The 56,541-nt window shown below is 68.7% G+C and carries 48 protein-coding genes, 1 other RNA gene and 1 riboswitch (1 of these 50 only partly in view); of the genes, 24 read left to right on the forward strand and 25 right to left on the reverse strand.

All coding sequences use genetic code 11. The features are described from left to right. The coding region (locus tag AAIL17_RS08275) for a DNA gyrase C-terminal beta-propeller domain-containing protein (protein ID WP_424682353.1) at positions 1-1,921 on the forward strand (1,921 nt) is incomplete at its 5' end. Between the two features lie 76 nt (positions 1,922-1,997). Here AAIL17_RS08275 and AAIL17_RS08280 read toward each other — a convergent pair. Further along, positions 1,998-2,411: a DoxX family protein gene (locus AAIL17_RS08280; RefSeq protein ID WP_424682354.1), complete on the reverse strand. Its 414-nt coding sequence runs from the start codon at positions 2,409-2,411 to the stop codon at positions 1,998-2,000. Positions 2,412-2,531: 120 nt separating this feature from the next. Beyond that, complete coding sequence (locus AAIL17_RS08285; protein ID WP_424682355.1) at positions 2,532-3,044, reverse strand: peroxiredoxin; 513 nt, start codon at positions 3,042-3,044, stop codon at positions 2,532-2,534. Between the two features lie 132 nt (positions 3,045-3,176). On the opposite strand from AAIL17_RS08285, the gene AAIL17_RS08290 reads away from it, so the two are divergent. Together AAIL17_RS08290 and AAIL17_RS08295 are read left to right on the forward strand one after the other, a co-directional pair. Continuing rightward, on the forward strand, positions 3,177-3,680 hold the full coding sequence (locus AAIL17_RS08290) for an Hsp20/alpha crystallin family protein (RefSeq protein ID WP_424682356.1): 504 nt from the start codon (positions 3,177-3,179) through the stop codon (positions 3,678-3,680). Between the two features lie 88 nt (positions 3,681-3,768). Beyond that, complete coding sequence (locus AAIL17_RS08295; protein ID WP_424682357.1) at positions 3,769-4,668, forward strand: DnaJ C-terminal domain-containing protein; 900 nt, start codon at positions 3,769-3,771, stop codon at positions 4,666-4,668. Positions 4,669-4,842: 174 nt separating this feature from the next. Here the strand turns inward: AAIL17_RS08295 and pilH are convergent, their stop codons facing one another. From pilH to AAIL17_RS08335, 8 genes are all read right to left on the reverse strand, one after another. After that, complete coding sequence (pilH, locus tag AAIL17_RS08300) at positions 4,843-5,208, reverse strand: twitching motility response regulator PilH (RefSeq protein ID WP_209614798.1); 366 nt, start codon at positions 5,206-5,208, stop codon at positions 4,843-4,845. A 67-nt stretch (positions 5,209-5,275) separates the two neighbouring features. After that, entirely contained in the window at positions 5,276-6,280 is a 1,005-nt protein-coding gene (locus AAIL17_RS08305) for a YhdH/YhfP family quinone oxidoreductase (RefSeq protein WP_424682358.1), read from the reverse strand. A 20-nt stretch (positions 6,281-6,300) separates the two neighbouring features. Beyond that, entirely contained in the window at positions 6,301-6,897 is a 597-nt protein-coding gene (locus AAIL17_RS08310) for a TIGR00730 family Rossman fold protein (RefSeq protein ID WP_424682359.1), read from the reverse strand. Between the two features lie 126 nt (positions 6,898-7,023). Beyond that, entirely contained in the window at positions 7,024-8,451 is a 1,428-nt protein-coding gene (lpdA, locus tag AAIL17_RS08315) for a dihydrolipoyl dehydrogenase (RefSeq protein ID WP_424682360.1), read from the reverse strand. A gap of 135 nt (positions 8,452-8,586) precedes the next feature. Then, the gene (gene odhB / locus AAIL17_RS08320) at positions 8,587-9,798 is read right to left on the reverse strand and encodes a 2-oxoglutarate dehydrogenase complex dihydrolipoyllysine-residue succinyltransferase (RefSeq protein WP_424682361.1); all 1,212 of its coding nucleotides are present in this window, start codon (positions 9,796-9,798) and stop codon (positions 8,587-8,589) included. A gap of 78 nt (positions 9,799-9,876) precedes the next feature. After that, positions 9,877-12,711, reverse strand: coding sequence for a 2-oxoglutarate dehydrogenase E1 component (locus tag AAIL17_RS08325; protein WP_424682362.1), 2,835 nt, complete (start codon positions 12,709-12,711; stop codon positions 9,877-9,879). 313 nt (positions 12,712-13,024) lie between these two features. Next, positions 13,025-15,079: a response regulator gene (locus AAIL17_RS08330; protein WP_424682363.1), complete on the reverse strand. Its 2,055-nt coding sequence runs from the start codon at positions 15,077-15,079 to the stop codon at positions 13,025-13,027. A gap of 16 nt (positions 15,080-15,095) precedes the next feature. After that, positions 15,096-20,447, reverse strand: a complete 5,352-nt coding sequence (locus AAIL17_RS08335) for a HAMP domain-containing protein (protein WP_424682364.1) — start codon at positions 20,445-20,447, stop codon at positions 15,096-15,098. A 467-nt stretch (positions 20,448-20,914) separates the two neighbouring features. Here AAIL17_RS08335 and AAIL17_RS08340 point away from each other — a divergent pair, with 467 nt between their 5' ends. The 3 genes from AAIL17_RS08340 to AAIL17_RS08350 are packed head-to-tail and all read left to right on the forward strand — an operon-like array spanning position 20,915 to position 21,771. Beyond that, the gene (locus tag AAIL17_RS08340; RefSeq protein WP_424682365.1) at positions 20,915-21,226 is read left to right on the forward strand and encodes a hypothetical protein; all 312 of its coding nucleotides are present in this window, start codon (positions 20,915-20,917) and stop codon (positions 21,224-21,226) included. A 3-nt stretch (positions 21,227-21,229) separates the two neighbouring features. After that, positions 21,230-21,508, forward strand: coding sequence for a DUF5985 family protein (locus AAIL17_RS08345; protein ID WP_424682366.1), 279 nt, complete (start codon positions 21,230-21,232; stop codon positions 21,506-21,508). Further along, positions 21,505-21,771 carry a DUF5985 family protein gene (locus AAIL17_RS08350; protein ID WP_424682367.1) on the forward strand — a complete coding sequence of 89 codons (267 nt, stop codon included), beginning with the start codon at positions 21,505-21,507 and terminating at the stop codon, positions 21,769-21,771. Before AAIL17_RS08345 ends, AAIL17_RS08350 begins: the two co-directional genes overlap by 4 nt. 18 nt (positions 21,772-21,789) lie before the next feature. Here the strand turns inward: AAIL17_RS08350 and AAIL17_RS08355 are convergent, their stop codons facing one another. From AAIL17_RS08355 to AAIL17_RS08365, 3 genes are all read right to left on the reverse strand, one after another. Next, on the reverse strand, positions 21,790-22,293 hold the full coding sequence (locus tag AAIL17_RS08355) for a hypothetical protein (RefSeq protein ID WP_424682368.1): 504 nt from the start codon (positions 22,291-22,293) through the stop codon (positions 21,790-21,792). Then, positions 22,290-23,474, reverse strand: coding sequence for a JmjC domain-containing protein (locus AAIL17_RS08360; RefSeq protein ID WP_424682369.1), 1,185 nt, complete (start codon positions 23,472-23,474; stop codon positions 22,290-22,292). The genes AAIL17_RS08355 and AAIL17_RS08360 overlap by 4 nt, the downstream gene beginning before the upstream one ends. 61 nt (positions 23,475-23,535) lie before the next feature. Further along, positions 23,536-24,285 (reverse strand): sulfite exporter TauE/SafE family protein, encoded by a 750-nt coding sequence (locus AAIL17_RS08365; protein ID WP_424682370.1) that lies wholly within the window; start codon positions 24,283-24,285, stop codon positions 23,536-23,538. A 160-nt stretch (positions 24,286-24,445) separates the two neighbouring features. Between AAIL17_RS08365 and AAIL17_RS08370 the strand changes: the two genes are divergently transcribed. The 4 genes from AAIL17_RS08370 to sat are packed head-to-tail and all read left to right on the forward strand — an operon-like array spanning position 24,446 to position 29,990. Next, positions 24,446-26,317: an assimilatory sulfite reductase (NADPH) flavoprotein subunit gene (locus tag AAIL17_RS08370; RefSeq protein ID WP_424682371.1), complete on the forward strand. Its 1,872-nt coding sequence runs from the start codon at positions 24,446-24,448 to the stop codon at positions 26,315-26,317. A gap of 1 nt (position 26,318) precedes the next feature. Next, positions 26,319-28,016 (forward strand): assimilatory sulfite reductase (NADPH) hemoprotein subunit, encoded by a 1,698-nt coding sequence (cysI, locus tag AAIL17_RS08375; RefSeq protein WP_424682372.1) that lies wholly within the window; start codon positions 26,319-26,321, stop codon positions 28,014-28,016. After that, positions 28,013-28,726: a phosphoadenylyl-sulfate reductase gene (locus AAIL17_RS08380; protein ID WP_424682373.1), complete on the forward strand. Its 714-nt coding sequence runs from the start codon at positions 28,013-28,015 to the stop codon at positions 28,724-28,726. Before cysI ends, AAIL17_RS08380 begins: the two co-directional genes overlap by 4 nt. 46 nt (positions 28,727-28,772) lie before the next feature. Next, a complete protein-coding gene (sat, locus tag AAIL17_RS08385) occupies positions 28,773-29,990 on the forward strand; it encodes a sulfate adenylyltransferase (protein ID WP_424682374.1) in 1,218 nt (405 codons plus the stop codon). Positions 29,991-30,176: 186 nt separating this feature from the next. On the opposite strand, the gene AAIL17_RS08390 is transcribed toward sat, so the two are convergent. After that, positions 30,177-31,169 (reverse strand): LysR substrate-binding domain-containing protein, encoded by a 993-nt coding sequence (locus tag AAIL17_RS08390; protein ID WP_424682375.1) that lies wholly within the window; start codon positions 31,167-31,169, stop codon positions 30,177-30,179. A gap of 267 nt (positions 31,170-31,436) precedes the next feature. On the opposite strand from AAIL17_RS08390, the gene cysG reads away from it, so the two are divergent. Together cysG and cysK are read left to right on the forward strand one after the other, a co-directional pair. After that, the gene (gene cysG / locus AAIL17_RS08395; RefSeq protein ID WP_424682376.1) at positions 31,437-32,921 is read left to right on the forward strand and encodes a siroheme synthase CysG; all 1,485 of its coding nucleotides are present in this window, start codon (positions 31,437-31,439) and stop codon (positions 32,919-32,921) included. A 49-nt stretch (positions 32,922-32,970) separates the two neighbouring features. Next, complete coding sequence (gene cysK, locus AAIL17_RS08400) at positions 32,971-33,957, forward strand: cysteine synthase A (protein ID WP_424682377.1); 987 nt, start codon at positions 32,971-32,973, stop codon at positions 33,955-33,957. Positions 33,958-34,150: 193 nt separating this feature from the next. On the opposite strand, the gene AAIL17_RS08405 is transcribed toward cysK, so the two are convergent. Next, positions 34,151-34,546, reverse strand: coding sequence for a winged helix-turn-helix transcriptional regulator (locus AAIL17_RS08405; protein ID WP_424682378.1), 396 nt, complete (start codon positions 34,544-34,546; stop codon positions 34,151-34,153). Positions 34,547-34,692: 146 nt separating this feature from the next. Between AAIL17_RS08405 and gstA the strand changes: the two genes are divergently transcribed. Then, positions 34,693-35,319 (forward strand): glutathione transferase GstA, encoded by a 627-nt coding sequence (gstA, locus tag AAIL17_RS08410; protein WP_424682379.1) that lies wholly within the window; start codon positions 34,693-34,695, stop codon positions 35,317-35,319. Positions 35,320-35,439: 120 nt separating this feature from the next. Here gstA and AAIL17_RS08415 read toward each other — a convergent pair whose 3' ends face one another. The 4 genes from AAIL17_RS08415 to purB form a co-directional block, all read right to left on the reverse strand. Beyond that, positions 35,440-36,753: a hypothetical protein gene (locus tag AAIL17_RS08415; protein WP_424682380.1), complete on the reverse strand. Its 1,314-nt coding sequence runs from the start codon at positions 36,751-36,753 to the stop codon at positions 35,440-35,442. A 67-nt stretch (positions 36,754-36,820) separates the two neighbouring features. Beyond that, on the reverse strand, positions 36,821-38,053 hold the full coding sequence (locus tag AAIL17_RS08420) for a M56 family metallopeptidase (RefSeq protein WP_424682381.1): 1,233 nt from the start codon (positions 38,051-38,053) through the stop codon (positions 36,821-36,823). Beyond that, the gene (locus AAIL17_RS08425) at positions 38,050-38,415 is read right to left on the reverse strand and encodes a BlaI/MecI/CopY family transcriptional regulator (RefSeq protein WP_424682382.1); all 366 of its coding nucleotides are present in this window, start codon (positions 38,413-38,415) and stop codon (positions 38,050-38,052) included. The genes AAIL17_RS08420 and AAIL17_RS08425 overlap by 4 nt, the downstream gene beginning before the upstream one ends. 75 nt (positions 38,416-38,490) lie before the next feature. Further along, the gene (purB, locus tag AAIL17_RS08430) at positions 38,491-39,858 is read right to left on the reverse strand and encodes an adenylosuccinate lyase (RefSeq protein ID WP_424682383.1); all 1,368 of its coding nucleotides are present in this window, start codon (positions 39,856-39,858) and stop codon (positions 38,491-38,493) included. Positions 39,859-39,960: 102 nt separating this feature from the next. Between purB and AAIL17_RS08435 the strand changes: the two genes are divergently transcribed. Further along, positions 39,961-41,343, forward strand: a complete 1,383-nt coding sequence (locus tag AAIL17_RS08435) for a class II fumarate hydratase (RefSeq protein WP_424682384.1) — start codon at positions 39,961-39,963, stop codon at positions 41,341-41,343. 64 nt (positions 41,344-41,407) lie between these two features. On the opposite strand, the gene ssrA is transcribed toward AAIL17_RS08435, so the two are convergent. Both ssrA and smpB read right to left on the reverse strand, forming a co-directional pair. Then, positions 41,408-41,759, reverse strand: a transfer-messenger RNA (tmRNA) gene (gene ssrA / locus AAIL17_RS08440). Between the two features lie 78 nt (positions 41,760-41,837). After that, positions 41,838-42,329, reverse strand: a complete 492-nt coding sequence (gene smpB / locus AAIL17_RS08445) for an SsrA-binding protein SmpB (RefSeq protein WP_091336452.1) — start codon at positions 42,327-42,329, stop codon at positions 41,838-41,840. 68 nt (positions 42,330-42,397) lie between these two features. Between smpB and AAIL17_RS08450 the strand changes: the two genes are divergently transcribed. Continuing rightward, on the forward strand, positions 42,398-42,826 hold the full coding sequence (locus AAIL17_RS08450) for a type II toxin-antitoxin system RatA family toxin (RefSeq protein WP_424682385.1): 429 nt from the start codon (positions 42,398-42,400) through the stop codon (positions 42,824-42,826). Next, positions 42,819-43,085 (forward strand): RnfH family protein, encoded by a 267-nt coding sequence (locus AAIL17_RS08455; protein ID WP_424682386.1) that lies wholly within the window; start codon positions 42,819-42,821, stop codon positions 43,083-43,085. The genes AAIL17_RS08450 and AAIL17_RS08455 overlap by 8 nt, the downstream gene beginning before the upstream one ends. 3 nt (positions 43,086-43,088) lie before the next feature. Here AAIL17_RS08455 and AAIL17_RS08460 read toward each other — a convergent pair whose 3' ends face one another. Then, positions 43,089-43,541 carry an outer membrane protein assembly factor BamE gene (locus tag AAIL17_RS08460; RefSeq protein ID WP_424682387.1) on the reverse strand — a complete coding sequence of 151 codons (453 nt, stop codon included), beginning with the start codon at positions 43,539-43,541 and terminating at the stop codon, positions 43,089-43,091. A 75-nt stretch (positions 43,542-43,616) separates the two neighbouring features. Here AAIL17_RS08460 and fur point away from each other — a divergent pair, with 75 nt between their 5' ends. Next, entirely contained in the window at positions 43,617-44,033 is a 417-nt protein-coding gene (gene fur / locus AAIL17_RS08465) for a ferric iron uptake transcriptional regulator (protein ID WP_424682388.1), read from the forward strand. A 286-nt stretch (positions 44,034-44,319) separates the two neighbouring features. On the opposite strand, the gene AAIL17_RS08470 is transcribed toward fur, so the two are convergent. Further along, positions 44,320-45,915, reverse strand: a complete 1,596-nt coding sequence (locus tag AAIL17_RS08470; RefSeq protein WP_424682389.1) for an MASE1 domain-containing sensor histidine kinase — start codon at positions 45,913-45,915, stop codon at positions 44,320-44,322. A 175-nt stretch (positions 45,916-46,090) separates the two neighbouring features. Here AAIL17_RS08470 and AAIL17_RS08475 point away from each other — a divergent pair, with 175 nt between their 5' ends. Next, complete coding sequence (locus AAIL17_RS08475) at positions 46,091-46,729, forward strand: response regulator (protein ID WP_424682390.1); 639 nt, start codon at positions 46,091-46,093, stop codon at positions 46,727-46,729. An 81-nt stretch (positions 46,730-46,810) separates the two neighbouring features. Here AAIL17_RS08475 and recN read toward each other — a convergent pair whose 3' ends face one another. After that, positions 46,811-48,484: a DNA repair protein RecN gene (recN, locus tag AAIL17_RS08480; protein ID WP_424682391.1), complete on the reverse strand. Its 1,674-nt coding sequence runs from the start codon at positions 48,482-48,484 to the stop codon at positions 46,811-46,813. Positions 48,485-48,603: 119 nt separating this feature from the next. On the opposite strand from recN, the gene hrcA reads away from it, so the two are divergent. The 4 genes from hrcA to dnaJ all read left to right on the forward strand — a co-directional run bounded on the left by hrcA (position 48,604) and on the right by dnaJ (position 53,592). Continuing rightward, entirely contained in the window at positions 48,604-49,659 is a 1,056-nt protein-coding gene (hrcA, locus tag AAIL17_RS08485) for a heat-inducible transcriptional repressor HrcA (RefSeq protein WP_424682392.1), read from the forward strand. 83 nt (positions 49,660-49,742) lie between these two features. Continuing rightward, positions 49,743-50,264, forward strand: coding sequence for a nucleotide exchange factor GrpE (gene grpE / locus AAIL17_RS08490; RefSeq protein ID WP_424682393.1), 522 nt, complete (start codon positions 49,743-49,745; stop codon positions 50,262-50,264). A 118-nt stretch (positions 50,265-50,382) separates the two neighbouring features. Then, complete coding sequence (gene dnaK / locus AAIL17_RS08495; RefSeq protein ID WP_424682394.1) at positions 50,383-52,305, forward strand: molecular chaperone DnaK; 1,923 nt, start codon at positions 50,383-50,385, stop codon at positions 52,303-52,305. 156 nt (positions 52,306-52,461) lie between these two features. Continuing rightward, positions 52,462-53,592, forward strand: a complete 1,131-nt coding sequence (gene dnaJ / locus AAIL17_RS08500) for a molecular chaperone DnaJ (protein ID WP_424682395.1) — start codon at positions 52,462-52,464, stop codon at positions 53,590-53,592. A gap of 55 nt (positions 53,593-53,647) precedes the next feature. Here dnaJ and rsgA read toward each other — a convergent pair whose 3' ends face one another. Then, positions 53,648-54,715, reverse strand: a complete 1,068-nt coding sequence (rsgA, locus tag AAIL17_RS08505) for a ribosome small subunit-dependent GTPase A (protein ID WP_424682396.1) — start codon at positions 54,713-54,715, stop codon at positions 53,648-53,650. 271 nt (positions 54,716-54,986) lie between these two features. Here rsgA and dapB point away from each other — a divergent pair, with 271 nt between their 5' ends. Both dapB and AAIL17_RS08515 read left to right on the forward strand, forming a co-directional pair. After that, a complete protein-coding gene (gene dapB, locus AAIL17_RS08510; protein WP_424682397.1) occupies positions 54,987-55,781 on the forward strand; it encodes a 4-hydroxy-tetrahydrodipicolinate reductase in 795 nt (264 codons plus the stop codon). Between the two features lie 122 nt (positions 55,782-55,903). Next, positions 55,904-56,073: riboswitch (yybP-ykoY riboswitch) on the forward strand. A gap of 69 nt (positions 56,074-56,142) precedes the next feature. Then, positions 56,143-56,541 carry the beginning of a sodium:calcium antiporter gene (locus AAIL17_RS08515; protein ID WP_424682398.1) on the forward strand. 603 nt of this gene lie beyond the right edge of the window, so the window shows 399 of its 1,002 coding nt (coding positions 1-399); its start codon is at positions 56,143-56,145; its stop codon lies off the right edge, out of view.

Genomic DNA, 56,541 nt, shown 5'->3' on the forward strand with positions numbered 1-56,541 from the left:
CGTCGAGGCCTACCACACCGTCCGCGGCCGCCTCCTGGTGCGCGCGCACACCGAGATCGAGACCGAGTCGAACGGCCGCGAGACCATCCTCGTCCACGAGCTGCCCTACCAGGTGAACAAGGCGCGGCTGATCGAGAAGATCGCCGAGCTGGTCAAGGAAAAGAAGCTCGAGGGCATCAGCGAGCTGCGCGACGAGTCCGACAAGGACGGCATGCGCATCGTGATCGAGGTGCGCCGCGATGCGATGGCCGACGTGGTGCTCAACAACCTGTTCCTGCAGACGCAGTTGCAGGTCACCTTCGGCATCAACATGGTGGCGCTGCTGGACGGCCAGCCGCGGCTGCTCAACCTCAAGGAGATCCTCGAGGCCTTCATCCGCCACCGCCGCGAGGTAGTGACCCGGCGCACCATCTTCGAGCTGCGCAAGGCGCGCGCACGTGCGCACATCCTGGAAGGCCTCACCGTCGCTCTGGCCAACATCGACGAGATGATCGAGCTGATCCGCAGCTCCGCCTCGCCGGCCGAGGCGCGCGAGCGCATGCTGGCGCGCAAGTGGCAGCCGGGCATGGTCGGCACGCTGCTGGCCGCCGCCGGCGCGGAGGCTTCGCGGCCGGAAGACATGGATCCGCGCGACGGCCTGAAGGCCGACGGCTACCAGCTCTCCGACGTGCAGGCGCAGGAAATCCTGGCCATGCGCCTGCATCGCCTGACCGGGCTGGAGCAGGAGAAGCTCTCCGACGAATACCGGCAGATCCTGGACACCATCCGCGGCCTGATCGAGATCCTGGAGAACCCGGAAGTCCTGCTCAAGGTGATCCGCGAGGAGCTCGAGGTCATCAAGGCCGAGTACGGCGATGCGCGCCGCACCGAGATCCAGCATTCGCAGGAAGACCTGAACGTCCTCGACCTGATCGCGCCGGAGGACATGGTCGTCACGCTGTCGCACACCGGCTATGTCAAGCGCCAGCCGGCCAGCACCTACCGCGCGCAGAAGCGCGGTGGCAAGGGTCGTTCGGCCTCGGCGCTGAAGGACGAGGATTTCGTCGAGCAGCTGTGGGTGGTCAACACCCACGACACGCTGCTGACCTTCACCAGCACCGGCCGCGTCTACTGGCTCAAGGTCTACCAGATGCCCGAGGCCGGCCCGGGTGCGCGCGGCAAGCCGATGGTCAACCTGCTGCCGCTGGCCGAGGGCGAGAAGGTGCAGGCGGTGCTGCCGATCCGCGAATACAGCCCGGAGTGCTACGTGTTCTTCGCCACCAGGTGCGGCACGGTGAAGAAGACCCCGCTGACCGAGTTCGCCTTCCAGCTGCAGCGTGGCAAGATCGCGATCAACCTGGACGAGGGCGATGCGCTGGTCGACGTGGCGATCACCAACGGCAACAGCGACATCCTGCTGTTCGCCTCCAACGGCAAGGTCAATCGCTTCGACGAGAACACCGTGCGCTCGATGGGCCGTACCGCCACCGGCGTGCGCGGCATGCGGCTGGCCGAAGGGGCCGAGGTGGTCTCGCTGATCGTGGCCGCCGAGGGCGACATCCTCACCGCCACCGAGCGTGGCTACGGCAAGCGCACGCCGCTGGAGGAGTTCACCAAGAAGGGCCGCGGCACCCAGGGCGTGATCGGCATCCAATGTTCCGAGCGCAACGGCGCGCTGGTCGCCGCGGTGCAGGTCACCGAGGGCCACGAGCTGATGCTGATCTCCAACCAGGGCACGCTGGTGCGTACCCGCGTCGGGGAAATCTCCCAGCTCGGCCGCAACACCCAGGGCGTCACCCTGATCCGCCTGCCGGCCGACGAGAACCTGGTCAGCGTGGTGCGGCTGGATGCCGAGGAAGGCAACGGCGAGGATGCCGAGCCGGCCGAGGGTGTGTCGCCGGAAGGTCCGGCGCCCGTCCCGGAAGGAACGGAAGAGGCCTGACCGATGTAAGAAAGCCCCGGCTCGCCGGGGCTTTCTTTTTGCGTATCGCCAGTCGTCCCGGTGGCGTTCCCGCAGGCTAGCGGCGGTCGATCGAATATCTTCCCGGGCCGGTGACGCACAACAGCAGCAGCCCGCCGATGATCGAGATGTTCTTGTAGAAGTTGATCATGTTGGCCATCCGATCGGCGCCGTCCATCGTCCAGTAGTGGTGTCCGATCAACGCCGTACCGAGCGTGTACAGGGCCAGCAGAAGGGCGAGCGGCCGCGTGAAGAAGCCGAGCACGATCGCCAGCCCCACGAAGAACTCCATCAGGACGACCACGGCTGCCGCCAGCTTGGGAACCGGCAGGCCCGCGCTCGCCATGTAGCCGACCGTCCCCGAAAAATCGGTCAGCTTGCTCCAGCCGAACAGCACGAACAGCACCACCAGAAGGATCCGGGCAAGCAGGATCATCTCGTTGTTGACCTTGTCGAACAGTACGTACCGCATGGCAGCGACCTCCTTCGGCAATCGGTTGAACGTGGCCTGGGCTTGCTGATGTTGCGTACTGCTGGGCGATCGTAGCTCCTCCGGCTCCTCCATGGTCTGCGGCAGGGGCGTGCCCTCGCCTCAACCGGCCGTCGTGCTGGCCTCCGGCGCCGGGAGTGCCTGCAGCATCGCCTCGGCGGTCGAGACGCGGAATTCCCCTGGCGCTTCCACGTGCAGCAGGCGCACCACCCCGTTCTCGGCATACAGCGCAAAGCGGCGGGCGCGCAGCCCCATGCCGTAGGCGGTACCGTCGAACTCCAGGCCCAGCGCGCGCGTGAAGCTGGCGTTGCCGTCGGCCAGCAGCTTCAGGCCCGGCGGGACCTGCTGGACACCCGCCCAGGCCTGCATCACGTAGGCATCGTTCACCGCCATGCCGAAGACCTCGACGCCGCGTTCCTGGAACTCGCGGAAATGCTGCACGTAGCCCGGCAGGTGGTGGTCCGAGCAGGTCGGCGTGAAGGCACCGGGGACGGCAAACAGCACGGCCCGGCCGTGGCCGAACAGACTGGCGGTGGACACGCGCCGCACCGGGGCGCCGTCCTCGATCACGTCGACGTCGAGGTCCGGCAGGGGTTGGCCGATCTGGATGCTCATGGGGTTCGTCCGGGGGTAGGGCCGGGCATCGTAAACCCGGCCGGCGGCGGCTGTCGCCTTGAATCGGCGGCGGGCGTACCTACTTTCTGGTGCAAGCGGCGCCTGCCGTGACTCTTTCTGGAGGAATCAGCCATGAGTTCCAACCGCAACCTGAGGTGGAATGCCGCCAGCGCGTTCCCCGAGGAAATCCGTCATGCGTTCGATCGCTTCTTTCAGCAGGACGAAAGCGACCCGTCCAACGTGGTGACCAGCCAGTGGGCGCCGCGCGTGGACATCAAGGAGGAGGACAGGCGCTTCGTGATCTTCGTCGATGTGCCGGGCGTGGATCCGGCCGACATCGAGGTGAGCATGGAGAAGGGCATCCTCACCATCAAGGGCGAGCGCACCGTGCAGAACGAGGAACAGAATGGCCGCTTCACCCGCATCGAGCGCGCGCACGGTACCTTCCACCGCCGCTTCGCGCTGCCGGACAGCGCCGATCCCGACGGCATCACCGCGGTCGGCCGGCACGGCGTGCTGGAAATCGTGATTCCCAAGCGTGCCGAGACGACGCCGCGGCGCATTTCGATTTCCACCGAACATGGTGGCGGTGGCAGCGGCAGTTCCGGCGGCGGCAATCCCTCGACCAACCACTGAGCGGCTACCGTAGCGTGATCCGGGCGGCCTTTCGCGGAACGCATCCGCGGGAGGTCGCCTGCCTGCGCAGTCTTGCCGAGGAAGGGCAGTGGAATTCAAAGACTATTACGACATCCTCGGGGTGAAGCCCGACGCCAGCGAAACCGAGATCAAGTCGGCCTACCGCAAGCTGGCGCGGCAATACCACCCGGACAAGAACAAGGAGCCGGGCGCAGAGGAGCGCTTCAAGGCGATCAACGAAGCCAACGAGGCCCTGCGCGATCCGGAAAAGCGCCGTGCCTATGACCAACTGCGCGCCGGCGGCTACCGCGGCGGCGAACAGTTCCGCCCGCCGCCGGGCTGGGGGCAGGGTGGCGGCTTCGATTTCAGCGATGCCGGCAGCGGCGACTTCAGCGATTTCTTCGAGAGCCTGTTCGGCCGTGCCGGCGGCGGTGCGCGTGGCCAGGCCCGGCCGCGTCGTGGCCGCGACGTGCAGGCGCAGGTGCAGATCGACCTGCAGACCGCCTTCGATGGCGGGCGCACGCGCCTGGCCCTGCATGACAGCAGTGGTCACGAGCGGGTGCTGGAGGTGAAGATTCCGGCCGGCATCCTGCCCGGCCAGGTGATCCGCCTGGGCGGCCAGGGCCAGCCTGGCGCGGCCGGCGGGCCGAATGGCGACCTGATGCTCGAGGTGGCAATCCGCGACGACGCGCGCTTCAAGCTCGAGGGCCGGAATGTGCTGCACGTGCTGCCGCTGGCGCCGTGGGAGGCTGCGCTGGGCGCCACCGTGCCGGTGCCGACCCTGGCCGGGGCCGTGGACCTGCGCATCCCGGCGGGCTCGCAATCCGGCCGCAAGCTGCGGCTGAAAGGCCGGGGCTTGCCGGGCAGCCCGGCCGGGGACCAACTGGTGGAACTGTCGATTCGTGCGCCAGCGGCCGAAAGCGAGGCCCAGCGCGAGGCGTATGAGGCGCTGCAGAAGCAGTTCGAGGGCTACGACCCGCGGGCATGATTTGCTCCCTCTCCCCGACGGGGAGAGGGCTGGTGAGGGCGGTCTTGCGAGGAGGCTGCGGGTCCATAGCTAAAGCACGGCCGCGCCATTGTGAGGGTCCGTCGCGGGCCTCGTCCCTCACCCAACCCTCTCTCCCATCCTTGACAAGGAACGGGGAGAGGGCTCAAACGCGTTTCAGGCTGGCAGCAGCGGCTTGATGGTGGCGACCAGCTCGTCTTCCTTGATCGGCTTGGTGACGTAGGCCTTGGCGCCCTGGCGCATGCCCCATACGCGGTCGGTTTCCTGGTCCTTGGTGGTGACCAGCACCACCGGGATGTGCGCGGTGTCCGGGTCCTTGCTGATGATGCGGGTGGCCTGGAAACCGTTGAGGTTGGGCATCACCACGTCCATCAGGATCAGGTCGGGACGTTCGCGCTTGGCCGCCTCGACTCCCGCGGCGCCGTCTTCGGCGGTCAGCGACTCATGGCCGAGTTTTTCGACGATGCGCTTGAGGCCCAGCAGCTGCGACGGGGAATCGTCGACGATCAGGATTCGTGCCATGAGGTAAGGGTTCCCTTGTAATTGTCGTGGATTCTATGCCGCGCAGAGAGCGCTTCCAAGCGCGGATTCACGCGCCGCCGACGCGCACGACCGTGCGTCCGAAGGATTGTCCGGCCAGCATGCGCCCGAAGACGGCTGGCAACTGGTCGAGCGTGACCTCGTCGGTGGCGATGCGGTCGAGGTGGCGAGGCTTCCAGTCGTCGGCCAGGTGCTGCCAGACCCGCTCGCGCAGGTTCCGCGCGGTGCCGGCCGAGGCGATGCCGAGCAGGCTCACGCCGCGGATGATGAAGGGCATGACCGTGCTGTCGAAGGCGATGCCGCCGGCGTTGCCGCAGATCGCCACGTTGCCGTAGGGCACCACCAGCGGCAGCAGGCCGGCGAGCATCGGGCCGCCGACGTTGTCCAGCGCGCCGGCGAAGCGGGCCGAATCCATCGGCTTGCCGCTGAAGGCGAGCTGGTGGCGGTCGATGCACTGGCTGGCGCCCAGGCTACGCAGGAAGTCGAAGTGGTCCGCCTTGCCGCTGATCGCGTGTACCTCGTAGCCGGCGCGGCTGAAGATGTCGATCGCGAGCTGGCCCACGCCGCCGCTGGCGCCGGTGACGGCGATGGGTCCCAGGTCCGGCGCCTGGCGGTTGTCCTGCATGCGTAGCAGGGCCAGCGCTGCGGTGAAGCCGGCCGTGCCCAGGATCATGCTTTCGCGCAGGGACAGGCCGGCCGGCAGCGGGATGGTCCAGCGCGCGTCGAGGCGGGCGTACTCGGCATAACCGCCGTCGCGCGTCTCGGACAGGCCGCTGCCGGTGCACAGCACGGCATCGCCCTCCCGGAAGGCCGGATCGGTCGAGGCCACCACGTGGCCGGCGAGGTCGATGCCGCCGTTGAGCGGGTACTGGCGCAGGATCTTGCCCTTGCCGGTGCCGGCCAGCGCGTCCTTGTAGTTGACCGAGGACCAGGCCACCCTGACCAGCACCTCGCCCGCGGTGAGCGCATCGGCATCCATCGTCTCGATGCCGCTGCGGTAGCCGGCCTCGTCGTTGCGGACGCGCATGGCGCGGAACGCGGTCGTCGGATTCATGCCTTGCCTCCTTCCTGCGCTCAGGCGTCGATGCTGCGGTCGTCCACCCACTTGGGCAGGTAGCGGCCTTCGTAGCTCGCCATCCAGTCGAACAGCGCCGCCATGTCGGGGCCGAACCAGACATCGTCGCGCTGCTCCGGCCGCACGAAGCGTTCGGCCACCATGTGGTCCATCATCGCGCGCAGGTGCGTGTAGTAGCCGCGCACGTCGAGAAAGGCGCACGGGTAGCGGTGCAGGCCGAGTTGCGCCCAGGTCAGCATCTCGAACATCTCGTCCATGGTGCCGAAGCCGCCGGGCAGGGCGACGAAGGCGTCGGACAGCTCGTACATGCGCGTCTTGCGCTGGTGCATGGTCTCGACCACCACCAGCTCGGTGAGCCCCGGGTGGGCGACCTCCAGGTCCACCAGCTGGCGCGGGATTACGCCGATGGCCTTGCCGCCGCCGGCGAGCACGGCGTCAGCCACGGTACCCATCAATCCGACTTTGCCGCCGCCGTAGACCAGCGCGATGTCGCGCTTGGCCATCTCGGTGCCGAAGGCACGGGCCTGTTCGACGTACCCGGGGTGGCTGCCGCTGCTGGAGCCGCAGTAGACGCAGAGGGCGGTGGGTTGGGGCATGCAGGTGTGGCTCGGTCGGGGCAGGGCAGAAGAGCGCCGTATCGATTTGGCGCTTCCGGCTTCGCCGGAAACGACGCGGCCCGCCCATGTCGCCACGAGCGGGCCGATGGGCCTGGCGCAGGCCGGTCAGTTGCCCTTGTGGATGGCGCGCTTGTCGACCGACAGCGCGGCCTCGTGCACGGCCTCGGACAGGGTCGGGTGGGCGTGGACGATGCGCGCCAGGTCTTCCGAGGAACCCTTGAACTCCATCGCCACCACGCATTCGGCGATCAGCTCGGACACGCCCGGGCCGACCATGTGCACGCCAAGGATGCGATCGGTCTCGGCGTGGGCGATCACCTTCACCTGGCCGATGGCCTCGTTCATCGCCACGGCGCGGCCGATGGCGGCGAACGGGAAGGTGCCGATCTTGTACGGCACGCCCTCGTCCTTGAGCTGCTTCTCGGTCTTGCCCGCCCAGGCGATTTCCGGCTCGGTGTAGATCACCCACGGCACGGTGTCGAGGTTGATGTGGCCGGCCTTGCCGGCGATCCACTCGGCCACGGCCACGCCTTCCTCGGAACCCTTGTGCGCCAGCATCGGGCCGCGCACGGCATCGCCGATCGCCCACACGCCGTCGACGCCGGTGTGGTTGTGCTCGTCGACCACGATCCGGCCGCGCTCGTCCAGCTTGACGCCGGTGTCAGAGGCCAGCAGGCCGTCGGTGTAGGCGCGGCGGCCGACAGCGACCAGCAGTTTGTCGACGACCAGCGACTGCTCACCGTCCTTGTCGGTGTAGCTCAGGTGCACGCCGTCCTTCTTCACCTCGGCCTTGGAGACCTTGGCGCCGAGCTTGATGGCCAGGCCCTGCTTGGTGAATTCCTTCAGCGCGATCTTGGCGATGTCGGCATCGGCGGCGCCCAGGAAGTCGGGCAGGGCTTCGAGCACGGTGACGTCGGCGCCCATGCGCTTCCACACGCTGCCGAGTTCCAGGCCGATCACGCCGGCGCCGATCACGCCCAGGCGCTTGGGTACCTCGGTGAAGTCCAGGGCACCGGCGTTGTCGACGATCGTCTTGCCGTCGAACTTGGCGAACGGCAGCTCGATCGGCACCGAGCCGGAGGCCAGGATCACGTTGGTGGCGGCGAGCGTCTGCTTGGAGCCGTCCTTGCCGGTCACTTCGACCTGGTTACCCTTGAGCAGCTTGCCCTTGCCATAGAAGGCGGTGACCTTGTTGGCCTTGAACAGCTGGCCGATGCCGCCGGTGAACTGCTTGACGATCTTGTCCTTGCGGCCGATGAAGGTGCCCAGGTCGACCTTGGCGCCTTCCACGCTGATGCCGTGGACCGGGAAGTTGTGCGAGATGTTCCAGAACTGGCGCGAGGAGTCGAGTAACGCCTTGGACGGGATGCAGCCCACGTTGAGGCAGGTGCCGCCGAGGGCCTGCTTGCCGTCCTTGCCGGTGAAGTCGTCGACACAGGCGGTCTTCAGGCCCAGCTGCGCGGCGCGGATCGCGGCCACGTAGCCGGCCGGGCCGGCGCCGATGACGATGACGTCGAATTGTTGGTCACTCATGCGAGGTTCCTTGCTGCATGTCGCGTCGAGGATGATCGCGGCATGGAATGAAGCGGGAAGTTACGGTGAGCGGGCTCGAATTGCACCGCCCACCATTGGAGCTTCGTACCTATTTTCTGATCGCCGGGGCGGCGATCAGAGCCCGAGCAGCATCCGCTGCGGGTTCTCAAGCTGGTCCTTGATGTCGACCAGGAACAGCACCGCGTCCTTGCCGTCGATGATGCGGTGGTCGTAGGAGATGGCGATGTACATCATCGGCGCGGCGATCACCTGGCCGTTCTCGACGATCGCACGCTCCTTGATCGTGTGCATGCCGAGGATTGCGCTCTGCGGCGGGTTGACGATCGGCGTGGAGAGCAGCGAGCCGAAGGTGCCGCCGTTGGTGACGGTGAAGGTGCCGCCCTGCAGATCGTCCAGCGAGAGCTTGCCGTCGCGCGCCTTCTTGGCGTACTCGGCGATGCCGTTCTCGATGTCGGCGAAGCTCATGTCCTGCACGTCGCGCAGCACCGGCGTCACCAGGCCCTTGTCGGTGGACACAGCGATCGAGATGTCCTGGTAGCCGTGGTAGATGATGTCGTTGCCGTCGACCGAGGCGTTGACGATCGGATGGCGCTTGAGCGCCTCGGCCACCGCCTTGACGAAGAAACTCATGAAGCCGAGCTTGATGCCGTGGGTCTTCTGGAACTGCTCGCCCAGCGACTTGCGCATCTTCACGACCTCGGCCAGGTTCACCTCGTTGAACGAGGTGAGCATGGCGATCGAGTTCTTCGACTGCATCAGGCGCTCGGCGATCTTGGCGCGCATGCGGGTCATCGGCACGCGCTCTTCCGGACGGGAGCCGGGGGTCGGCTTGGCGGCCGGCGCGGCCGGGGCAGGGGCGGCGCCGCCCTTGCCGTAGTTGACCAGGTCTTCCTTGGTCACGCGGCCGTCGCGGCCGGTGCCGGCGACCTTGGACGGGTCGATGTGTTCCTCGGTCGCGACGCGGCGGCCGGCCGGAGAGAGCTCGTCGACGCCCTTGCCCGAGGCCTTCGGTGCCTCGGCCTTGGCCGGCGCGGGAGCGGCGGCCTTGGGCTCTTCCTTCGCCGCAGGCGCGGGAGCCGGCGCGGCGGCGCCTTCCTCCAGGATCGCGATCACCTGCTGGCTGTTCACCGTGTCGCCGGCCTGGTGCTTGATCTCCTTGAGCACGCCGTCGACCGGCGAGGGCACTTCCAGGACCACCTTATCGGTTTCAAGGTCGACCAGGTTCTCGTCGCGCTTGACCGCCTCGCCGACCTTCTTGTGCCAGCTGGCGATGGTGGCGTCGGAGACCGACTCGGGCAGGACGGGGACTTTGACTTCGATGGACATGACGGGTCCTTGGGGTTTGGGCGCTCGTCCGTAGGCGCGGCAACTGGCGGCCATCCTGGCCGCATCGATCCGGAAAGCTTACTCCGCCGACTGGTCGTCGCCGACCGGCGCAACCAGCGCCTGCTCGACGAGCGCGGTCTGCTCGGCGGTATGGGTGTTGAGGTGGCCGGCGGCCGGCGCCGGCGAACGCCCGCGGCCGGCGTAGGACAGACTGTGCTTGGCGCCGACGCAGGCCTGCAGGTGGTGGCGGATCTGGAACCACGCGCCCTGGTTCATCGGTTCTTCCTGGCACCAGATCACTTCCCTGGCCGCCGGATACTTGTCCAGCTCGGCGGTGACCTCGGGCCGCGGGAACGGATAGAGCTGCTCGACGCGCACGATCGCCACGTCCTTGAGTTCGCGCTTCTCCGCGTCCTCCAGCAGGTCGTAGTAGACCTTGCCCGAGCACAGCACCACGCGCTTGACCTTCTTGGCGGCAAGCTCGCGGTGCTCGCCGATCACCAGCTGGAAGCCGCCGGAAGCCAACTCGTCCAGCGAGGACACCGCCAGCTTGTGGCGCAGCAGCGACTTGGGCGTCATCACGATCAGCGGCTTGCGCACCGGGCGCACCATCTGCCGGCGGATCATGTGGAAGGCCTGCGCCGGCGTGGTCGGCACGCACACCTGCATGTTGTCCAGCGCGCACAGCTGCAGGAAGCGCTCCAGGCGGGCGGAGGAATGCTCCGGGCCCTGGCCCTCGTAGCCGTGCGGCAGCAGCAGGGTCAGGCCGCACAGGCGGTTCCACTTGGCCTCGCCCGAGCTGATGAACTGGTCGATCACCACCTGCGCGCCGTTGGCGAAGTCGCCGAACTGCGCTTCCCAGATGTCCAGCGTGTACGGGTCGGTGGTGGCATGGCCGTACTCGAAGGCCATCACCGCTTCCTCGGACAGCAGCGAGTCGATCACCTCGACGTCGGCGCCTGCGCGCACGGTGGCCAGCGGCATGTAGGTGTGGCCGTCCTTCTGGTCGTGCAGCACCGCGTGGCGGTGGAAGAACGTGCCGCGGCCGGAGTCCTGGCCGACCAGGCGCAGGTTGTAGTCCTGGTCGATCAGCGTGGCGTAGGCCAGGTTCTCGGCGAAACCCCAGTCGGCCGGGTGCTCGCCGGCCGCCATCTTGCGGCGGTCGTCGTAGATCTTGGCCACGCGCGGCTGCAGCGTGACGTCTGCAGGCAGGTCCAGGATGCGGTTGGCCAGCTCCAGCAGCTTCTGCTTCGGCACGCCGGTGTCGGCCGGGGTGGAAAGCTTGCCGCCGATGAAGCGGCTCCAGTCCACGTGCACGTCGCGGTTCGGGTTCGCCTCCAGCTCGGTCATCGAGCCGCCGGCCTCGAGGCGGTCACGGTAGGCATCCAGCTCCTTCTGTCCCTCGCCCTCGGCCAGCACGCCTTCCTTCACCAGCTGCTGCGCGTAGAGGTCGCGCGTGGTCGGGCGCTTCTTGATGATCTGGTACATCACCGGCTGCGTGGCCGACGGCTCGTCCGCCTCGTTGTGGCCGTGGCGGCGGTAGCAGACCAGGTCGATCACCACGTCCTTGCGGAACTGCTTGCGGAACTCGTAGGCCAGGCGGGTGACTTCGATCACCGCCTCGGGGTCGTCACCGTTCACGTGCAGCACCGGCGCGTTGACCATCTTGGCCAGGTCGGTGCAGTACATGGTGGAGCGCGCGTCCTGCGGATTGGACGTGGTGAAGCCGACCTGGTTGTTGATCACGATGTGCAGGCTGCCGCCGATCTTGAAGCCGCGCGCCTGCGACATCTGGAACAGCTCCATGTTGACGCCCTGGCCAGCGAAGGCCGCGTCGCCATGGATCAGCACCGCCATCGACTGGGTCCGCTCGCCGTCGTGGCGGCGGATCTGCCGCGCGTGCACGGAGCCGGCCACCACCGGGTTGACGATTTCCAGGTGCGAGGGGTTGAACGCCAGTGCCACGTGCACGCCGTTGCCGTCCGGCGTGCGCACGTCGGCGGAGAAGCCCATGTGGTACTTCACGTCGCCCGAGTGGGCCGGGTCGTCCGGATGCTCGAACTTGCCCTCGAATTCGTTGAACAGTGTCTTGGGCGGCTTGCCCAGGATGTTGACCAGCACGTTCAGGCGGCCGCGGTGGGCCATGCCGATCACCAGGTCCTTGACGCCGCTGTCGCCGGCGGCGGTGACCACGTCGTCGACCATCGGGATCAGGCTGTCGCCGCCTTCCAGCGAGAAGCGCTTCTGGCCGACGTACTTGGTATGCAGGTAGCGCTCCAGGCCTTCGGCGGCCGTGAGGCCCGCCAGCACGCGCTTCTTGCCCTTGGCGTCCAGCCCCGCGCTGCCGTTGGCCTGCTCCAGCCGGGTGTAGATCCAGGCGCGTTGTGCGTGGTCGGAGATGTACATGAACTCCGCGCCGATCGTGCTGGCGTAGGTCTTCTTCAGCCGCGCGAGCAGCTCGCGCAGCTTCATGCGCTGACCGCCACCGGCGTACGTGCCGCAATCGAATTCGGTGTCCAGGTCCGCCTCGGACAGGCCGTGGAAGGCCAGCCCCAGGTCCGGTGCCTCCATCTTGCCGGCCAGGCCGAGCGGGTCGAGGTCGGCCGCCAGATGGCCACGCGAGCGGTAGGCGGTGAGCAGGCGCAGTACGCCGGCTTGCTTGCGCGCGTGGGCGTCGTCGACCGGTGCGCCGGCCACGTGGCGCTGCTTCTGCGCGGCCTCGATGCGGGCAATCGCGGCCGAGTGGGGGGTGTCGCTGCCGCGGCCCTTGAAGGACTCGAAGTAACCGGCCCAGTCGGCCGTCACCGACGCAGGGTCGGCGAGCCAGGACTCGTACAACTGTTCGACGTAATCGGCGTTGCCGCCGGCGAGTTGGGAGGACTCGGAAAATTCGCGAATCAGGTTCGTGCTCACGTCACCACCGGCAGGGAAGGGAGGCTTGCGGCCGTTCGCCTGGGGAGGGGCAAAAGGCCGTATGCAATCTTAACGATTATACGCCGGGCCTGCTGCGCCGCGGCAAGCCGGACGACCCCTTGGAGGTCGCGGTGGCGAGCCGGATTTCAAGGGCGCGCGCATCCGGATCGGCATGGCGTCGTGCCTGGCGGGGACTCGGGTCCTCCGGACGGCGGCGAGCCTCGGTGCAGCACTCGTTCAGTTGGGCACGCCGCATGGCGCACCCGGCCGCGCCATCGGCCCGTGTGCCGCGGGGAACGGGAACCAGCTGGCGCTACCCGTAGGCGTGCGCCGCGGCGGCGATCGCATCCTGCAACTGGGTGGGCGTGAACGGCTTGGACACCACGATCACACCTTCGGGCGCGCCGGAGATCGCCGCCTTGTCAGCGTAGCCGCTGATGAGGATGCCCGGCAGTCCCGGCTTGACCGAGCGCAGCTTGCGGATCACCTCCGAACCGGACACCAGCGGCATGGCGTAGTCGCTGATGATGAAGTCGATGCCCCCCAGGCCGTCGCCCTGGATCAGCTGGCTGACGTGCTCGCCATCCGTGGCCGTGGTGACGCGGTGGCCGAGGTCCTCGAGCATGGCCGCGGTGGTGGTGCGGACACCGTCGTGGTCGTCGACCAGCAGGATGTTGCGGGTGCGGTTGCGCGTCGCGGGATTCCCGGCGGACGCACTGGGTGGCGGGCGGCGCAGGGCCGCCGGCGCACGCGGCAGCCACAGTTCCACCGTGGTGCCCTGGTCCAGCCGGCTATCGATGCGCATGGTGCCGCCCGATTGCTGGGCGAAGCCGTACACCATGGAGAGTCCCAGCCCCGTCCCCTTGCCGACTGCCTTGGTGGTGAAGAACGGCTCGGTCACGCGCTCGATCATCTCCGGCGGGATGCCGCAGCCGGTGTCGGACACCGCCAGCACCACGTAGTCGCCCGCGGGGGCGTCGCCGCCGTCGGGGAGCGTGGCGTTGCGGCAGGCGATGCAGATCCTGCCGCCTTCGGGCATCGCATCGCGCGCGTTGATCGCCAGGTTCATCAGCGCCAGTTCGAGCTGGGTTTCGTCGGCGTAGGGCGACCACAGGTCGCCCTGCAGCTCCCACTCCAACTGGACCAGGCCGCCCAGCGTATGTGCCAGCAACTGGCTGACCGCGCCGGACAGGCTGTCGATGTCGATGCGCGCGGGTTCAAGCTTCTGCTTGCGCGCGAAGGCGAGCAGGCGCGAAACCAGTTCGGCGCCCTGCTGGGCGGCATGCCGGGTCATCTCCAGCACCTTGCGCTGGTCGTCGGCCAGCGTCACGCGCCGCTCGATCAGCCCAAGCCCGCCGAGCACCGCGGCAAGCAGGTTGTTGAAGTCGTGCGCGATGCCGCCGGTGAGCTGGCCCAGCGCGTCCATCTTGCGCACGTGCAGCAGCTGGGATTCGAGGTCCTTGCGCTCGGTGACGTCGAGCAGGGTGCCGGCGTACTCGAGCGGACGCCCGTCCGCGTCGCGCAACAGCACGGCCTGGTCGAGGAAGTGCTTGTAGGTGCCGTCGGCGCACTGCCAGCGGTATTCCATCGCGTAGGCGCGGCCGCCGCGCCGCGCACGCAGGGCGGCGGTGACGCGCTCGCGGTCGTCGGGATGCAGCCGGTCCAGCCACAGCGTGGGGTTCGCGCTCACGTCCTCGAAGGCGAAGCCGGTGACCGCGGTGAAGTTGCCGCTGACGAACTTGGGCAGCCGCGGCGCCGCGTCGTGGTCCTCCAGGTACAGCACCAGCGGCAGCGACTGGATGATCGCCGCCTGGCGCTGCTCGACCAGGCGCAGCTCCTGCTCGGCGCGCAGGCGCTCGGCATTCGCGCGCAGGTTGGCGTCGAGCAACTGCTGTTCCTGCTGCGCCTTGCGGCGCACCTCCCGGGTCATCATGTACAGGTCGACGAACACCGTCGCCTTGGAGCGCAGCACCACCGGTTCGACCGGCTTGAAGACGTAGTCGACCGCGCCCATCGAGTAGCCGCGGATCAGGTGCTCGGTCTCCTTGTTGACCGCCGACAGGAAGATGATCGGGATGCGCTTGGTCTGCTCGCGCGCGCGGATGATCTGCGCGGTCTCGTAGCCGTCCATGCCGGGCATGTAGACGTCCAGCAGGATCACCGCGAACTCGCCCTTGAGCAACTGCCGCAGCGCGTCCTCGCCGGAGCGGGCGAGCACCACGTCGGCGATGTCCTCCAGCACGGTGCGGATGGCCAGCAGGTTGCGCTCGTCGTCGTCGACGATGAGGATGCGCGCGCGCCCGGTCGGCTCGGCCGGGCGGCCGCGCCGCAGGGCGGACAGGGTATGGCGGGAAACAGGCACGTTCATGGGTCAAGGCTCCGCGCTACGGCGCGACGGCCGACGTGCGCTCGCGCGAGCGGACCAGCCACACGCGCAGCAGCGCCAGCAGCAGTTCGATGTCCACCGGCTTGGCGATGTAGTCCGAGGCGCCCGCGTCGAGGCATTTCTGCCGGTCGCCCTTCATCGCCTTGGCCGTGACCGCGATCAGCGGCACGTCGGCCAGCGCCGGCTGCGCGCGGATCTGTTGCATGGTTTCGTAGCCGTCCATCTCCGGCATCATGATGTCGATCAGCGCGATGTCGATGCCGGGGGTCTGCTCCAGGATCAGGATGCCCTCGCGGCCGCCCTCCGCATGCATCACCTCCACGCCGTGGCTTTCCAGCACGCTGGTCAGCGAGTAGATGTTGCGGATGTCGTCGTCGACGATGAGGATGCGCGCGCCGGCCAGTTCCGGCACCGGGCGCATGCCGTTGGCCGGTTCCGCCGCCGGGCGCGGTGCGGGCGACTGGCGGATGTGATGGGCCAGGCGGGCGAACACCTCCGACAAGCGCTCGGGCGCCGCCGGCTTTTCGGTGACGCCGAAGGCGCCCAGGCCGAGCGCCGAGCCGATCCGGTCGGCGCCGGAGATCACCTGGATCGGCATGTGCATGGTCTGCGGATCGTGCTTGAGCAGGTCCAGCAGCACGAAGCCGTCGATGTCGGACAGGCCCAGGTCCAGCGTGATCGCATGCGGCTGCAGCTTGCGCGCCATGCCCAGGGTGCCGGCGCCGGCAGTAGAGACCACGCCCTTCAGCCCGGCGTCGCGTGCGATGTCCAGCAGGATCGAGGCGAAGGTCGGATCGTCCTCCACGATGAGCACGAACGGGGCGTCGCCTAGCGCGTCGCGGTCGTCGGTGACCTCCAGTTGGGCGGGCAGGGCGCCGGGCACCATGGCGCCGCTGTTGTCGTAGCGGGCGTTGCTGCTGCCCAGCGGCAGGGGCACCGGCGTGACGGCTTCCAGCGGCACGAACAGGGTGAAGGTGGAGCCCTCGCCGGGGGTGGAGCGCACCTGCAGTTCGCCGCCGATCAGGCGCGCGATCTCGCGGCTGATCGACAGGCCCAGGCCGGTGCCGCCGTACTTGCGGCTGGTGGTGCCGTCGGCCTGCTGGAAGGCTTCGAAGATCAGCTTCTGCTTGTCCTTGGGGATGCCGATGCCGGTGTCGGTTACGGCGATCTCGATGGCCTGCTCGGCGTAGCGCAGTACCGGATGGTTGGTGCTCCAGCCGCCGGTGGCAGGGCGCACCGCCAGCGTGACGCTGCCGTCGCTGGTGAACTTGAAGGCATTGGAGAGCAGGTTCAGCACCACCTGCTGCAGGCGCTTTTCGTCGGTGCGGATGGCCGCCGGCAGGCGCGGGTCGAACTCCACCTTGAACTCCAGGCTCTTGTCGCTGGCGAGCTGGCGGAAGGTGCGTTCCATGTGCTGCTTGAGGCCGCTGAGCGGCATGTCGCCGAGCTCGATCGACACCGTGCCCGACTCGATCTTGGACAGGTCCAGGATGTCGTTGATCAGGCTCAGCAGGTCGGAACCGGCCGAATGGATGGTGCGGGCGAACTCGGTCTGCTTCTCGCTCAGGTTGCCCTGCGGGTTGTCCGCCAGCAGACGCGAGAGGATCAGGAGCGAGTTGAGCGGCGTGCGCAGTTCGTGGCTCATGTTGGCCAGGAACTCGGACTTGTACTTGGAGGTGAGCGCGAGCTGTTCGGCCTTTTCCTCCACGGCGCGGCGGGCCATCTCGATCTCGAAGTTCTTGGCCTCCACCTGCTTCTTCTCGTTCTCCAGCAGCTGGGCCTTTTCCTGCAGTTCCTCATTGGTGGTGTGCAGCTCTTCCTGCTTGGTGGTCAGCTCGGTCTGGCGCGCCTGCAGCTCGGTGGTGAGCAGCTGCGACTGCTTGAGCAGGCCTTCGGTACGCATCGTGGCGGCGATCGTGTTGAGCACGATGCCGACCGATTCCATCAGCTGGTCGAGGAAGCTCTGGTGGGTCTCGTTGAAGTGGTTGAACGAGGCCAGCTCGATCACCGCCTTGACGTCGTCCTCGAACAGCGCCGGCAGGATCGCCACGTTGGCGGGCGCCGCATGGCCAAGGCCCGAGCCGATGCGGATGAAGCCGTCGGGAATGTCGGTCAGCAGCATCGGCCGCTTGTCGGCGGCGCACTGGCCGACCAGGCCTTCGCGCAGCTTGAAGGTGGGTTTGAGCTGGTCCTTGCTTTCGGCGCCGTAGCTGGCGACCAGGTCGAGCACGGTCTCGTTGTCCTCGCGGCGGGCCACGTAGAACACGCCGTACTGCGCGTTCACCAGCGGCGCCAGCTCCGACATGATCAGGTTGGACACCGTCGCCAGGTCGCGCACGCCCTGCAGCATGCGCGAGAAGCGGGCGAGGTTGGTCTTGAGCCAGTCCTGTTCCGCGTTCTTCAAGGTCTGGTCCTTGAGGTTGCGGATCATCTCGTTGATGTTGTCCTTCAGCGCGGCCATTTCGCCGGAGGCGGCCACCGCGATCGAACGCGAGAGGTCGCCCTTGGTCACCGCGGTCGCCACGTCGGCGATCGAGCGCACCTGGTTGGTCAGGTTGGCGGCGAGCTGGTTCACGTTGTCGGTGAGGTCGCGCCACAGGCCCGCGGCGCCGGGCACGCGCGCCTGGCCGCCGAGCTTGCCCTCGATGCCCACCTCGCGCGCCATGTTGGTCACCTGGTCGGCGAAGGTGGCGAGCGTCTCGATCATGCCGTTGATGGTGTCGGCCAGCGCGGCGATCTCGCCCTTGGCGTCCACCGACAGCTTGCGCTTGAGGTTGCCCTGCGCCACGGCGGTCACCACGTCGGCGATGCCGCGCACCTGGTTGGTCAGGTTGGTGGCCATCAGGTTGACGTTGTCGGTGAGGTCCTTCCAGGTACCGCCCACGCCGGGCACCTGCGCCTGGCCGCCGAGCTTGCCCTCGGTGCCGACCTCGCGCGCCACGCGGGTCACCTCGGAGGCGAAGCCGTTGAGCTGGTCCACCATCACGTTGATGGTGTCCTTGAGCGCGAGGATCTCGCCCTTGACGTCCACGGTGATCTTCTTGGAAAGATCGCCGCGCGCCACGGCGGTGGTCACGTCCGCGATGTTGCGCACCTGGCCGGTGAGGTTGTCGGCCATCAGGTTGACGTTGTCGGTGAGGTCCTTCCAGGTGCCGGCGACGCCGCGCACCTGCGCCTGGCCGCCCAGCTTGCCCTCGGTGCCGACCTCGCGCGCCACGCGGGTCACCTCGGAGGCGAACGAGTTGAGCTGGTCCACCATGGTGTTGATGGTGTTCTTGAGCTCGAGGATTTCGCCCTTGACGTCGACGGTGATCTTCTTGGATAGATCACCCAGCGCCACCGCGGTGGTCACCTCGGCGATGTTGCGCACCTGGCCGGTCAGGTTGGCCGCCATCGCGTTGACGTTGTCGGTGAGGTCCTTCCAGGTGCCGCCGACGCCGGGCACCTGCGCCTGGCCGCCGAGCTTGCCTTCCGAACCCACCTCGCGGGCCACGCGGGTCACCTCGGAGGCGAAGCCGTTGAGCTGGTCCACCATCGTGTTGATGGTGTTCTTGAGCTCGAGGATTTCGCCCTTGACGTCGACCGTGATCTTCTTGGACAGGTCGCCACGCGCCACTGCGGTGGTCACCTCGGCGATGTTGCGCACCTGGCCGGTGAGGTTGCCGGCCATCAGGTTCACGTTGTCGGTGAGGTCCTTCCAGGTGCCGCCGACGCCGGGCACCTGCGCCTGGCCACCGAGCTTGCCCTCCGAACCCACCTCGCGCGCCACGCGGGTCACTTCGGAGGCGAAGGAGTTGAGCTGGTCCACCATCACGTTGATGGTGTCCTTGAGCTCGAGGATCTCGCCCTTGACGTCGACCGTGATCTTCTTGGACAGGTCGCCACGCGCCACTGCGGTGGTCACCTCGGCGATGTTGCGCACCTGGCCGGTCAGGTTGGCCGCCATCAGGTTCACGTTGTCGGTCAGGTCGGCCCAGGTACCTGCCACGCCGGGCACCTGCGCCTGGCCGCCGAGCTTGCCCTCGGTGCCCACCTCGCGAGCCACGCGGGTCACCTCCGACGCGAAGCCGTTGAGCTGGTCCACCATCACGTTGATGGTGTTTTTCAGCTCCAGGATTTCGCCCTTGACGTCCACGGTGATCTTCTTGGAAAGATCGCCCGAGGCCACCGCGGTAGTGACTTCCGCGATGTTGCGCACCTGGCCGGTGAGGTTGTCGGCCATCAGGTTCACATTGTCGGTGAGGTCCTTCCAGGTGCCGGCCACACCCGGCACCTGCGCCTGGCCGCCGAGCTTGCCTTCGGTGCCCACCTCGCGGGCCACGCGGGTCACTTCGGAGGCGAAGCCGTTCAACTGGTCCACCATCACGTTGATGGTGTTCTTCAGTTCGAGGATTTCGCCCTTGACGTCCACGGTGATCTTCTTGGAAAGATCGCCCGAGGCCACGGCGGTGGTCACTTCCGCGATGTTGCGCACCTGGCCGGTGAGGTTGTCGGCCATCAGGTTGACGTTGTCGGTCAGGTCCTTCCAGGTGCCGCCGACGCCCGGCACCTGCGCCTGGCCGCCGAGCTTGCCCTCGGTGCCGACCTCGCGCGCCACGCGGGTCACTTCCGAGGCGAACGAGTTCAACTGGTCCACCATCGTGTTGATGGTGTTCTTGAGCTCGAGGATCTCGCCCTTCACCTCCACCGTGATCTTCTTGGAAAGATCGCCCGAGGCCACCGCGGTGGTCACCTCGGCGATGTTGCGCACCTGGCCGGTGAGGTTGGTGGCCATGGCGTTGACGTTGTCGGTGAGGTCCTTCCAGGTGCCGGCCACGCCCTTCACGGTGGCCTGGCCGCCCAGCTTGCCCTCGGTACCCACCTCGCGCGCCACGCGGGTCACCTCGGAGGCGAACGAGGCGAGCTGCGCCACCATCGTGTTCACCACCTTGCCGATGCGCAGGAATTCGCCGCGCAGCGGGCGGCCGTCGATCTCCACCGTCATCGTCTGCGACAGGTCGCCCTTGGCCACCGCACCGATCACGCGCGCCACTTCGGCGGTCGGCTGCACCATGTCCTCGATCAGTTCATTGACCGAGCGGATCGCGCTCTCCCATCCACCGGTGGCGGCTTTCACGCGGCCGCGCTGGTTGATTCGGCCTTCCTTGCCGACGACCATGGACAGGCGCTCGAGCTCTTCGGTGAGCTGCCGGTTGAAGCCGACGACTTCATTGAACAGCCGCGCCACCTCGAGGTCGGCGCCCGGGCCGCTTTCGGGCAGGCGCACGCTGAAGTCGCCGCTGCGCAGGCTGCGCAACGCGGCGATGAGCTGGGGGCGATCGAGCAGTTCCTGGCGAATTTCGGCGTTCACATGAGTCTCCTGTAGCGACAGCACGATCCTGTCCCAAGTCGAATCATGGATGGTGGCTGGCACCCGGCGGTCGAGGGCGAGCCGCCGAGGTTGCACGTTCCACGCTGAACCCATGCTTCAACCCGCCAGGCGGAGGGCGGCTCCGGCGCGACGAACCGGTGCGACCGCGCCGATCGCGCGGCGCGGGCACGCCTGTCCGGGTTTCACGCTTTCCCCATGGCCTCCCTGCCGCAGGCCGCTTCCGGCCGTGCGGCATCGGGCACGATAGCATGCTGCCGGGTTGGCTTCGTGGGAAAGAGTCCATAGAATGCGGGCGGTTATGTGCGTCAGGTCGCTCCGCTTGGGATCGGCTTTTGGGGGAGGGGAAAGCGCGCGGTGATCCGCCAGACGAGGGGGCCAATTTCGGGATGCCATTGGAGAAGGATGTAGCCGGCTTCCTGCGGTCGACATTCCGGTCCATCTGGTCGATGGAGCTGTTGTTCCTGCTGTTGCGCGACCCTGCGCGCTGCTGGTCTTCCCCGGAACTGGTCGATGCGCTGCGAGCCAGCGAACTGGTCGTAAGCCAGGCGGTGGAATCCCTCCACGCCGCAGGCCTGATCGTGCGCGAGAGCGAGGATCTGGTCCGCTACGGACCGGCTTCCGAAGACCTCCACGAACTGGTCGAAGCCGCCCAGGCCCTCTATGCACGCTCTCCCGACGCCGTGCTGCGCCTAATCATGCGATCCCGGTCCGACAACCTCGTCGCGTTCGCCGACGCCTTTCGATTCCGCAAGGACTAGAGCGTGTCCCAGTATTTTGCACCGGCGGTCTACCTGTTGTGCTTCCTGGCCAGCACGGTCTGTGCGGTCATGCTGGGCCGGAGCTTTCATCGCACCCGCGCCGGGATGCTGTTCTGGAGCGCGCTGTGCTTCCTGCTGCTGGCGATGCAGAACCTGCTGCTGGTGCTGGACCTGATCGTCTTTCCCGATTCGGTCGACCTGGCGGTGCCGCGCGGCCTGCTTTCGCTGGCGGCGGTGGCCACGCTGCTGTTCGGCTTCATCTGGAACGGAGAAGGGGAATGACGTTGCTGATCTACTTCCTCTCCGGCGCCGTCACGCTCGGCTTCTTCGCCGCGGGGCTGTTCTTCCTGCGCTTCTGGCGGCGCACCCGCGACACGCTGTTCCTCGCCTTCTCGCTGGCGTTCGGATTGCTCGGCCTGGCGCAGGCCGTGATCGCCATGACCAACGTCTATTTCGAGGACCGCAGCGTCGCCTACCTGATCCGCCTGGCCGCCTTCGCGGTCATCATCGTGGCGATCGGACGCAAGAACCGGAAGGTGATGTAGACCGCTCGCGAGCGGCTTCTAAAGGTCCAGCGGCTGCAGCATGCGCGCCCGCTCGGCGCGCTCCCACATCTCGTCGAATTGCTGGCGCAACGGCGCCCAGCCGGGGCGGTCGGCAAGCGCGGCGCGCCCCTGCGGGCGTTCGGCGTCCGGCTGGAACAGGTAGCCGCCGACGTCGGTGAGCAGGCTCGCGGACGGGTTGCCCAGGTCGATCTCGTCCACCGGCACGCGCACCAGGATCACGCTCGGCAGCCGCTGCATCAGCAGGATCAACCGGTGGCCGTCGCGCAGGGCGGCGGCCGGGTCGCCGAGCAGCAGCCGGATCTGCGCGCCGCGCCCGCCGGTGGCGAGTCGGCGCAGTTCGGCCAGCTCTTCCGTCCCTGCGTACAGCGAGCCGTCCAGGCGCGGCAGGCGGATGTCCACCTGGCGGCGGGCCTGCGCCAGCAGGGCCAGGCGTGCGGCAGCCAACTGCTCGTGGTTGCCGGCCGGCAGCGGCTCGCCCGGTACGGGTGCGTCGGCTGTCACCGGCGCGCCTTGTGCAGCACGAGCAGGCCGTCGTTGAGCAGCGCGAGCAGCAGTTCCAGCTCGCCATCGCCAGGCACCGGGCCGAACGCGAGCGTGCGCTCGGCGCACAGGCGGCGGGCCAGTTCGGCCGGAGCCGGCCAGGCCTGGCCGTTGGCGAACAGGATCGCATCGCGGCGGCCGCGGCTCCACGCCAGCCGCGACCACGGATGGCGCAGCACGACCGCGCCGGCCTCCAGGCGCTTGCGCAGGGCGGGCAGGGTCATCGGCTTGCCTGGCGGCGCCGGCGTCTGCGCATTGCGGTAGCGCGTGATGAAGCGCCCGAACCAGTCGCGCAGGCTGTCCTCGTCCAGCGCCGCGGCGAAGGGCAGCGTGGCGCGCAGGCGCGCGAGGGCGTCCGCGTCGATTTCGCCGGGCGCGCGCGCCGGCGCGAGATCCGGGTCGGTGTAGCGCTGCGATTCGTCCAGCCGCTCGGCGAGGTAGTCGGCCAGGTCGCCGGTCAGTTCGGCCTGCGATGGCGCGCGCATGCCGATCGAGAAGGTCATGCACGGGCCGCCGAAGGCGACGCCATCGTGCGGCACGCCGGGCGGCAGGTAGAGCATGTCGCCCGGTTCGAGCAGCCATTCGTGGGTGGGTTCGAAGTGCACCAGTTGCTTGAGCTCGACGTCCGGGCGGAAGTCCTTCGGCGCGTCCGGGTCGGTGCTGATCGCCCAGTGCCGCTGGCCCAGCCCCTGCAGCAGGAACACGTCGTACTGGTCCACGTGCGCGCCGACGCCGCCGCCGGGCTCGGCGTAGGACACCATCACGTCGTCGACGCGCCAGCTGGGCAGGAAACGGAAGTGCTCCAGCAACTGCGCCACGTCGGCGTCCCACTTGTCCACGTCCTGCACCAGCAGGGTCCAGTTGCGGTCCGGGGTGCGATCGAAGTCGGCTTCGTCGAGCGGGCCGGTCTTCACCGACCAGCGTTCGCGCTTCTCATCGTGCACGATCAGCCGCGACAGCGCGCCTTCCTCGCAGGCCAGGCCGCCGAGGTCGTCAGGTTGCAGCGGCGGCTGGAAACCGGGAAAGGCGTTGCGGATCAGCAGCGGGCGCTTCTGCCAGTAGTCGCGCAGGAACTGTGCGGGAGTCATGCCCAGCGGCTGTTTCGCGGAGCCGCGCACTTCGATGGGGAGCTTGTCGGTCATCCGCGCATTGTAAGGCGGGCGCAGGCGGCAGGCCGCGCCCACGCATGACTCGACATCGCGTCTAGCCGAAAGCCTTCACCACGTTGCTCACGCCCAGCCCGAGCACAGCGACCGCCGCCAGCACCGTGGCCAACCGCGCAGGCATGCGCCGCGCGAATATCGCGCCCACCGGCGCAGCCACCACGCCGCCGGCGATCAGGCCGAGCACGGCGATGCCGTGGCTCAAGCCCACCAGCAGCAGGAAACTGATGCTGGCGGCGATGCTCACCACGCACTTGGCCAGGTGCACGGTGCCGACCACCATTCGCGGCGTGGCGCCGCGGGCGACCAGCGTGGTCACCGTCAACGCGCTCCAGCCGCCGCCGGCCACCGCGTCGGCGAAGCCCGCGGCCAGGCCGAGCACCGGCGTGCCGCGCGGCACGTCGGCCTGGGGCAGCCGGCCGAACGCCCCGCGCAGCAACAGGAATACGCCCATGCCGAGCAGGTAGGGCGTCAGCGCCAGGCGCATCCACTCCGCCGGCACGTGCACCACGACCGCCGCGCCGGCCACCGCGCCGATCACGCCGGGGATGGCCAGCACCCAGAACAGCGGCCAGCGCACGTTGCCGGCCAGCCAATGGCTGAGGCCGGATGCGCCGCAGGTGAACGCCTCGGCCTGGTGCACGCTGGCGGTGGCGGTCACCGGCGGCACGCCCAGCCCCAGCAGCATCGCCGCCGAGGCCACGCCATAGGCCATGCCCAGCGCACCATCGACCAGCTGCGCCAGCGCGCCGACGGCGGCGAAGGTGAGGAACTCGGTGCTGGGGAGCATGGCTCGCCTGGGAGAAGGGGAGCCCGAAGTATCCGCAGCGCTTGCTGTACGCAGAAATAAGGGCTCGGCATATCCACATGCCCATGCGTCCTTTCCCAAGCGCGAAGGCGCCGCCTAGATTGGCCGAATCCCGTTTGGACGTCCATAGGATTTCAGCCACGTGAATGCCCTGGTTGCCCCGGAGCCGCTGCCTGCCGCACTGAACGCGGAGAAGACCGCCTTGCTTGCCCGGCTGGCCGAGGGGCTGGCCCCGGAGGAGCTGTACTGGGTGGCAGCCTGGAGCGCCGCCCGTGCCGGCCAGGCACAGCGCGGCGTGCGGCTGGCCGGCAGCGCGCCGGCGGAGGCGCCGGACGCGCCGCGGCTGACCATCCTCTATGGCAGCCAGACCGGCAACGCCAAGCGCTTGGCCGAACAGCTCGCGGCCAGCAGCGAATCGGCGGGCCTGCCGGCGCGGCTGGTGCGCGCGGATGCCTACCCGCAGCGCGAGCTCGCCAGGGAAACCCACCTGCTGGTGGTGATCAGCACCCAGGGCGAGGGCGAGCCGCCCGACGATGCCCGCGGCCTGGTCGAGTTCATCAGCGGAAAACGCGCGCCACGGCTGCCTGCGCTGCACTACGCGGTGCTCGGCCTGGGCGATTCCAGCTATCCGCAGTTCTGCGCGATCGGCCGCCAGCTCGATGCGCGCCTGGCCGAGCTTGGCGCTTCGCGCTTCGCTCCGCTGGGCGAGGCCGACGTGGACATCGACGAGGTTGCCGCGCCGTGGTCGGCCATGGCGCTGGAGCAGGCGCGCGAGGTGCTCGGCAACACCACGCCCGCCACCGCGCGCAGCGCCACCGTGCACGCCTTGCCCAGCCGCGCCACGCATTCGCGCGAGCAGCCGTTCGCTGCCACCGTGCTTGCCAACCAGCGCATCGTCTCGCGCGACAGCGAACGCGCCGTGCATCATCTGGAGCTGTCGCTGGAAGGCTCCGGCCTGCGCTACGCGCCGGGCGACGCCATCGGCATCTGGCCGACCAACCCGCCCGCGCTGGTCCAGGACTGGCTGCAGGCGCTGCGCCTGGACGGCGAGCGGGAGGTTGCCCACCAGGGCCGCACGCTGCCGCTGGCGCAATGGCTCGGGCGCGAACGCGAACTGACCCGGCTCACCCGCGGCTTCGTCGCCGCGCAGGCTGCCGCAAGCGGCCACGCCGACCTGATGCGCGTGCTGCGCAAGGAGAACGCCGCCGCGTTCGCCGAGCTGCTGGACCGCCATCAGCCGATCGACCTGCTGCGCCGCTACCGCGCCGCCTGGCGCGCGGAAGACCTGGTCGCCGCGCTGCGCCCGCTCACGCCGCGGCTCTATTCGATCGCGTCCAGCCCGCGCGCGGTGGGCGAGGAGGAGGTTCACCTTACCGTCGCACGAGTCGAGTACGAGGCCTTCGGCACGCCGCACTGGGGCGCGGCCTCGACCTTCCTCTCGGCGGTGCAAGAAGACGCCACGGTGCCGGTGTTCATCGAATCCAACGACCGCTTCCGCCTGCCGGCCGACGACGCGCGCGACGTCATCATGATCGGCCCCGGCACCGGCGTGGCGCCGTTCCGCGCCTTCGTGCAGGACCGCCGCGAGACCGGCGCGCGCGGCCGCAACTGGCTGGTGTTCGGCAATCGCCACTTCACCCGCGACTTCCTCTACCAGGTCGAATGGCAGGACGCGCTGAAGAGCGGCGCGCTGCATCGCCTCGACCTCGCCTTCTCGCGCGATGGAAGCGGGGCTTTTGTGAAGAGTCCGCCCATGGATGGGCGGGGTTTTGCGCAGGATGCGCGAAAAACCTATGTCCAGGACCGCCTGCGCGAGCAGGGCCGGGAACTCTACGCCTGGCTGCAGGAAGGCGCGCACCTGTACGTCTGCGGCGACGCCAACCACATGGCCAGGGACGTCCATGCCGCGCTCATCGACATCGCCGTGGCGCACGGCGGCCATTCCCCCGACGATGCCAAGTCCTGGCTCGCCGACCTCCTCACCCAGGGCCGCTACGCCCGCGACGTGTACTGACATGGCATCCGAGCTTTCCGAACTCGAACACATCAAGGACCGGAGCCGCCAGTTGCGCGGCTCCATCGCCGAAGGCCTGGCCGATGCCGTCACCGGCGCGATCAGCGAGGCCGACACCAAACTGCTGAAGTTCCATGGCAGCTACCAGCAGGACGACCGCGACCTGCGCGAGGAGCGCCGCAAGCAGAAGCTCGAACCGCTGTACGCCTTCATGCTGCGCGCGCGGCTGCCGGGCGGCGTGGTCACGCCGGCGCAATGGCTGGTGTTCGACCGGCTCGCCACCGAATACGCCAGCAGCGGCCTGCGCATCACCACGCGCCAGACCTTCCAGTGGCACGGCATCCTCAAGCACGACCTGAAATGCACCATCGCGGCGATCAACCACGCCATGGCCAGCACCATCGCCGCCTGCGGCGACGTGTTGCGCAACGTGGTGGCCACGCCGTTGCCGGAGCGTTCCTCCGTGCATGCCGAGGCCTACGCCTGGGCGGCGAAGCTGTCGGCCGAACTCGCCCCGCAGACCAGCGCCTACCACGAGCTGTGGCTGGACGGCGAAAAGCTGGTCGGCGAGCCGGAGCCCGAGCCGCTGTACGGCCGCACCTACCTGCCGCGCAAGTTCAAGATCGGCCTGGCCATCCCGCCGCTCAACGACATCGACGTGTTCGCGCAGGACCTGGGCCTGATCGCCATCGAGGAGAACGGTCGGCTGGCCGGCTTCAACCTGGCCGTCGGCGGCGGCATGGGCGCCACCCACGGCGATCCGTCCACGTATCCGCGGCTGGGCGAGGTGATCGGCTTCGTCACGGCGGAGCAGTTGCGCGAGGCGGCCGAGCAGGTGATCGCGATCCAGCGCGACTGGGGCGACCGCCGCGAGCGCAGGCACGCGCGGCTGAAGTACACGCTCGACCATCGCGGCACGGACGCCTTCGTGGCCGAACTGGAACGGCGCCTTGGCTTCGCGCTGCAGCCGGCGCGGCCATTCCGCTTCGAGCACAACGGCGACCGCTGCGGCTGGCTGCAGGGCGAGGACGGCCGCTGGCACCTCACCCTGCACATCGAGTCCGGCCGGCTGCTCGATCGCGGCGACCTACGCCTGCTCAGCGGCATGCGCGAACTGGCGCGCGCGCACACCGGCGACTTCCGGCTGACCTGCAACCAGAACGTCATCGTCGCCAACGTCGACGCCGCCGACCGCGAGTGCATCGACGCCATCGTCGCCGCGCACGGCCTGGACGGCTACCGCCGGCAGAGCGCGATCCGCCGCCACGCGATCGCCTGCGTGGCGCTGCCCACCTGCGGCCTGGCGATGGCCGAGAGCGAGCGCTACCTGCCGACGATCCTGGAAAAGCTGGAGGCCCGGCTGGAACATCACGGCCTGCTCGACGCGCCGATCCTGCTGCGCCTGTCCGGCTGCCCCAACGGCTGCTCGCGGCCTTACCTCGGCGAGATCGCACTGGTCGGTCGCGCACCGGGCCGCTACGACCTGCGCCTGGGCGCGGACTTTGCCGGCCAGCGCATGAACGTAGTCCATCGCGAGAACGTGGACGAGGCGGCCATCCTCGACGCGCTCGAACCGTTGTTCGCCAGCTACGCCGCCGCACGCGCGCCCGGTGAGGGCTTCGGCGATTTCCTGCTGCGCAGCGGCGTGCTGGCGCCGCCGCCGGCGCGGCGGACGATCCCGGCCGAGGTGGTCGCATGAGCGCGGTCCCCGTTCTTCAACCACCCCGCGACCTGGACGGCATCAACGCGCTGCTGTCCGGCCTGGACGCCGAAGCGCGCGTCGCCTGGGCGCTGGAAAACGTGCCGGGCGAGCACGTGCTGTCCTCCAGCTTCGGCGCGCAGGCGGCGGTGTCGCTGCACATGGTGAGCCGGCAGCGCCCGCGCATCCCGGTGGTGCTGATCGACACCGGTTACCTGTTTCCGGAAACCTACCGCTTCGTCGACGAGCTCACCGCGCGGCTCAGGCTCAACCTGAAGGTCTATCGCGCGGCGGTGAGTCCGGCCTGGATGGAGGCACGCCATGGCCGCCTGTGGGAGCAGGGCGTGGAGGGCATCGAGCGCTACAACCAGATGCGCAAGGTCGAACCGATGCAGCGTGCGCTGGCCGAGCTCGGTGCGGTGGGCTGGTTCGCCGGCCTGCGCCGCAGCCAGACGCGCACGCGCGCCGGGGTCGGCTTCGCCGAGCACCGCGGCGACCGCTGGAAGTTCCATCCGCTGGCCGACTGGAGCGACCGCGACGTGGGCATGTACCTCAAGCGCCACGGCCTGCCGTACCACCCGCTGTGGGACCAGGGCTACACCTCCATCGGCGACGTGCACACCAGCCACCGCTGGGAGCCGGGCATGGATCCGGACGACACGCGCTTCTTTGGCCTGACGCGTGAATGCGGCCTGCACAATATCGCCTGAGCCTTGGACTAGCCTTGGGATGTCGAGCGAACGGAGGATGATGGACATGAGCATGACTGCCCTCGCTGACGACACGGGTGTCACCGGCCGGCTGGTCGCCCCGCACGGCGGGGTGCTCAAGGATCTGTACCTGCCGCCCGAGGAAGCCGACGCACTCGGGAGCCGCTGCGGCAACCTGCCGTCGCTGGAGCTCGACACGCGCCAGCTGTGTGATCTCGAACTGCTGCTCAGCGGCGCCTTCTCGCCGCTGGAGGGGTTCCTCGGCCGCAACGACTACAACGGCGTGGTCGAGGCCATGCGGCTGTCCGATGGCACGCTGTGGCCGATGCCGATCACGCTGGACGTGAGCGAGGCTTTCTCGGCCGGCCTTTCCTACGGCAGCGAGGTGGTGTTGCGCGATGGGCGGGGCACGCCGCTGGCGGTTCTGGAAGTGCACGACATCTACTGGCCCGACCGCCTGCATGAAGCGAAGCAGGTGTTCGGCAGCAGCGACCGCGCACACCCGGGCGTGGCCGAACTGCTCGACCGCACCGGACCGGTCTACCTCGGCGGCCGCGTGCGCGGCATCCAGCCGCCGGCGCACGAGGACTTTCCGGAACTGCGGGACACCCCGCTAAGCCTGCGTGCCTGGTTCGAGGCCAATGGCTGGGACCGCATCGTGGCCTTCCAGACGCGCAACCCGATGCATCGGGCGCACCGCGAACTGACCCTGCGCGCGGCCGAGCAGGTCGGCGCCAGGCTGTTGATCCAACCCTCGGTCGGGCGCACCAAGCCGGACGACGTCGACTACCGCACCCGCGTGCAGTGCTATCGCGCGCTGCTTTCGCACTATCCCGAGGGTCACGCCAGGCTCTCGCTGCTGCCGCTGGCCATGCGCATGGGCGGCCCGCGCGAGGCGCTGTGGCACGCGATCATCCGGCAGAACTACGGCGCCAGCCATTTCATCGTCGGGCGCGACCATGCCGGGCCAGGCAAGGATGCCAGCGGCAAGCCCTTCTATGGCCCCTACGAAGCGCAGCAGTTGCTCGAAAAGCACCAGGCGGAACTTGGCATCCGCGTCGTGCCGTTCCCGGCGATGGTCTACGTGGTCAACCGCGATACCTACGTCCCGTCGACCGAAGTGGCTGTCACCGACGAAGTGCGCGACATCTCCGGCACCGAACTGCGGCGGCATCTGCGCGAGGGCACCGAGATCCCCGACTGGTTTTCCTTCCCCGACGTGGTGCAGATCCTGCGCGAGCGGCATCCGGCAAAGGCACCGTAAGCCGCTTTGCTCCCTCTCCCCTCCGGGGCGAGGGTTGGGGTGAGGAGCCGGGGCTCGCGGGAGGCTAGGTGAGCAGCCGTTGAATCTCCCGGGAACAAAAGTTTTGGGCCGAGCTTGGGTCAGCAGCACTTTCGCGAGCCCCGCCCTGACCCCGACTCTCGCCTCAAAAGGGGAGGGAGCAAGAGCTTAGGCAGCGTCCGGAAGCGCGACCGACCGCTCGCGCCAGTGCGGCGCTTGGGGCCATCCGGCGGCAGCCTCGTCCCCGGCCAACGCGCGCGCCACGTCCCGTCGATCCAGGTGCGGCGCGAACTGGCCGATGAATTCCAGCACGAACTCCCGCACCACTGCTTCCCGCCGCAGCACGATCCAGGTCGTGCACTGCGGGAACAGGTGGTCGGCCGGCAGCACGTGCAGGTCCGCATCGGCCGCCAGCATGGCCATTTCAGCCAGCACGCCGATGCCGAGTCCGGCACGCACGTAGGTCTTGATGAGATCCGCGTCGCCGGCGGTCATCGCGATCTGCGGCTCGAAGCCCGCTGTTTCGAATACGCGCCGCAGCGAGGATTCCGGCTTGAGCGAGGAGTCGTAGCTGATCAGCGGCTCGGCCGCGAGCTCGGCCAGCGTCGGCGGCAGCGCGCGCCGCGCCAGGGCGTGGCCCGTCGGCGCGACGACCACGCGATGCCAGCGGTAGGCGGGCAGGGCGATGCCGGTGGACGGCGGCGCGCCTGCCGTGCTGATCACGGCCATGTCCACGCGGCCGGCGTCCAGTTGCGCCAGCACGTCGGCATCCTGGCCGGGCTGCAGGTGCACGCTCACCTGCGGATAGGCCAGGTTGAGCGCGGCGATCGAGGCGGGCAGCGCGAAGCGCGCCTGGGTGTGGGTGGTGGCAATGCGCAGTTCGCCGTGCGCCTCGTTGCGAAGGTTGGCGGCGATGGCGCGGATGTTCGCGGCCTCGGCCAGCACCACGCGTGCGCGGTCGAGTACCTGGCGGCCGGCGTGGGTCACCGCGTCCAGGCTCTTGCCCTTGCGCACGAACAGCTTGAAGCCGAGCTCGTCCTCAAGCTGCTTCAGTTGCTTGCTGAGGCCGGGCTGGGTGGCATGCACGCGCTCGGCGGCCAGGGTGATGTTGAGGCCGGCGTCGGCGATCGCGACCAGGTAGCGGAGTTGGACCAGCGTCATGGCGGGGTATCCGTGTTCGTTCGGTGGGAGGGGTGGATGCGGACGGCGCACGGATACATCGCTCGGGAGCACGCACCCGCCCTCCGGTCGGGGCGTCGTAGGTCTTCATATTTGGACGTCTATACGTCCAATGCATTGTCGTGTCAAGGAATATACGACGCGCGGCGTCAACATAACGCCTGCGCATAAGCGGCCGGCGACAAATCATTTGCCGCCCGCGCGGGCGCCACCTAGCGTGACCAGACCCCATCGCCCAGGTCCGCCGCCTTGAAGCTTTACCCGTTGTTCGCCGACCTTTCCCGCCGCGCCGTGCTGGTGGTGGGCGGTGGCGCCGTGGCCGAGCGCAAGGTGGCCGCGTTGCTGGACGCCGGAGCGCAGGTGACGGTGAACGCGCCGCAGTTGACGCCGATGCTCCGCGGCTGGGTGGAGCAGGGGCGCATCGCCCACCGTCCCGAGGCCTTCCGCGAAAGCTGGCTGGACCGCATCTGGCTGGTGGTGGCGGCCACGTCCGATCGCGCGACCAACGCGTTGATCGCCGAACTGGCAGGCTTGCGGCGGTTGTTTGTGAACGTCGTGGACGACGCGCAACTGTCCACTTTCCACGTCCCGGCGGTGATCGACCGCGCACTGCTGACTATCGCCATCTCCAGCGGCGGCCAGGCACCGATGCTGGCGCGGCTGCTGCGCGAGCGTCTGGAAACCCTGCTGGATCATTCGCTGGGCGCGCTGGCCGCGCTGGCCGCACGGCTGCGCCCGCGCATCCGCCTGCGCTTCCCGCAGCCGGCGGCGCGGCGGAGCTACTACGAGCGCCTGTTTGCGGGACCGGTCGCGGCGCTGCTGCGCCAGGGCCGGGAGGCCGAGGCGCGTGCTGCGGCAGAGCAGGCGTTGGCCGGCGAACCGGCCGCCACCGCGGGAACGGTCGTGCTGGTCGGGGCTGGCCCCGGCGATCCTGGCCTGCTGACCCTGCGCGGCCTGCGCGCACTCAACGAGGCGGACGTGATCCTGCACGACCGCCTGGTCAGTGCCGAGGTGCTGGCGCTCGCGCGGCGCGACGCCGAGCGCATCGAGGTCGGCAAGCAGGCCGGCAACCACCATGCCACGCAGGAGCAGATCCATCGCCTGATGCTCGAGCACGCCAGCGCAGGGCGCCGGGTGGTGCGGCTGAAGGGCGGCGATCCGTTCGTGTTCGGCCGCGGCGGCGAGGAGCTCGAGTTCCTGCGCGCCCACGGCATCGGCTACGAGGTGGTCCCCGGCATCACTGCCGCGCTGGCCTGCGCCGCCTACGCCGGCGTGCCGCTGACCCACCGCGACCATGCGCAGTCGGTGCGCCTGCTGACCGGGCACTGCCAGGCCTCGCACGACACGCTGGACTGGGCCGCGCTGGCCCATGAACGGCAGACGCTGGCGGTTTACATGGGCGTGGGCGAACTGGCCGGCCTGCAGTCGCGGCTGCTCGAACACGGTCGCTCACCTTCCACGCCGTTCGCCCTAGTGGAGAACGGTTCGCGCGCGGAGCAGCGCGTGGTCACCGGCACGCTGGCGCAACTGGTCGAACGCGCCGCCGCCCATGCGGTCCATTCACCTGCACTGCTGATACTCGGCGAAGTCGCCGCGCTGGCCGGTTCGCTGGCGTGGTTCGGGGCACCGCCGCTGGGTGCGACGGTCCACGACATCGGCGATGCGGGCAGGGCCGCCCGCGTCCGCCCGGCGAGGCACCAGGACGGTGTGCTCGCCGCGCTCCACCAGGCCTGAACTACCCGCGCCGGCGTGAACGCCGGCACCTATCCGAAGGAGCACTTCCATGATCTACGACAGCATCCTCGACACCATCGGCCGCACGCCGATCGTCAAGTTGCACCGGCTTGCCCCAAAAAACGTCGAGCTCTACGTCAAGGTGGAGGCCTTCAATCCGGCCGGCTCGGTGAAGGACCGCCTGGCGCTGGCGATCATCCTGGACGCCGAGCAGCGCGGCGACCTGAAGCCCGGCCAGACCGTGGTGGAGGCGACCTCCGGCAACACCGGCGTGGCGCTGGCGGCGGTGTGCGCCGCGCGCGGCTACCCGTTCGTGGCGGTGATGACCGAGACCTTCTCGATCGAGCGGCGCAAGCTGATCCGCGCCTACGGCGGCAAGGTCGTGCTGACCCCGGCAGCGGCGCGCGGCACAGGCATGGTCGAGAAGGCGGCGGAGCTGGCGAAGAAGCATGGCTGGTTCCTCGCCCGACAGTTCGAGAACCCGGCCAACCCGGCCTATCACCGCCAGACCACCGCGGCGGAGATCCTCGCCGATTTCGCCGGCCGCCGGCTGGACTACTTCGTCAGCGGCTGGGGCACCGGCGGCACGCTGACCGGCGTGGGCGAGGTGCTCAAGGTGGCGCGCCCCGAGGTGAAGGTCATTGGCGCGGAGCCGGCGGGCGCCTCGCTGCTCGGCGGCAAGGAATGGCAGCCGCACAAGATCCAGGGCTGGACGCCCGACTTCGTGCCGGCGGTGCTCAACCGCAAGGTGGTCGACCAACTGTTGACCGTCGACGACACGGTGGCGCGCGACACGTCGCGTGCGCTCTCGCAGCAGGAAGGCATCTTCGTCGGCCTGTCCTCCGGCGGCACGCTCGCCGCGGCGCTGGAAGTGGCCAGGAGCGCGCCGGAGGGCTCGGTGGTGCTGGCGATGCTGCCTGACACCGGCGAGCGCTACCTGTCGACGTTCCTGTTCGAGGGGGTCAACGAGGGATCGGACGATGTGGAGCAGGGGTCGTCCGCGCTCGGGCAGCAGGTCGCCGCGGCGGCCGGTTGAAGCCTGCGGGGCGCCTTTCCCCGCAGGCGCCGACCAACACAGTACGCTGGGCTGCATGCGCTGGGTGGGCTTCAACCCACCAGCCCTAGTCGCACGCCCACGGTGGGCTGAAGCCCACCCTACGAGGCGCCGCCGTATCGCGGCTTCATCGGCCAGTCCGCACCGCCGGGCCAGGCCGATGAACGCCTCGCCGCTAGGCCGCCTTGCGTGCCTTGGTTCGCACACGCGGCGCGGCCTTCCCCAGTTCCCACTGGTCGATCAGCTTGCGCCCCACGCGGGCCAGCGCCTCGATGGCGGGCAGCAGTTCGCGGCCCAGCGGGGTCAATGCGTACTCGGCCGATGGCGGCGAGGTGTCCAGCACCCGCCGCGTCACCAGCCCGCGCGATTCGAGCTCGCGCAGCCGCGCACTCAACACGCGCGCCGAGATGCGCGGGATGTCGTGGCGCAGCTCGCCGAAACGCCGCGGTTCGGCGCTCAGGTACCAGATCACGTTGGGCGCCCAGGCGCCGCGCAGCAGTGCCAGGCTCTCGGTAAGCGGGCACGCCGGCGGCGGCGCGGCAACCTTGCTCTTGCGCAATGGCAGGCCCATGGCGGGTTTTCCTCGTGCACGCGGTAACCGCGGGGATACCACATTTTCGCACTAATCCATGGTTAGGTGGTATCCATTGGTTACTTCCGAGGCTAGGATGCATGAACGTCGTCGCAAGACACGTTCCCCACCCAAAGGAGTGACCCATGAAGCTCTACTACATGCCCGGCGCCTGCTCGCTTTCCCCGCACATCGTGGCGCGCGAGGCCGGCATCGACCTCAAGCTGGTGAAGGTCGACGGCAAGACCAAGCGCACCGAGGACGGCGCCGATTTCCTGGCGATCAATCCCAAGGGCTACGTGCCCGCGCTGGAACTGGACGACGGCCAACTGCTCACCGAGGGTCCGGCGATCGTGCAGTACCTGGCCGACCTCAAGCCCGCTTCGGGCCTGGCGCCCGCCAACGGCACGCTGGCGCGCTACCGCCTGCAGGAAGTGCTCGGCTACATCAACTCCGAGATCCACAAGACCTACAGCCCGCTGTTCAAGCCGGATACGCCCGACGCCACGCGGCAGGAGCGCAAGGAGTACCTGCGCAAGCGCTACGCGGTGCTCGAAAGCGCGCTGGCCACGCACCCGTGGCTGCTCGGCGACCACTTCACGGCGGCCGACGCCTACCTGTTCACCGTGACCAACTGGGCGCGCCACGTGGACCTGGACCTGTCCGACTTCCCGGCGATTCAGGCGTTCCAGCACCGCATGCTCGAGCGACCGGCGGTACAGGAGGTGATGGACGCCGAAGGGCTCGCACGGCGGGCGACCGCGGCGGCCTGAGGCCGACCATGCAGTTGCAGGACCAGACCCCTCTCCTGGTGGGAGAGGGGTCGATCCAGGCCCGGCTTGGCAACGTCTTCGGCACCTCGATGTGCCGCCAACCGGTACCACGCTTCGGCTTCAATGCTCTGCGTCGTCGGTGCGCTTGACCAGAAGATCGCCCTTGCGTGCCCCGGGCACGATCACCCAACCCTTGTTCAGGCTCAAGTGCCAGCCCGCGCCCTTCAGGCTCGACGCATCGAATCCCGTCGCCGAAACGACCGCGACATGCCGGCCCATCAAGGCGTCGCCATCGACCTCCAGCACACCCCAGTCGTCGACCAGGCGAAGGGTCGGATACACCGTGCCGAAATCGCCCAGCGGAAGCAGCGTCTGCGGTTTGAACTGGTAGTTGCTGTGCTTTAGCGGCAGGGTAAGCACGGGGCCATCGACGAGCCGGGCCTTCAGCGCGGCGAGTTGCGCGCGCTTCTTGCGATCGTGCTGCAGCTCGCTGGCGTACAGGCTGCCGTCGTCATAGACCTTCTCGCGGGCCTGCAGCGTGGCGAAGGCTGGGGGTTTCAACTGCAACGCCGACGCGAGCAGCTGATCCAGCCGCTGGCCGGAGCCCAGCTTGTGCCGCCATGCGGGATCGGCCTGGTCCAGCAGCAGGCCGTAGGCTGGGCCGGTCGCATAGGCGAAGGACCTGACGTAGCTCGGCGCCGATACGAACGTGGAGAGATCCCGCAACGCGTAGTCGATCCGGGCCTGTGGCGTCGTCAGTCCCAGGCGCACGCCGGTGTATTCGGCCACGCCCTCGTTCCATTCGAGCCGGGCTTCATTGGCCGCCGCGTTCGGGAAACGACGGTAGCGTTCGCGCCGGAACAGCAGGGCGTCGGCGACGGCGGTCGTGCGATCGGTGGTGGTCCGGGCACGCAGGGCTCTCGCCAGGGCGCGCCACTCCAGCTGCAGCAGATAGCGCCCCTGCATGGTGTCCAACTGCCGGTTGTCGCCCTCGGGCCAACTCATGCCCAATGCCGGCTGGATACGATGGAACATCTCGTGCGCGAGCGTCACCTGGCGTTGCTGGGTGTCATCGGGCAGCGGCCAGAGGATCTCGCTCCAACGCGTGCCCGACCAACTGATCGACGTGTTGGCGAGCACGACCGTCGATGGCAACGTACCGGTGAATACGGGGCCAGAGCGCTTCAGGACGCCACCGGCATCGGGCTGATTGGCGGCGAGCGAGCGGTCTGTCGGGTCGACCAGCAGCATCGGGCCGCACAAGGTCTTGCCCCACAACGAACCGGCATCGCGTGTGCAGATTGCCCTGGCTTCGCCAAAAACCTTGGTCGCTCCGGCTGAATCGACAGCTGCCTGTGCCGGTAGCGCGAGTAGTCCGGCCAGTACGAAAGCGCCAGCCGGAATCAGGCAGCGGGCGGGGGAGGTCGACTGCATGGCGCATCTCCATACGATGGTTGTCGTAGAACTTGTACGACGCTCGTCGTATGTTGTCAATCGCCGATCAGCGCCGGTTCTCCCACTCGATCCTTCCCTGCGGCGTCACGATCAGGGCGAGCATCGGCGACTGCGCCGGATCGAGCAGCGTGACGCGGTCGCCCTGCTGCCGGATGCGGTCGCGGGGCAGCGGCTGATGTCCCAACGATGCGCCGAGGACGCGCCCATGGCGGATGCGCAGCATGAACGAGCCGGCATCGTCATGGGCATCGACGACGAGCGTCGGCCCGAAGGCGCTGGCGCGACAGAGATCGGCCAGCGCGGGGTCCGTGAGTCCCAACCGCCCGGCGCCCAGCGCCAGCAGACAGCAGGCCGATACGGTCGTAGCCGCGACACGACAGCGCAGGGGAGGCAGCCCCCGAGGTGCCGAGCCCAGCAGGCGATGGACGCGCGTGCCGAGATCGCTGCGCGTAGAAATCGGCATGCCGGTAGCCGGCTGCGCATGGTTTTCCGCCAGCCGCACCAGCGCGCGCGCAAGCGCCGCGGTCGATGCGCCGTGGCGTACCGCCAGTTCGTCACAACAGGCTTCCCGTTCGCGCGATACCTGGCGGTACAACCGCCAGGCCGCCGGGTGGAACCAGAGCAGTGCCAGTGCGAGCCGCTGCAGCAGATTCCAGCTGAAATCGCGGCGCTGCACGTGCGCCAGTTCGTGCAGCAGCACCGCTTTCCATTCGTCGACCGGCAGGTGGTGGGGCAGCCCGCGCGGCACCAGCAGCACGGGGCGCCAGACGCCGACGACCTGTGGCGTGGCGACGTTCGCGACGCGCACTTCGGGGAGTCTCACGCCGGCATGGTCCTGTACCAGCCTATGCACGGTTTCGATCCAGGCTGCAGGCGCCGGCCCACAGGACAGCCGGGTGATCCGGCGGGTGTCCCGTGCCAGTCTCCAGGCCATCGCGGCGATGCCCGCGACCCACGGCAGCGCCCATGCCAGGGCCAGCCAGAGCGATGCGCGGTAGCCTGCCATCAGCGCGGGCAGTTCGGTCACCGGCGACCCGTGCGGTGGCGCCATGCCCATGCCGGCGACCGTCCCATGCAGGATCGCCACCGTTCCCGCCGGCAGCACGCCCAGGGCCACGAAGTGGAGGCAGGCCAGCCGGTGCCGTGAAGCTGCCGTCGCACCGGCTGTCGCCCGGTCCCACGCATACCAGGAGGCCAACACCAGGCCACCTTGCACGCAGGCCGCCACCAGCCACCAGAGTTCGAGGCGGGCGAGGTAGGCGAGGGTGAAGAAGCTCACGGCTTGCCTTCGAGCTTGCGGATCATCGCCTTGAGCTGCGCCAGTTCCTCCGGCGGCACGGGGCGCGCGTCGAGCGCCTGCATCGCCAGCGCAAGCGACGATCCGGCAAATGCGCTGTCCATCCATCCGCGTACCAGCCGATTCAGCGTGGGGCGTTCCGACACCGCAGCGGCGTAGACGTGCTGGCGGGCATCCTCGGCGCGGGTCACCAGTCCCTTCGCCAGCATGTTCTGCATGAGCTTGAGCGCGCTGGTGTAACCGGTCTCCGTGTCGCCATAGACCGCTTCGTGGACGTCGCGCACGGTGGACGGGCCGTCGCGCCAGAGCACGCGCAGGATCGCAAGTTCCGCAGCCGTAGGCACCGAAGTCTTCATCGCGCCAGCATGCCCCCCGCGCGATGACGCGGCAAGCGTGACGAGGTCAGGCCGCGCCTTTGGTCAGATGTCCCTGGCCAGTGTTTCGGCCAGGCCGATGTAGCCGCCCGGCGTGAGTTCCAGCAGCCGCTGCCGCGCCTCTGCGGGCAGGTCCAGGCCGCTGATGAACTGGCGCATGGAATCGCGCGTGATGCCCTGGCCGCGGGTCAGCGCCTTCAACTGCTCGTAGGGTTCGGGCAGGCCGTAGCGGCGCATCACCGTTTGCACGGCCTCGGCCAGCACTTCCCAGCTCGCATCCAGGTCCGCCGCCAGCCGGTCGGCGTTCACGGTCAGCTTGCCCAGACCCTTCTGCAGCGACTCCAGCGCCACCAGCGTGTGGCCAAAGGCGGTGCCCAGCGCGCGCAGCACGGTCGAGTCGGTGAGGTCGCGCTGCCAGCGGCTGATCGGCAGCTTCTCCGCGAAGTGGCCGAGCAGCGCATTGGCCAGGCCGAAGTTGCCCTCGGCATTCTCGAAATCGATCGGGTTGACCTTGTGTGGCATGGTCGACGAGCCGACCTCGCCGGCCTTCAGCGCCTGCCTGAAGTAGCCCAGCGAGATGTAGCCCCAGATGTCGCGTGCCAGGTCGATCAGGATGATGTTGGCGCGGCGCACCGCGTCGCAGTACTCGGCCACGCCGTCGTGCGGCTCGATCTGCGTGGTGTAGGCGTTGTAGTCCAGCCCGAGGCTCTCGACGAACCGGCGCGAGAACGCGCGCCAGTCGAGCTCGGGGTAGGTGATCGCATGGGCGTTGTAGTTGCCCACCGCGCCGTTGATCTTGCCCGGAATTTCCACCGCCGCGAGTTGCGTGCGCTGGCGCTCGAGGCGTGCCACCACGTTGGCCAGTTCCTTGCCCAGCGTGCTCGGCGAGGCGGTCTGGCCGTGCGTGCGCGAGAGCATCGGCAGGCCGGCATTGGCGTGCGCCATCTCGCGCAGGCGCGCGATGAGGCGGTCGAACATCGGCAACAGCACGCCCTCGCGCGCATCGCGCAGCATCAGCGCGTAGGACAGGTTGTTGATGTCCTCGCTGGTGCAGGCGAAGTGCACGAACTCCTTCGCCTGCGCCAGCGCCGGGTCGGCGCCGATGCGCTCCTTGATGAAGTACTCGATCGCCTTGACGTCGTGGTTGGTGGTGGCCTCGATCGCCTTCACGCGCTCGCCGTCGGCAACACTGAAGCCGTTGGCGATGGCGCGCAGCTGGTCGACCTGGCCGCCGGAGAAGGGCGGCAGTTCCACGATGGCGCCTTCGGCGGCCAGCGCCAGCAGCCATTCGATCTCCACCTGCACGCGCCGGTGCATCAAGCCGAATTCGCTGAAGATCGGGCGCAGCGCCTCGACCTTGCCGGCATAACGGCCATCCAGCGGCGACAGGGCGGTAAGGGCGTGGGTGGACATCGGCTTGGGTTCCGGCAAGGGGAAACGCGGCATTTTACATTGCCGCCGCGCCGATGCCGGCCGGCCTATAGTGGCGCCTTCCCCACACCCAAGGAGCGCGCGATGGCCGAGTACCGCACCGAACACGACAGCATGGGCGAACTGAAGGTGCCTGTCGATGCGTTGTACGGCGCGCAGACCCAGCGCGCGATCGACAACTTCCCGATCTCCGGACTCGCCCTGCCGCGCGACTTCATCCGCGCGCTGGGTCTGATCAAGGCCGCCGCGGCGTCCGCCAACCTGGCGCTGGGGCATCTGAAGAAAGGGCAGGCGACAGCGATCCGCAAGGCGGCGCTGGCGGTGGCCGAGGGGCGGTACGACGCACAGTTCCCGATCGACGTGTTCCAGACCGGCTCCGGCACCAGCACCAACATGAACGCCAACGAGGTGATCGCCCATCTGGCCGCGCAGGGCGGCGCCAAGGTGCACCCCAACGACCACGTCAACTATGGCCAGAGCTCCAACGACGTCATCCCCACGGCGATCCACGTGAGCGCCACGCTGGCGACCAGCGAGCGCCTGCTGCCGGCGCTGAAGCATCTGAAGAAGGCCATCGAGAAGCGTGCGCGCGAGCTGAAGAACGTGCCCAAGACCGGCCGTACCCATTTGATGGACGCCATGCCGGTGACCTTCGGCCAGGAACTGTCCGGCTGGGCGGCGCAGATCGGCTCGTCCATCGAGCGCATCGAGGACGCGCTGAAACGCATGCGCCGCCTGCCACAGGGCGGCACCGCGGTGGGCACGGGTATCAATGCCGATCCCAAGTTCGGTCTGGCGGTCGCGCGCGAGCTGAAAACCCTGACTGGCGTGCGCTTCGAGTCGGCGGATAACTTCTTCGAAGGCATGGCGGCGCAGGACGCCGCGGTGGAACTCTCCGGCGCGCTCAAGACGCTCGCCGTGGCGCTGATGAAGATCGCCAACGACCTGCGCTGGATGAACTCCGGCCCGCTGGCAGGCCTCGGCGAGATCGAGCTGCCTGCGCTGCAGCCCGGTTCCTCGATCATGCCGGGCAAGGTCAACCCGGTGATCCCGGAAGCCACCGCGATGGTGGCCGCGCAGGTGATCGGCAACGACGCAGCGATCACCCTCGGCGGGCAGTCGGGCAATTTCCAGCTCAACGTGATGCTGCCGATGATCGCCTACAACCTGCTGCAGTCGATCGACATCCTGGGCAACGTCAGCCGGCTGCTGGCGGACAAGGCCATCGCCGGCTTCAAGGTCAACCGCGAGCGTGTCAACCAGGCGCTGGCGATGAATCCGATCCTGGTCACCGCGTTGAATCCGGTGATCGGCTACGAGAAGGGCGCCGCCACCGCCAAGCAGGCCTACAAGGAGAAGCGCCCGATCATGGACGTGGCGCTGGAAACCACCGGCCTGTCGAAGGACGAACTCAAGCAGCTGCTCGACCCGACCGCGCTGACCCGCGGCGGCATCCACGGCGAATAGCGCCGCCGGCTCCTGAGCTGAACAAACAAAAAGGCCGGAACCCGGTTCCGGCCTTTTGTTCGATTGGTGGAGGTGGCGGGAGTCGAACCCGCGTCCGAAGGCGCTTGACGCCCGGTACTACATGCTTAGCCCACCGTTGGATCTCGTCCCGCGGCAGCACGGTGTGCGAAGCGCGCCGAAGGACCAGCCTGCTTGATTTGACCCTGACCGACAGGCGGCGGCTTCGGGCGATCCTGTGATGATGACCCTACATCCACGAGCACAGGCACAAGTGGGTTCGGGGCTAGGCCTTAAGCGGCCAGAGCGTAGTTGTCGTCGTTGGCAACTATGAGTTTGCGGCTGGATTTACGAGGAAAGCTGCCCCCTCGGCATGCACCAAGCCATCTCACTACCCCCGTCGAAGCCAGGACACCCCCGGGGAAGATCTGAGCTGGTCAGTCGGACAAGTATATGGGGCCGGCGTCGCGCGCTTCAATGCACCCGGCGGCAGCCGTTCAGGCCTCGCGGTTGTGGGCGCGCATGGTGCGCTGTTTCTCGCGCTGCCAGTCGCGCTCCTTCTCGGCATCGCGCTTGTCGTGTGCCTGCTTGCCGCGCGCCAGGCCGATCTCGACCTTGACCTTGTTGCCCTTCCAGTACATCGCGATCGGCACCAGCGTGTAGCCCTTGCGCTCGACCGCGCCGATCAACTGGTCGATCTCCTGCTTGTGCAGCAGCAGTTTGCGCGTGCGCCGGTCCTCGGCGATCACGTGGGTGGAGGCGCTGATCAGCGGCGGGATCGAGGTGCCGACCAGGAAGATCTCGCCCTTGAGCACCACCGCGTAGCCGTCGCCGAAATTGATCCGGCCGGCGCGCAGCGCCTTGAGTTCCCAGCCCTGCAGCGCAATGCCGGCCTCGTAGCGCTGGTCGATGTGGTACTCGTGGCGCGCGCGCTTGTTGAGCGCGATGGTGCCGCCGGCGTGCTTGTCCTTGTCCTTCGCTTTTGCCATGTCCGCTAGACTTGCGCCCTTGCGGATGCGCCGGAAGCCGTCGCACCCGAATGATGAATGAGGTACCCGTGATCGAAATCCGACGAAGCGCCCTGGTCAACTACACGCCGGCGCAAATGTTCGATCTGGTCAACGATGTGGAAGCATACCCAAAGCGCTTCTCCTGGTGTGCCGGCGCGCAGGTGCTCGAGCGCGAGGGCGACGTGCTGGTGGCGCGGCTGGACCTCAAGTTCGCCGGCCTGAAGCAGAGCTTCACCACCCGCAACACCACCGAGCCGCCCAGGCGCCTGCACATGCAACTGGTGGAAGGGCCGTTCCGCAGCCTGGACGGGTTGTGGGAGTTCATTGCGCTGGGCGAGCACGGCTGCAAGATCGCCTTCGCGCTGGATTTCGACTACGTGGGCCTGGGCGCTTCGGCGATCAAGCTCGGCTTCCAGGGGCTGGCGACGAAGATGGTCGAGGACTTCAGCCGCGAGGCGCAGCGCACGTATGGCTGAGATCGTGGTGGAAGTGGTGCTGGCGCTGCCGCAGCGCATGCTGCTCAAGCGGCTGGCGCTCGCTGCAGGGGCTACCGTGGCCGATGCGATCGCCGCGATCGACCTGGGCGACGACGCAGCGCTCGTCGATCCGCAGCGGCTGGGCATCTTCGGCAAGCGCGTGCCGCCTGGGCAAGCGCTGCGCGACGGCGACCGGGTGGAGATCTACCGGCCGCTGGTGCTGGATCCGAAGGAGGCGCGGCGCCGCCGCGCCCGCTGACCGTCAGGGCGTGCCGCTGTCGCCCGGCGGCGTGGAGCCGCTGTCGTCGCTGCTGCCACCGCTCTTGTCGCCCTGGGTCTCGTCGACCGGGTAGGTGGCGTGGTACTTCTCGGTGGCCTTGAGCATCTTCTCCGCGTCCTGCGCGAAGAAATCGCCCTCGGTGCGCACCAAGGTGTCGTTGTTGAAGGTGAGCGTGAAGGTACGGATCGTGATCGGACCGCCGCGATGCTGCCGGGTGGACACATAGTCCCAGCGGTTGTCGTTGAACGGGGTATGCACCGAAGGTGAGCCGAGCAGCACCAGCACCTGGTGCTTGGTCATGCCAGGCTTGAGCTGATCGACGTCCTTCTTGTCGAGGAAATTGCCTTGCTGCACGTCGGGGACGTAGACGAGCCCGCAGCCCACCACCGAGAGTGCCAGCATGGCGGAACCGAGCGTGCGAATCAGCTTGTGCATGCGTGTTTGCGTCCGGATCGTGAAGGTGTCGGATGATACACTAACGGCCTTGGTACGCCGTGCGTGGAGCCCGCTATGGAACAGGAAACCAGAGAGCTGCGCCGGGTCGGCCTGAAGGTCACCCACCCGCGCATGCGGATCCTGCAGATCTTCGAAGAGGAGGGTGTGCAGCACCTCACCGCCGAGGACGTCTACAAGAAACTTCTCGCGGACCAGGAAGACATCGGCCTGGCCACGGTCTACCGCGTGCTCACCCAGTTCGAGGCCGCGGGCATCGTGGTCAAGCACAACTTCGAAGGCGGCCAGGCCGTCTACGAGCTCGACCGCGGCAAGCACCACGACCACATGATCGACGTAGACAGCGGCAAGGTCATCGAGTTCGTCAGTGAGGAGATCGAGCGGCTGCAGCACGAGATCGCTGCCCGGCACGGCTACGTGCTGGAAGACCACAGCCTGGTTCTGTACGTGCGGCCCAAGGGCAAGGCACGCTGAGGCAGGTTGTCCGCCGGACAGCGCCTGGCGGGTCGCGAGGGCAAAAAAAAGCCGCGGGAGGACTCCTGTCCGCCCACGGCTGATCCGTTACCACTCGACGCCTCGGCGATTGCGAATTGCTCGCTTGCCGGGCTACGCCGTTGGTACCGGCGGAACGGCATCCTGCCGTTCTTCGTGGCCACCGTCCCCACGGTAACCACGGCACGCCATCTTGCGATGGCGGCTCCCCCACATCGATGGGACGGATGCTAACGACCTGTTCACGATTGCGGTATTGGAAAAATTCCTATGCCAGCCGTCCGGGCTCACGGCCTGGCGTGCTGCCCCGCAACAAAATCCGCAGATGGACGCCTTGGCGGTCCGGCCGCAGCCGGAACAGGCCGCCGAGCGAGGTGACGCGGTCGCGCATGCCCTGCAGGCCGCGGCCGCCGCGGGGCAGGCGGCTGGGCAGGCCCACGCCGTCGTCGCGGATGTCCAGCAGGGCCAGCACGACCCCGTGGCGCTCGCCGATGCGCAGGCGCAGGCGGAACTCGCTGGCCTGGGCATGCTTGACCGCATTGGTGGCGCTTTCCTGTACCAGTCGGTACACCGCGGTGCGGGTGTCCTCGTCCAGCAGGCGGGGGTCGCCACGCATGTCGGTGTGGAAGACGATCCCGGCGGTGGTCAGCAGATCGCGGATCGGGCCCTCGTCCAGCGCGCGCAGCAGGCCGAACTCGTCGAGCACGGCGGGGCGCAGGTCGTCCAGCAGGCGGTGCAGGGCCCGCCGCATGTAACCCAGGATGGTGTTGATCGAGACGCTGATGTCCTCCAGCCCGGCCTGGCGCAGGCGCACCTGGGCGAGTTTCATGTGGGTCTGGATGGCGGTGATGTTCTGGCCCAGCTCGTCGTGCAGCTCGGCGGCCATGTGCCGGCGCTGGTTTTCCTCGGCCTGCAGGTTGCCGCGCGCGGCGTCGCGCAGCTGGCGGGCCAGCTGGTCCAGGCGGCGGTTGACCGCGCCCAGGTAGACGTTCTGCTCGGCCACCCGTTCGCTGCTGCGGCGCAGGGCGTCGGTCGCCGCGCCGAGCATCAGCGCACCGGTGCCCGCCACCGCCAGGAACAGGTAGCCGGCCGCGCTCTGTGCGTGGCCGGGCTGGTGGTCGACCGCGGTCATGCCCATGCAGGAGACCAGCATCGCCAGCGTGGCGCCGCGCCAGCCGTGGCGGAATGCGAAGAACAGCACCGGCGCGAGCGACAGCACGCGGGCGAACTCCGGTTGCGGCGCCGCGTGCTCGGAGAGCATCAGCAGAAGCGCCATCGCCGGCAGCATCACCAGCAGTCCGTCCATCACCAGGCTGGCGACCATCTTCCGATTGGGGCGGGCGCGCAGCAGCATGATCGCCAGCGGCGCCACCAGCAGCACACCCAGGTAGTTGCCCAGCAGTTCGCGGCCCAGCGCGCGCACCATCGCCGCCGGCGCGGCGCTTTCGTGCAGCAGCGCCAGCAGCACCGCATCGGTGGCCGCCACGGCGCCGACCACCAGCACGGCCGAGAGCAGCAGGCGGGTGGCTTCCTCCGGATCGCGCAGGCTGGCGTGCAGGTTGACCCGACGCAGCAGCCACAGGCCCACCGCCATCACCAGCGGCTCGGGCAGGTCGCCGACCACGAAGGTCTCCCAGCCCATCGGCAGGCCGGAGCGCAGATCCAGGATCGCGGTGGCGGCCAGTTCCAGCCCCAAGAGCCAGAACCACTGGCGCACCGGCACGATCAGCAGCGCGGCAAAGCGCAGGCCGAAGGGCAGCATCCAGTACGGTTGCTGGGTAGGCAGCAGCGCCAGCCACAGCAGCACGTAGAGCACGCCCAGCAGCGGGCCGGAGTCGGGCAGGGAAAAGGGCTTCGAACGCATCCGCGGATGGTACATGCGACTGTCGCCTGCCCAACGCGCGGCGCGGCCTTGGGCAGGAGCGGCCGGTCTCTTATAGACTCCGGATCGCAGGGCCGGACGCGGGGGCGTCCGAAGCGGGCAAGCCACACGGCATGGCTGGTGCGCCGCCCGAAACCAGGCAAGTCAGCGGGGCAGCATGTACAGCATCGTTCTGGTCGACGACCACGCCATCGTCCGCGAGGGGTTCAAGCGGCTCATCGAAATGGAGCCGGATCTCGAAGTGATCGCCGAGTGCCGCTGCGCCGACGACGCGGTGGAGGCGATCAACCATCGCAGGCCCGACCTGGTGGCGCTCGACCTGTCGTTGCCCGACGGCAGCGGCCTGCCGCTGATCGAGCACCTGCACAGCCTGGCGCCGGATACGCACATCGTGGTGCTGAGCATGCATGACGGCGAACCCTACGTGTCCGAGGCGCTCCGTCGCGGCGCCAGCGGCTACGTCACCAAGGGCGCCGCGCCGGAAGAACTGGTGGCGGGCCTGCGCCAGGTGATGCAGGGCGACACCTTCCTGAGCTCGGACCTGCGCCAGCGCCGTGCCGAACGACCCAGCGAGGAACTCGACCCGGTCAACCGGCTCACCGCGCGCGAGCGCGAAGTGTTCCTGCTGCTGGCCGCGGGCAAGGCGCCCAAGCAGGTGGCCGCCGTGCTGGGCGTGGGGCAGAAGACCATCTACATCCACCGCGCCAGCCTGATGGGCAAGCTCGGCGCCGGCTCGGAACTGGACCTGTACCGGATGGCCAGCGAACGCGGGCTGCTGTCCGAGCGCAAGAACTGACGCGGGTGGCGTAGGGGGCTTCAGCCCACCTCGGGACATCGAAGCCGGTGGGCCGAAGCCCGCCCTACGTCCACAGCAGCGTCAGGCGCTTTGCGCGCGCTCCAGCATCTGCTTCGCGTGGGCGCGCGTCTCGCGCGAGATCTCCACGCCGCCCAGCATGCGCGACAGCTCGTCGCGGCGACCGGCAGCGTCCAGCTTGTCGATCTGCGTGCGGGTGGTGTCGCCGTCGCTGTGCTTGCTCACGCGCAGGTGGGCGTGGCCCTGCGCCGCGACCTGCGGCAGGTGGGTGACGCACAGGACCTGGCGCTCGGCGCCGAGCGCACGGAGCTTCTGACCGACCACTTCGGCCACCGCACCGCCGATGCCGGTGTCGACCTCGTCGAACACCATGCAGCCGATCGTGTCCTTGCCCAGCGTGGCCACCTCGATGGCCAGGCTGATGCGTGCCAGTTCGCCGCCGGAGGCGACCTTGCGCAACGCCCGCGGCGGCTGGCCGGGGTTGGCGCTGACCAGCAGTTCGCAACGTTCGCGGCCCTGGGCGTCCGGCTCGTCGCCGTCGACCGGTTCGAGCTCGACGACCAGCCGTCCGCCGGCCATGCCCAGCTCGCCCATCAGGGCGCTGACCTCCTCACCCAGGCGTGCGGCTGCGCTGCGGCGCGCCTCGCCCAGGATGTCGGCGGCACTGGCGTAATCGCGTTCCAGGCGCGTGCGTTCGGCGGCCAGCCGCTCGAGCGCATCGCCGGCGCCTTCCAGTTCGGCCAGTTCGGCCTGCAGCGCACCCAGCCGCTCGTGCAGCTCGGCGACCGGCAGGCGATGGCGCCGGGCCAGTTCGTGCAGGCGGGTGAGGTGAGCGTCCACCTCGGCATAGCGCTCGGGATCGAGGTCGACGTCCTGTGCGTAACGCGAAAGGCCGTCGGAGGCTTCGCCGAGCTGGATCTCGGCGTTGTCCAGCAGCTCCAGCAGCGGTGCGAGGCGCGGATCGATCGCCGCCAGCTTGCCCAGTTCGCCGTGCGCACGGCCCAGTGCGCGACGCAGCGCGAACTCGCTGTCGCCATCGAGCAACTCGACCACGCCGGAGGCGCCTTCGGCCAGCCGGCCGGCATTGGCCAGGCGCTTGTGGCTGGCCTCCAGCTCGGCCAGTTCGGTGGCCGGCAGGGCCCATCGCTCCAGTTCGCCGGCCTCGTGGCGCAGCAGTTCCAGCCTCGCCTCGCGGTCGTCGCCGCCGCTCAGCTTGCGGATGCGCGCGCCCAGCTCGCGCCACTGCGTGGCCAGCGTGCGCACCTGCGCCAGCGCGTCTTCGTTGCCGGCATAGGCGTCGAGCAGCCCGAGCTGGTGGCCGCGCGAGAGCAGCGCCTGGTGTTCGTGCTGGCCGTGGATCTCCACCAGCAGGGTGGCCAGCTCGCCGAGCTGGCTGGCGTTGGCTGGGCGGCCGTTGATCCAGGCGCGCGAGCTGCCCTCGGCGCGGATCACGCGACGCAGCTGGCAGGCGCCCTCGTCGTCCAGTTCCTCCCGCTCCAGCCAGGCTCGGGCCTCGGGCAGGGTGGACAGGTCGAATTCGGCGATCAGTTCGGCGCGGTCGCAGCCCTCGCGCACCATGCCGCTGTCGGCGCGCGCGCCGGCCAGCAGCATCAATGCGTCGACCAGCAGCGACTTGCCCGCGCCGGTCTCGCCGCTGACCACGGTCAGGCCCGGGCCGAAGGCGACTTCGGCGGCTTCGACGACGGCGAAATGGCGGACGTAGAGGGAGGTGAGCATGGCGTCGAATTGTACGGGCAGAAGGGACGCGCGTAGCGTGGCTACCGTCGCGGCCGGCTTTCTTGCAAACTCGGCCACCACACCTTATTTCTGTGTCGTCTCACCGTCTGCCACAGCGCATGTCCCGATCCCACGACCTCGACGCCCGCGCCCGCCGCCTGCTGCGCACGCTGATCGCGCAGTACCTGGCCGACGGCGAGCCCGTCGGGTCGCGCACGCTGTCGCGCTCCTCCGGCCTGGACGTGAGCCCGGCGACCATCCGCAACATCATGTCCGACCTGGAAGACGCCGGCCTGGTCGCCTCGCCGCACACCTCGGCCGGGCGCGTGCCCACGCCGCGAGGCCTGCGCCTGTTCGTCGACAGCCTGATCGAGCTGCAGCCGCTGCCCCGCGAGGAGATGGCCCGGCTCAAGCGCGAGCTGCCGCCCGGGCCCACCACCACCCGCGACCTGCTCGGCAACGTCTCGACCCTGCTCTCGGCGATGACCCATTTCGCCGGCGTGGTGACAGTGCCGCGCCAGGGCGATTTCCCGCTGCGCCACATCGACTTCGTGCCGCTACCGGACGCGCGCGTGCTGGTGATCCTGGTGTTCTCCGACAACCAGGTGCAGAACCGCATCGTGCAACTGGCCCGCCCGCTGGCCGGCAGCGAGCTGGAACAGGCGGCCAACTACCTCAATACGCACTTCGCCGGCCTGCGGGTGGATGACATCCGCGCCCACCTGCTGCGCGAACTGCGCGAGGCGGGCAGCGAACTGAACCGCCTGGTGGCCAGCGCCACCGAGTTGGCGGCAGCCTCCTTCGCCCCCCAGAACGGCGGCGAGGATGTGCTGGTCAGCGGCCAGACCAACCTGATGGGTTATGCCGAACTGGCCGACCTGGACCGCCTGCGCGAATTGTTCGAGGCCTTCCAGAAGAAGAACGAGCTGCTGCAGCTGATGGAGGTGTGCGCCCGGGCCCCGGGCGTGCGGCTGTTCATCGGCGAGGAATCGGGCTTCGCGGCGCTGGACGGCTGCAGCGTGGTGACCGCCAGCTACGGCGCCCAGGGCCGGGTGTTGGGTGCGGTCGGCGTGATCGGCCCGACCCGGATGGCCTACGAGCGCGTCATCCCGGTCGTGCAGGCGACGGCCGGATTGCTCAGCGACGCCTTGAATCGCGCCGCGACGTCCCTATAACCGCCCCCGGAGGGCGGGTTTCCCGCAGTTTTTTGACGGTCGGCACGGAGGTGCCGGCCCGGACTTCTCTTTGGGAGTAATGCATGCAGAACAACGAGCAGACGCCGGAGCAGGTGCAGGAACCGGGCAATCCGGACGCGCCGGGCCATGACGCCTTGCAGGCCCGCATCGCGGAACTGGAGGCGAGCAACGCCGAGTTGCGCGAAACCGTGCTGCGGGAGCACGCCGAGCTGGAGAACCAGCGCCGCCGCCTGCATCGCGACCTGGAGCAGGCGCGCCGCTTCGCCAACGAGAAGCTGCTGAACGAACTGCTGCCGGTGTACGACAGCCTCGAGCGTGGTCTGGCGATCGAGAGCGGCGATGCCGCCGCGGTGCGCGAGGGCCTGGCGCTGACCTTGAAGGCGTTGCTCAAAGTTGCCGAGAACCACGGCCTGGTGCAGGTCGATCCGGTCGACCAAGCGCTCGATCCGGAACGCCACCACGCCGTGAGCATGGTCGAGGCGCCGGGCAAGGCGCCGGGCACCGTGGTCAACGTGCTGCAGAAGGGCTACGTGCTGAACGACCGGCTGCTGCGTCCCGCGCTGGTCGCCGTGGCCAAGGACTGACCGGCGCGGCGCCGCCGGCTACATACCGGCCCACCGGCATTGAATCGCCGGAAGCGGGCCACCATCTGAACAACCATCGCGGCCGCGGGGGCCGCCTGAAAGCATTGGAGCTGAACAAATGGGCAAGATCATCGGCATCGACCTGGGTACCACCAACTCCTGCGTCGCCGTCATGGACGGCACCAACGCGAAGGTGATCGAGAATTCCGAGGGCGATCGCACCACGCCGTCCATCGTCGCCTTCAGCAAGGACAACGAAGTGCTGGTCGGCGCGCCGGCCAAGCGCCAGAGCGTGACCAATCCGAAGAACACCTTTTATGCGGTGAAGCGCCTGATCGGCCGCAAGTTCACCGACGCCGAGGTCCAGAAGGACCTGCACATCGTGCCCTACGGCATCGTCGCGCACGAGAACGGCGACGCCTGGGTGGAGACTTCCGACGGCAAGAAGATGGCGCCGCAGGAGATCTCTGCGAAGGTCCTGATGAAGATGAAGAAGACCGCCGAGGACTATCTCGGCGAGACCGTCACCGAGGCGGTGATCACGGTGCCGGCCTACTTCAACGACAGCCAGCGCCAGGCGACCAAGGACGCCGGCCGCATCGCTGGCCTGGAGGTCAAGCGCATCATCAACGAGCCGACCGCGGCCGCGCTGGCCTATGGCCTGGACAAGAAGGGCGGCGACCGCAAGATCGCCGTGTACGACCTCGGCGGCGGCACCTTCGACGTCTCGATCATCGAGATCGCCGAAGTCGACGGCGAGAAGCAGTTCGAGGTGCTGGCCACCAACGGCGACACCTTCCTCGGCGGCGAGGACTTCGACAAGCGCGTGATCGACTACCTCGTCGACGAATTCCAGAAGGACCAGGGCATCGACCTGCGCAAGGATCCGCTGGCCTTGCAGCGCCTGAAGGACGCGGCCGAGCGCGCCAAGATCGAGCTTTCCTCCGCGCACCAGACCGAGGTGAACCTGCCGTACGTGACGGCCGACGCCTCCGGTCCGAAGCACCTCAACATCAAGCTCACCCGCGCCAAGCTCGAAGCGCTGGTGGAAGACCTGGTCAAGCGCACCATCGAGCCGTGCCGCATCGCGCTCAACGATGCCGGGCTGCGCGTGTCGGACATCAACGAGGTGATCCTCGTCGGCGGCCAGACTCGCATGCCCAAGGTGCAGGAGTCGGTCAAGGACTTCTTCGGCAAGGAGCCGCGCAAGGACGTCAATCCGGACGAGGCCGTGGCCGTGGGCGCGGCGATCCAGGGCGGCGTGCTGGGCGGTTCGGTCAAGGACGTGCTGCTGCTGGACGTCACCCCGCTGTCGCTCGGCATCGAGACCATGGGCGGCGTGATGACCAAGCTGATCGAGAAGAACACCACCGTGCCGACCAAGGCCGCGCAGACCTTCTCGACCGCCGACGACAACCAGACCGCGGTGACCGTGCACGTGCTGCAGGGTGAGCGCGAGCGCGCCAGCGCGAACAAGTCGCTGGGCCGCTTCGACCTGTCGGGCATCGATCCGGCGCCGCGCGGCATGCCGCAGATCGAGGTCACCTTCGACATCGACGCCAACGGCATCCTGCACGTGTCGGCCAAGGACAAGAAGACGGGCAAGGAGCAGAAGATCGAGATCAAGGCCGGCTCGGGCCTGTCCGAGGAGGAGATCCAGCGGATGGTCGCCGACGCCGAGGCGAACAAGGAAGAAGACAAGAAGTTCCACGAGCTGGTCGCCACCCGCAACAAGGCCGACCAGCTGGTGCACGCCACCCGCAGCGCGCTGAAGGAGCACGGCGGCAAGGTCGGCGCGCAGATCGGCGGCATCGAGGAGGCGCTGTCGGAACTGGAGAAGGTCAAGGACGGCGACGACAAGGCGCAGATCGAAGCGAAGATGCAGAAGCTCGAGCAGGTCGCGCAGCCGCTCTATGCGGCGGCGCAGGGCGGTGGCGCCGGCCCGGAGGCCGGTCCGCAGGCCGCGCCGGGCGGCGGTTCGGCGCAGCCCGACGACGTGGTCGATGCCGAGTTCACCGAGGTCAAGGACGAGAAGAAGTAAGCGTCGGTAGCCGGTGCAGCCGATGGTCAAGCAGCCCGCGCCGGCTATCATGCCGCGCGGGCTGTTTGTTGATGGGCGGCTCAGGGTCGAGCAGCGCCAGGCTGCAGTCAGGCAGGTTTCAGTAGCACAGGTTCCAGTAGGGGTGTCGTCGAAGTCATGAATGCAGCAACGGGCAAGCGCGATTACTACGAGGTGCTCGGCGTCGAGCGCAGCGTCACCGAAGTCGAGCTGAAGAAGTCCTTTCGCCGGCTGGCGATGAAATACCACCCGGACCGTTGCCCGGACGATCCGACCGCGCAGGAGAAGTTCAAGGAAGCCAAGGAGGCCTACGAGGTCCTGGCCGATCCCCAGAAGCGCGCGATGTACGACCAGCACGGCCATGCCGCCTTCGAGGGCGGCATGGGCGGCCGCGGCGGTTTCGGCGACATGGGCGACATCTTCGGGGACATCTTCGGCGACATCTTCGGCATGGGCGGCGGCCGCGGTCGCCCGCGCCGCGGCGCGGACCTGCGCTACGTGATGGAGCTGGACCTGGAAGAGGCGGTGTTCGGCGTCGAGAAGACGATCGAGATCCCCACCCAGGTCAACTGCCACCACTGCAACGGCACCGGTTCGGCCGACGGCAAGACCACCCAGTGCAAGACCTGCCACGGTCACGGCCGCGTGCGCATGCAGAACGGCATCTTCTCGATCCAGCAGGCCTGCCCGCATTGCGGCGGCAGCGGCCAGACCATCGAGAAGCCCTGCAAGGCCTGCCGCGGCGAAGGCCTGCTGGAGGAGACGCGCACGCTGTCGGTGCGCATCCCCGCCGGCGTGGACAACGGCGACCGTATCCGGCTTTCCGGGCAGGGCGAGGCCGGCCCGGCGGGTGCCGAGGCGGGCGACCTGTACGTGGACGTGCGCGTGCGCGAGCACGCGATCTTCCAGCGCGACGGCAACGACCTGCACTGCGAGGTGCCGATCCGCTTCGCCCAGGCCGCGCTGGGCGCCGAACTCAAGGTGCCGACGCTGGAAGGCGAAGTGCCGGTGTCGATCCCGCCGGAAACCCAGACCGGCCAGACCTTCCGCCTGCGCGGGCGCGGCGTGAAGTCGGTGCGCTCAGGACGCGTCGGCGACCTGATCTGCCGCGTGATGGTGGAAACGCCGGTGCGCCTGACCCGCGAGCAGCGCGAACTGCTGGAAAAGCTCGAGGCCACCTTCGCCGAAGGCGAGCCCGATGCGCATACGCCGCGCGCCAAGAGCTGGGTCGACGGCGTCAAGGATTTCCTCTCGCGCGTCACCTCCTGAGCGAACGGCCATCGCGCGAAGTGCTTCGTGCGATGGCCGTGCTCGTCTTCGCACATCACCGGTCCTGCTTGCGCATCTCCCGCTTCGCGCGCTGGGCCTGGCGCTGCAGGGCGCCGAACTGCCGCTCCTTTTCGTGGCGTTCCCTGAGCGTCCGCGAGGCGCCGGCGGCTTCCCGCTGCAGCTTGTGGTAGCTGGCCAGCCGCCGGGCATCCAGCCGTCCGTCGGCGACCGCCCGTTCCACCGCGCAACCCGTATCGCCCGCATGGCTGCAGTCGCGGAAGCGGCATAGCGCCGCCAGCCTTTCCACCTCGTCGAACACGGTATCCAGCCCCGCGTCCACCGCACCAACGCGCAGCTCGCGCATGCCCGGCGTGTCGATCACCCAGGCACCCGTGGGCAGCGCGAACATCCCGCGTGAGGTGGTCGTATGGCGGCCGCGCGCGTCGTCCTCACGGATGCCGGCGGTGTCCTGCCGCGCATCGTCGATCAGCGTGTTGGTCAGGGTGGACTTGCCCACGCCGGAAGAGCCGGCCAACGCGACCGTCCGGCCGTGTGCCAGCCAGGGCGCCAGCCGCGCCGCGGATGCAGCCGCGGTCGCGTCCACGGCGACCACCGCGATGCCGGGTGCCAGCGAGGCGGCTGCCTCCAGGTAGCTTTCCGGGTCCGCACACAGGTCCGCCTTGGTCAGCACGACGACCGGCGTGATGCCGGCATCGAAGGCGAGTGCGAGATAGCGTTCCAGGCGCGACGCGTTGAAATCCGCGTTGCATGAGGTCACCACCAGCAAGGTATCCAGGTTGGCGGCGATGGCCTGCGTGCGCTGCGCCGTACCCGCCGCCACGCGCGCGAGCAGCGAGTGCCGCGGCAGCAGCCGGCGGACCCGTGCGGCATCGGCGTCGACCAGCACCCAGTCGCCGACGGTGGGCGCGGGTTCGCTGCCCGCGCAGAGTGCCGGCGGCACCGTGACCGCGAGCAGGCCACGGCTGCACAGCACGGACAGCCCGCTGCGCTGCACGCCGACGACCCGCGCGGGCTGGCCAGTTTCAAAGTCCTCGAGTGTGAGGTGTTGCGCATAGGCCGGCCGCCAGCCGAGCTGGTCCAGCGTGAAATTCGTCGTCGACATGCGTGTTCCCGATAGGCAAGACGGAGCGACCGCCCTTGCGGGTGGTCGAAGCGGGACGCCTGGGTCGACGCGATGGAAGGGGACGGCTGCGGCCGTCCGGGACGCTCAGTGCGAGGTCGACCCGGCGCAGGTCTGCGATACGACATTCATGGGCCGATCTCCTCTGCGCGGGTGGAAAGGTCGGGCAGGGTAATCGGCACGCGGGCTCGACGCAAGCACGGTGGCGCGGCGTGCGGTTACGCTACGCGCCTCCGCCGCATGGATCCACGTGATGAACCGACCGCTCCGCCTCGCCGTCAATGGCGCCACCGGCCGCATGGGTCGCGCCTTGCTCGACCTGCTGCATGACGACGCGCGCTTCGAAGTGGTCGCTGCGATCACCGCACCGGGCGTGCCTTGCCTGGGCGAACCCGCCTGGCACGATCGCAACACGCCGTGCTTCAGCGCGGACTGGCCGCGGGAGCCGCTGGATGCGGTGATCGACTTCAGCGGCCCGGAGGGGTTGGCGTCCGCGCTGGATTACTGCACGGAGCACGGTGTGGCGCTGGTGAGCGGCACCACCGGCGTCGGCGACGCGCTCGCGACGCGCCTGGCGCAGGCCGCCTCGCAGACTCCGCTGATGCATGCGAGCAACTTCAGTCTCGGCGTGGCTGTGCTCACCCGCTTGCTGCGCCAGGCCGCGGCCGCATTGCCAGCGTGGGACCTGGAAATCGTCGAGGCGCACCACAACCGCAAGACGGATGCCCCCTCGGGTACGGCGCTGTCGCTCGGCGAAGCCGCTGCTGCGGCGCGCGGCACCTCGCTCGCCCGGGACGGCGTTACCGGGACGCGCGAGGGCGCGCGGCGTGCCGGCAGCATCGGCTTCGCGGTGGTGCGCGGCGGCGACATCGTGGGCGAGCACACGGCGCTGCTGGTAGGCGCCGGTGAACGCGTGGAACTGGGCCATCGGGCGACCGACCGCAGCATCTTCGCCCGTGGCGCGATCGAGGCGGCGCACTGGCTGCACGGCCAACCTCCCGGCGCCTACGATCTCGAAGCGATGCTGGCCTCGCGGCTCGGGACGTAATCCACAGGGTAGGGCTTCGGCCCACCGATCGTCGTACGGCAAAAAGCGGGTGGACTGAAGCCCACCTTACGGTGGTCAGGTGCGGAATGCTTGTCGCGTCCGCCACCCGCCGCTACCATGCGGCCGTTGTCATTGGGGAGTAGCCATCCTCACCCGCGAAGGCGCACCGCCTTCGTTCCCCGAGGAATCCGCGTCAACAGACTTGGAGCTTGCGTTCCATGGCGTGGATGGCCGCACCGCCGCGAAACCGGCGGGGCGCGTGCCCGGCGAGACCTTTGGCCACGATGCGCTCGAACCCTCGCCGGGCGGGCCGCATCGTTGCGCCATGGGATTTCCGCTCGCCCGGCCGGATACGTATCGCATGCTCACCACGTTGTGGTTCCTGCTCTCCGCCGGCGCGATCTACGCGGCCTGCGAGTACTTCGTCAACGGCATCGAATGGCTGGGCCGCAAGTGCCGGCTCGACGCTACCGCCACCGGCACCGTGCTCGCCGCCTTCGGCACTGCATTGCCGGAAAGCGCGGTCACCTTCATCGCCGTGGTGTTCGGGCATACGCCGGAGCAGCGCGACATCGGCGTGGGCGCGGCCCTGGGCGGACCCTTGGTGCTCGGCACCATCGCCTATGCCATGGTCGGCATCGCACTGTGGAGCAACCGCCACCGCCTGCGGCGCCCCGACGCGGTGGTCAAGGTGGACAACGCGCGCCTGGCGCGCGACCAGCGCTGGTTCCTGTCGATCTTCGTGGTCAAGTGCGCGCTG

Origin of the sequence: Frateuria sp. YIM B11624 (genome assembly GCF_049727805.1) — a bacterium.
In the GTDB taxonomy this organism is placed as follows: Bacteria; Pseudomonadota; Gammaproteobacteria; order Xanthomonadales; family Rhodanobacteraceae; genus Frateuria_A.

Bases quoted from the DNA above. Each gene is read 5' to 3' on its own strand.
- dnaK (WP_424682394.1), top strand. From the start codon at position 50,383: ATGGGCAAGATCATCGGCATCGACCTGGGTACCACCAACTCCTGCGTC.
- lpdA (WP_424682360.1), bottom strand. From the start codon at position 8,451: ATGAGTGACCAACAATTCGACGTCATCGTCATCGGCGCCGGCCCGGCC.
- recN (WP_424682391.1), bottom strand. From the start codon at position 48,484: ATGCTCACCTCCCTCTACGTCCGCCATTTCGCCGTCGTCGAAGCCGCC.
- rsgA (WP_424682396.1), bottom strand. From the start codon at position 54,715: ATGTCGACGACGAATTTCACGCTGGACCAGCTCGGCTGGCGGCCGGCC.
- gstA (WP_424682379.1), top strand. From the start codon at position 34,693: ATGAAGCTCTACTACATGCCCGGCGCCTGCTCGCTTTCCCCGCACATC.
- AAIL17_RS08415 (WP_424682380.1), bottom strand. From the start codon at position 36,753: ATGCAGTCGACCTCCCCCGCCCGCTGCCTGATTCCGGCTGGCGCTTTC.
- AAIL17_RS08365 (WP_424682370.1), bottom strand. From the start codon at position 24,285: ATGCTCCCCAGCACCGAGTTCCTCACCTTCGCCGCCGTCGGCGCGCTG.
- pilH (WP_209614798.1), bottom strand. From the start codon at position 5,208: ATGGCACGAATCCTGATCGTCGACGATTCCCCGTCGCAGCTGCTGGGC.
- AAIL17_RS08350 (WP_424682367.1), top strand. From the start codon at position 21,505: ATGACGTTGCTGATCTACTTCCTCTCCGGCGCCGTCACGCTCGGCTTC.
- AAIL17_RS08460 (WP_424682387.1), bottom strand. From the start codon at position 43,541: ATGCACAAGCTGATTCGCACGCTCGGTTCCGCCATGCTGGCACTCTCG.
- odhB (WP_424682361.1), bottom strand. From the start codon at position 9,798: ATGTCCATCGAAGTCAAAGTCCCCGTCCTGCCCGAGTCGGTCTCCGAC.
- grpE (WP_424682393.1), top strand. From the start codon at position 49,743: ATGCAGAACAACGAGCAGACGCCGGAGCAGGTGCAGGAACCGGGCAAT.
- smpB (WP_091336452.1), bottom strand. From the start codon at position 42,329: ATGGCAAAAGCGAAGGACAAGGACAAGCACGCCGGCGGCACCATCGCG.
- cysK (WP_424682377.1), top strand. From the start codon at position 32,971: ATGATCTACGACAGCATCCTCGACACCATCGGCCGCACGCCGATCGTC.
- AAIL17_RS08340 (WP_424682365.1), top strand. From the start codon at position 20,915: ATGGAGCTGTTGTTCCTGCTGTTGCGCGACCCTGCGCGCTGCTGGTCT.
- dapB (WP_424682397.1), top strand. From the start codon at position 54,987: ATGAACCGACCGCTCCGCCTCGCCGTCAATGGCGCCACCGGCCGCATG.
- cysI (WP_424682372.1), top strand. From the start codon at position 26,319: ATGGCATCCGAGCTTTCCGAACTCGAACACATCAAGGACCGGAGCCGC.
- AAIL17_RS08330 (WP_424682363.1), bottom strand. From the start codon at position 15,079: ATGAACGTGCCTGTTTCCCGCCATACCCTGTCCGCCCTGCGGCGCGGC.
- AAIL17_RS08455 (WP_424682386.1), top strand. From the start codon at position 42,819: ATGGCTGAGATCGTGGTGGAAGTGGTGCTGGCGCTGCCGCAGCGCATG.
- AAIL17_RS08280 (WP_424682354.1), bottom strand. From the start codon at position 2,411: ATGCGGTACGTACTGTTCGACAAGGTCAACAACGAGATGATCCTGCTT.
- AAIL17_RS08470 (WP_424682389.1), bottom strand. From the start codon at position 45,915: ATGCGTTCGAAGCCCTTTTCCCTGCCCGACTCCGGCCCGCTGCTGGGC.
- AAIL17_RS08390 (WP_424682375.1), bottom strand. From the start codon at position 31,169: ATGACGCTGGTCCAACTCCGCTACCTGGTCGCGATCGCCGACGCCGGC.
- sat (WP_424682374.1), top strand. From the start codon at position 28,773: ATGAGCATGACTGCCCTCGCTGACGACACGGGTGTCACCGGCCGGCTG.
- AAIL17_RS08405 (WP_424682378.1), bottom strand. From the start codon at position 34,546: ATGGGCCTGCCATTGCGCAAGAGCAAGGTTGCCGCGCCGCCGCCGGCG.
- AAIL17_RS08290 (WP_424682356.1), top strand. From the start codon at position 3,177: ATGAGTTCCAACCGCAACCTGAGGTGGAATGCCGCCAGCGCGTTCCCC.
- AAIL17_RS08380 (WP_424682373.1), top strand. From the start codon at position 28,013: ATGAGCGCGGTCCCCGTTCTTCAACCACCCCGCGACCTGGACGGCATC.
- hrcA (WP_424682392.1), top strand. From the start codon at position 48,604: ATGTCCCGATCCCACGACCTCGACGCCCGCGCCCGCCGCCTGCTGCGC.
- AAIL17_RS08435 (WP_424682384.1), top strand. From the start codon at position 39,961: ATGGCCGAGTACCGCACCGAACACGACAGCATGGGCGAACTGAAGGTG.
- AAIL17_RS08360 (WP_424682369.1), bottom strand. From the start codon at position 23,474: ATGACCGACAAGCTCCCCATCGAAGTGCGCGGCTCCGCGAAACAGCCG.
- fur (WP_424682388.1), top strand. From the start codon at position 43,617: ATGGAACAGGAAACCAGAGAGCTGCGCCGGGTCGGCCTGAAGGTCACC.
- AAIL17_RS08475 (WP_424682390.1), top strand. From the start codon at position 46,091: ATGTACAGCATCGTTCTGGTCGACGACCACGCCATCGTCCGCGAGGGG.
- AAIL17_RS08310 (WP_424682359.1), bottom strand. From the start codon at position 6,897: ATGCCCCAACCCACCGCCCTCTGCGTCTACTGCGGCTCCAGCAGCGGC.
- dnaJ (WP_424682395.1), top strand. From the start codon at position 52,462: ATGAATGCAGCAACGGGCAAGCGCGATTACTACGAGGTGCTCGGCGTC.
- AAIL17_RS08305 (WP_424682358.1), bottom strand. From the start codon at position 6,280: ATGAATCCGACGACCGCGTTCCGCGCCATGCGCGTCCGCAACGACGAG.
- AAIL17_RS08285 (WP_424682355.1), bottom strand. From the start codon at position 3,044: ATGAGCATCCAGATCGGCCAACCCCTGCCGGACCTCGACGTCGACGTG.
- purB (WP_424682383.1), bottom strand. From the start codon at position 39,858: ATGTCCACCCACGCCCTTACCGCCCTGTCGCCGCTGGATGGCCGTTAT.